Raw genomic sequence first — 57,671 nt, forward strand, 5'->3', positions numbered from 1 at the left:
TTTCAAACCAGTACTCCCTCTTTTCCGTTGAACGCTCTACTTCTGCTAAACCGCTGGCATTTCTCAAAGCAATTTGTTCGTAAAAGATTTCTAGTGGTTTATCTATTACTGTTAGAGACCTCTCAATTTTTCCGGTCTCTCTTTCTGATTCTTTGTCTAACACATGGATATAATCTTCTTCAACTTGTACAATAGCTTTATGTCTTTCTTTATCAATCGACACTATAAATCCTGTTCCACGAGCGGGAAATTTCGGGTCATCTTTTATCGTTAAGACGACGAAATCTCCTTCTTTCAATGTCCTCTTTTCAGTGTCTTTGAATGAGTATCGATCTAACATAACTAATCGAGAAACTCCCTTATGAGTTACCTGCATATCACTTGTTACAGGATGGACATAAGGAAACTCTTCTATATCTTGATTCAGACGATCGATATCAACATTCGTCATTCGGTTTTCAACTTTTTGCAAACTCTTCACTTCCTTTCACCAAGTTTCTCGACATGCTTTTCATTGGTGTGTTGTTTGTTGTCTATAACATTACCAAATACATTTTTAAAAATCAATAGATTTATACAATATATAGTGCTTGATTTTTAAGACGAATACTATATATAGTTTTAAAGGCATACATCCGATTGTTTGTCAAGATGAAAATAGTGTCGAATTTACTCTAAGAATTGGATGAAAAATCAAATTCCACAAAAAATCCTTTGAAAGTTTGTCTAAAGATTTTTATAATGAAAGGTGGTAGATATAGAAGAGAGGGGATTCGTATGGATATTTTATTCATCGTATTAATAGCTGTTGCAGCTCTTATTTTATTCGGGGCTTTCAGATACGTACGAACGCAACGCTATTTAAAAACACTGACAGAGGATCAATGGATTGAAGGTTATCGCAAAGCACAATTGATAGATGTAAGAGAACCGAATGAATATGAAAGAGGTCATATTCTTGGTGCACGTAATATTCCATTATCACAAATGAAGCAACGTCTAGTAGAAATCAGAAAAGATAAGCCGGTATATTTATATTGTCAAAGTGGTACAAGATCTGTACGGGCTGCAAATATGCTGCGCAAAAAAGGTTACGAGGATCTCAACCATCTTAAAGGTGGGTTCCGTAAGTGGAATGGTAAAATCAAAGTGAAGAAAAAAGGTTATTAAATGAAAAAAGGATGGCGAATTTCTTCGCCATCCTTTTTATTATGATTCGTCTTTCATATATCTTAGAACTGGTTTTCTTGCTGCCTGAGTCTCATCTAAACGACTTAACACTGTAGTATGTGGGGCTTCTTGTACGATCTCAGGATCTTCTTTTGCCTCGTTAGAAATCTGAATCATCGCATCGATAAACTCATCGAGCGTTTCTTTAGATTCTGTTTCAGTTGGTTCAACCATCAAAGCCTCTTCCACATTAAGTGGGAAGTAGATTGTTGGTGGGTGATAGCCAAAGTCTAATAGACGCTTGGCAATATCAAGAGTTCGAACACCTAGTTTCTTTTGGTTTTTCCCTGATAACACAAATTCGTGTTTACAATGCTGTTTGAATGGGAGTTCGTACTCTTCTTCTAAACGACGCATCATATAGTTAGCATTCAACACTGCATTTTCACTAACTTGCTTCAATCCATCAGGACCCATTGAGCGGATATACGTATAAGCTCTTACATTGATTCCGAAGTTACCATAGTAAGGCTTCACGCGACCAATCGAGTCTGGGCGATTGTAATCGAATGTAAATGCATCATCTTTTTTCGTTAAAATAGGTTTTGGTAAGAACTTAGATAATTCTTTCGTCACTCCGACAGGTCCGGAACCAGGTCCGCCACCACCGTGTGGTCCTGTGAATGTTTTATGCAAGTTCAAGTGAACTACATCAAATCCCATGTCTCCTGGGCGAGCATAGCCCATAATAGCGTTCAAGTTAGCGCCATCATAGTATAAACGGCCACCAGCTTCGTGGATAATTTCAGCCATTTCAAGAATATGTTCTTCAAATAGACCTAATGTATTTGGGTTCGTCAGCATTAAAGCTGCAGTATCGTCTCCTACAACACGTTTCAAGTCTTCAAGGTCAACTAAGCCTTGGTCATTCGATTTAACAGTTACTGCCTCGAATCCTGCAACAGTTGCAGAAGCAGGGTTAGTTCCGTGAGCAGAGTCAGGTACGATTACTTTTGTACGGTTATAATCTCCGTTTGATTCGTGGAAAGCTCGGATCATCATCAGTCCAGTCCACTCGCCATGCGCACCAGCAGCGGGTTGTAATGTGACCTCATGCATTCCCGTAATTTCAGAAAGTGACGTCTGGAGATTATACAACATTTCCATTGCACCTTGGACTGTTTTTTCCTCCTGATAAGGATGGATATGACTGAACCCTGGGTAACGAGCCACGTCTTCATTAATTTTTGGATTGTATTTCATCGTACATGAACCGAGAGGATAGAATCCTGAATCCACCCCGTGATTTCTTGTAGATAAAGCAGTGTAATGACGCATAATCTGTAATTCACTTACTTCTGGAAGATCCGGGTTTTCTTGACGGATATAGTCGTTCCCGAATTCCTCATCCAAATCCACATCTGGAACATCTAAATCGGGTAAGCTGTACCCTTTACGGCCTTCCTTGCTTAATTCAAATATGACTGGAAAATCGTTTTGATTAGCCATGGATATCACCCAATTCTTTAACAAATTGATCGATCTCTTCTTTGGTGCGAATCTCAGTAACAGCTACTAACATGTGATTCTCATATGAGCTATCAGCTTTTCCTAGATCGTAACCGCCAATAATTCCTCGCTGTTCTAACTTGTCGTTTACTTCAGTAATAGATTTGTTCAACTTCACAACAAACTCATTGAAAAATGGTCCTTTAAAGCTGATTTCAAAGCCAGCAGCTTCTAATTGTTTCTTAGCATAGCGAGCTTTCTTCATATTCAACACGGCCATTTCCTTTATCCCTTGTTTACCTAGAGCACTCATAGCAACAGAAGATGCTAATGCATTCAATGCTTGGTTGGAACAAATATTAGATGTCGCTTTATCTCTACGGATATGTTGTTCTCGGGCTTGAAGAGTTAACACGAACCCTCTTCTTCCCTCTTCGTCTACTGTTTGTCCTACTAGGCGCCCAGGTACCTTACGCATCAATTTCTTCGTCGTCGCAAAATAACCGCAATGTGGGCCGCCGAATTGTGCAGGGATTCCGAACACTTGATTGTCACCTACCACAATATCTACGTTGAATTCACCTGGAGGTGTCAAATAGCCTAAAGAAAGTGGGTTACTAGAAACTAAGAACATCGTCTTTTTCTGATTTTCTAATAACTGCTCTACCTCTTTCAAAGGTTCAACCTGTCCAAAGAAGTTCGGATATTGAAGAACGACACTAGCTGTATCATCATCCAATTCATTTTCTAATTGTTTCAGGTCAGTCATTCCATCTTCTACATCAATTTCGACTACCTCTAATCCAGGTCCTTTAGCATACGTGTGAATAACAGCTAATGATTCTGGATGGATCGCTTTTGAAACCAGTACTTTTTTCTTGCGAGTTTGACCTGCACTTAAGTTGACTGCTTCAGCCAAAGCTGTTCCACCGTCATACATGGAAGAATTGGCAACTTCCATACCCGTCAATTCACAAATCATTGTTTGGAATTCGAAAATAGCTTGTAATTCCCCTTGGGAGATCTCTGGTTGATACGGAGTATAAGCTGTATAAAATTCTGATCTTGAGATTACATGATCAACGATTGATGGTGCATAATGATCGTAAACACCAGCACCCAAGAATGAAGTATGTGATTGAAAATGAGCATTTTTGTTTGCTAAGCCACTCAATTCTTGTTTTAGTGCATACTCATCTTTCGCGGGAGCAATGTTGATTTCATCTCTGAAACGTACTTTTTCAGGTATATCCTTGAATAATTCTTCCGTAGAATCTACTCCAACAGTTTTTAGCATAGATTCCTTATCTTCTTTAGTCATAGGAATATAACGATGTTGCATGCTTCTCACCCCTTACTTTCTTTTATAAAATGGAGTCGGAACAACTTTCGCATCCAACGTCCGTTTTCTTACTTGGATTTCTAATTCTTCCCCTTCGCTCGTCAAATCAGAGCGAACTAATGCAAGACCGACATTTTTTCCGAGTGTCGGAGATTGTGTACCAGAAGTAACAAATCCAACAACTTCGCCATCTTTCAATACGTCATAACCATGGCGTGGAATTCCTTTATCGATCATTTCGATGCCGACTAGCTTTCTAGTAGGTCCATCCTCTTTTTGTTGTTTAAGTACTTCTTTACCGTTAAAATCAGCCTCTTTCTTAACTTTGACAGCAAAGTTAAGACCCGCTTCGACAGGAGTTATATCTTTTGATAACTCTTGGCCATATAAAGCTAAATTAGCTTCAAATCTTAAAGTATCACGGGCTCCGAGTCCGATCGGCTCTATGCCTTCTTCTTTTCCAGCTTCCAGGATCTCTTCCCATAAAGCTGCTCCTTCAGAGGCATCTATATAAATCTCAAAGCCATCTTCACCTGTATACCCGGTTCTAGAAACAATTGCTCCGTGTTGGTGATTATGGAACTTCACTTCATCTTTAAAACGGAAAAATTTGATTTCCGACAAGTCATCTTTAGTTAACTTTTGTAAAATAGACTCTGCTTTGGGACCTTGGATAGCTAATTGTACATAACGATCAGAGACATTCTCCACGGATACATCATTGCCAGCATATGACTTTAGCCACTCAAAGTCTTTTTCTGTATTTGCAGCATTAACTACTAATAAAAAAGTTTCCTCTTCTAACTTATAAACTAGTAAATCATCCACAGTACCGCCATCTTCATAACACATGATCGTATACTGGGCTTGGCCTACCTTCACTTTAGATAGATCATTGGTAAGCATTTTCTGTAAAAAATCTTCACTGCCTGAACCTTTGACCAATACTTCGCCCATATGGGATACATCAAAAAGACCAGCACGTTCACGGGTGGCAAAGTGTTCGTTTTTTATACCAGAAAACTGTACAGGCATTTCCCAGCCACCAAAATCAACCGTTTTTGCCCCGCTTTTTTCGTAAACTGGGTACAATGGTGTTCGTTTCAATTCACTCATTCTCATCCCTCCAATTTATTTACTGCATAAAAAAAGAGAATACCAATTTCATTGGAATTCTCTGTCCTGTCACCTGAAAGTTTCGCAATCATTGATTGCTTGCATCGTTGGTGGTTCATGCATGATGAACACTCTCCAGAGCTGCGTCATACAAAGGTCTTTTTGCCTGAGAGATTCATACTTAAGTACTTGCTCCGTCGGCGCTGTGATCACCACAGTCTCTCCCCTTGTAGTCATTCGCTTATGATATTCATTTTTATGTACATACTAATACTATATGTTAAATCACATTATAGCATATGTTCATTTGATGTGTAAGCGTCATCATACTGTTATTTTATAAGGGGCTAAACGAATGAAAACGCTGATTATCAAAAATGAAATCGAGCAGTTCTCACAACAACATAATACTTATCAAACATGTGAATGGAAATTATTCCAGCAGGCTTACCAAATAGCTCAGCTAAAATCGAGTAGAAAGAATCAATTAATAAGTCTCAACTTCTTACCTGATTTGAATTTAATGAGCCACCAGTTGGAAGCTGTAAATAAGGTTATCTTCGAGATGCATGGTCGAGCGATTCTTGCTGATGAAGTAGGTCTTGGTAAGACTGTAGAAGCAGGGGTAATCACTAAAGAGTTGATGATTAAAGGACTGGTTAAAAAAGTCCTTATTCTTGTACCATCCTCTCTTATTAATCAATGGGTTGAAGAGTTGAACCGAATGTTTTTTATTCCAGCCGCTTCTAAACATCGCTCTTATAATTGGGCTGACTATGACGTAGTTGTGTCTTCCATTGATTTAGCTAAAAAAGAACCTCACTCTAAAGATATTTTAGAGCAACAATATGACTTATTGATTGTAGATGAAGCTCACAGATTAAAGAATCCGAAAACCAAAAATTATCAGTTTGTAAAATCGATTCAATCAACCTATTGTCTATTGCTTACGGCTACTCCGATTCAGAATAAGATCGAAGAAGTTTATTATTTGATGTCCATCGTTCGCCCAGGATTATTAGGAAACAAAACTCGGTTCAAGGAACTAGTTAGAAAAAGTAATAAAGAAGACAGAAATCAATCGATACAAACACTGATACAACAGTCGATGATTCGCAACCGAAGAGAAGAAACAGAGCATCCTTGGACGGATCGTCATGTACAAACAATCTCAATAGACTTTACTCCTGAGGAAATATCATTCTATGAAAGGTTGACTTCATTCTCTCAAGAACATGCCCTCACCAACCTGACTTTGCAAAGAGAGTTTTGTTCTAGTAGAGAAGCCTGTTTCCAATCGATCAGGAAGCAACCTTTGACAAAAGAAACAATTCTACAATGGGTAGAACTTTTAGAACAACTACCGCATCACAGCAAGGCACTCAGAACCATTCAACTCATCAAAGAAATCGGAGAAAAGTGTATTATTTTCACAGAGTATAAGTCGACACAAATATATTTGCAATGGTTATTCAAACAATATGATATAGCTGCTGTTACTTATAACGGAGATTTTAAGAAGAGTAAAAAACAGTGGATGTTGAGATTATTTGAAAATCAAGCGGATGTATTGATTGCAACAGATGCAGGCGCAGAAGGATTGAACCTACAATTTTGTAACCATATGATTCATTATGATTTGCCATGGAATCCTATGAAGTTAGAACAAAGAATAGGCAGAATCCACAGGTATGGTCAACAAAATGATGTTCATATCTATTACATTGTTCTGAATCAAACAACCGATCAAAGGATCATGAATTTACTATATAAGAAACTTGATGTCTTTCGAGATGTTATCGGTGAAATAGACCAGATATTGACGGAGTTGAATATAGAAAGTTTAGAAAAAGAATTAGGAGAAATTATAAGTGAAGCTAGTTCCGAAAAGGAAAGTGAAATAAAGATTGATAACATGATCGAAGTGATCACAAGTAACGCGGATAAAAGGAGTAATTATCATGAATCAAGCTGAAATTCATCCCTTTCTGCTCGATTTCTTTAGAGAGCGTGGCGGGAAGATTGTTCACGAAGAAAACGGTTTGTTTAAAGTACAATTGACCGAAGCCTTGGATGAAGAGCTAATGAATCGGCCATTTTACTGGCAATACATTAAGAAATTAGGCTTCAAAGGTGAACCAATGAGTGTTACATTCATCACTGATGACACTAAAAGAAACCAGACTGGGGAGTGGGTACATTTCGGCTCACGACGACTTGAACAATTCTTCCAGATCATTCAACGGGATGGGATGTATACAGAGCTATACGAACAACACACTCCTGGCCAACAACAATCAGCAATGTACCCCTGGTTTGTATGCAATGTCAACGTCCATTTCAACGGTTACTATACAAGTGATGAAATCGTTAGCGTCGGAGTTTTACTGACTAATGGTACGATGAGATTCGGCATGATGGAAGAATTAGAATCCTTATCATTGAGTTCACAAATTCCTGATTACTGCTACAAGATACCAAGCATTATCCCACCTAAAAAAGCTGCTGAACACTTGATGAACGAACTCGAATCGAGGGTGATTGAAAAATCGAAGTCCTTTGCTGAACAATCCTCTCATTTATATGAGAGTGAATTAGATTTGATCCGTGATCTAGGCCAAGATTTGAAAGATGAAGAAATCAAAAGTATGAAACAACAAATTTTCGATCGCCTATACCCTAAAGTGAATTTCAAGGTCATCAACGGAGGTTTATTTTATTTGACAGCCGCTACTTGTTCGCGCCTTACTTCCTATTAATCAAAAATATTTTGAGAGCCATATCCCTTTATTAATAGTCGTTTTTTTGCAAGGAATCCATTTTGGGTTCCTTTATTTTTATTTCAGGCTGAATTGACCTTTGCTAGTGGAGTTGACACCTTTTAAGCAACATTATATAACTATAAATACAGCTTACTAATTTCTTCAACCAATTCATTGACCTCCAAATGATCAACCGAAATCCGATGGTCTGCAACAGCTTCATAAAGTTTGCGTCGTTTGTTGAATAATTCGATTCTAGCTTCTCTTTTCACTTTCCACAACGGCCGTTCTTCATCATCACTAATTCTCTTCTCTACAACTTCAAGAGATGCATCAAGCCAAAAATTATGAAAAAAATTCTTTAAATACTCCCTTGACCTCTCATTCGTCACTATTCCTCCACCAGTCGAAATAATCAAATCCTTATCCATTTGATCCTCAAGTATAGAAGACTCTACTTTTCTGAAATAAGCTTCGCCTGAGTCAGCAAAGATTTCAGGAATGCTTCTTCCTTCATACTTTACGATCTCTTGATCTGTATCAATTAGTGGTTTTCCAAGTTTTTGAGACAATGCTTTTCCTACAGTCGTCTTCCCAACTCCCATAAAACCAATAAGTGTAAGTGGCTTCAAAAATATCCCCCCATATACTTCAAATCACAAGGAGTGATTCGATGTGAACAAACCAGATTCATTATCTGAAAAAATTATGAATGATGCATTGTCAGAAGGGGCAAGCGATATCCACTTCTCCCCTGGAGAAAAAACAGTGACCATTTATTTCCGTATCAACGGTTACCGATGGTATTATGACAAAATATTGATTCAAGCATATCAATTACTTCTGAGCTATTACAAATTTTCCACTGGCATGGATATCGCGGAGAAGCGTATTCCTCAAAATGGGACTTTGCTATTCAATCATTCAAAAGGTATGTATGATTTACGTTTATCTACACTACCACTAAAGGAAAATGAAAGCCTTGCCATTCGAATTCTATCAAAACAAGATTTCCCAGATCTAGATGAGTTATTCGTCTTCCCAAAACAAGCAAAAGAATTAATCACCTGGATGGAAAATAAAGCAGGAATTATATTACTGACCGGACCGACTGGTAGTGGTAAATCCACCACAATGTATACCTTATTACGAGCATCCACTCAGAAACATGGGTACCAAGCGATTACTTTAGAGGACCCAGTGGAACAAACAATCGATAATCTATTACAAGTACAGGTGAACGAAAAAGCAGGATTCAACTATGATATCGGTTTGAAAGCAGCTTTAAGACACGACCCAGATATTATCATGGTTGGAGAAATCAGAGATCAATCAACGGCCAAATTTGCTTTTAGAGCCGCTTTAACAGGACATTTGGTCATCAGTACAATTCATGCAAAAAACGCCGTCGGAACAATAGCACGATTAACAGAAATGGGCTTAAGTAAAATAGACCTTCAACAATCAATCATAGGGATTGCCTCACAGGAATTGATAGAATGTGAAAGGTTTTCTAATGGGAAGTCAATCATGAAAAGAGCTGCAATAGCTGAGATGCTCCATGAGCATCAATTAGAAGCTGCTATTGGCGGCACACCATCACATAACATACCTGGTTTTGAATCATTTTCAGATTTAAGGAGAAAAGCTTATGCGCTCGGTTATTCTACTCCTTAGAGAAAAACGCCCACTAAAACTTCAACTGCAAGTCCAATTTCTGGATCGCTTAAGTAAATTATTAATTAAGAATTACTCTATTAAACATGCTTTAGAATTCATGGTTTACGACCCGCAACTTGGTCGGATTGCTGAACAATTCATTGTTCGTTTAAGGTCAGGCGAATCATTGGATTCCTGCTTCAAAGAATCGAAATTTCAACCAAGTGTCGTCACCTTTTTGTACTTCTCAAAAGAATCAGGAAAACTCCCAGATCATATCACCAATTGTACTCGAATTCTGAATATGAGAATGCACTTTCAGAAAAAATTAAAAGAAATTCTCACGTATCCCTTATTTCTATTGGGGATGAGCTTAATAATTTTCTTCGCCATAAGCACAAACTTACTTCCCCTCTATTCAAGTGCCTTCAATAGCTTTAATGACAAAAATTCCTTCTCTTTTTTTCAGCAACTAGTCCAAACCGTAAATTTCATATTGGTGTATGGAACTATATTGAGCTTATTAATTATTAGTATAGCAATCATCATCTTTTATAAATCTCACTTAGAAAGAAAGATGATCATCCTTAACCAAATTCCGATAGCTAGAAAATTCGCAAGCTTATTTTTCAGTTCTCAATTGGCTTATCATCTATCAAGTCTTTTGCAGAGCGGATTGACGATAAAGGAAAGTCTTCAGATTATGTCTAACCAAAATGAGAGCTCTTTGATGAGGTTATATGCAAATGAAGCATGGGATCATCTTTCGCAAGGAACAAGTCTCTACCATTCGTTTAAGGATTTGTTGTTAATAGAACCTGATATGAAACATCTGATCCTCCGGAGTGAGGCTCAAGGGACTCTTAACGAAGATCTGAATACTTATTCTGTCCTAATTCTTGATGCAATTGAAGACCGAATCAGGCGTTTAATCGTCATGGTTCAACCTATACTGTATTCCGTTTTAGGAATTTTCATCATCTTTATCTATGTACTTACGCTTTATCCAATGTTTCAAATGATGAATAAACTATAATTTCGAGGTGATTACATGAATAACGAAAAAGGATTTACTTTAATTGAAATGCTGATCGTGCTCTTTATTATCTCTGTACTTCTTCTGCTAACTATACCGAATGTCGTAAAGCATAATACTTTTGTTGATGATAAGGGGTGTGAAGCTTATATTGATCTAGTTCAATCTCAAGTTCAGATGTATAAATTAGAAACCAATGCTTATCCTATTGACCTCGCCACACTAGAAACGGAAGGTTATATTCAATCAACCGCATGCCCTGATAGTCGTGAACTTACTATCGATGGAGAAGGGATCGTAGATGTATCCCCTTAACAAAAATAGAGGTTTCACTTTGATCGAAACGTTGATCGTATTAAGTATCCTTTTTCTAATCTCATCACTCATTTATTTCCCTTATCAGCTAAACCAAAAAGATAAAACAATCGAGTCTTTCCTCAATCAATTTGAAAAAGATATTTATATGATGCAACAATTCTCGACCTTGCACCAAAAGCGATTGTTACTCTATATAGAACCCTCGAACTCCCGTTATTTCATTGTAGATAATCCTTTATCCCAACCAGTTGTCGATCGATCCTATGATTCTGCTATAACAATAGAATTAAATCGATTCAGCAACCCTTTTCGGTTCAGTGTGAATGGTTCGCCAATGGGCCCAGGTACTTTCAACATTCATCACCAAAGTTCCAGTTACAAAATAACATTTCCTTTTGGGAGAGGTAGATATTATGTTTCCGAAATCTGAGGGTGGTTTCATATTAATGGATATCCTCTTAACTATTTCAGTAATGATTTTGATGACTGTAATCATTTTTCCGAGCATGAAATATATTATGAACTACTCCAATGACTTATCTCTATACAGAGAAGCAAAAACAATCCTAGATATTGAACTAACTCAATATGCAAGTAAACCAATACTTGAAGATGAAGAGTATTCAATTGATGGAATTTCAACCACATTTACTTTCAATATATTGTTGGAGAATAATAAACACCTCGCCTGTATTGAATGGTATGAACATAATATTAAGAAAGAAAGATGGTGCAAGTATGCGCCGAATAATTGATAGTGAATCAGGAATTACACTAATCTCGCTTTTGCTTGCACTATCTGTATTAATCATGATCTTTCCCCTCTTAAATCAGATGTTATCATCCATTGAAAAACTGAATACTTCTGCATCGATTGATACATTAGCAATTGAACAGTTTTATTATTTTCTCGAGAACGAATTGAATCATTCCGAAAAAATCACGTTAGCAACTGAGAAGATTACATTTCATCGGAAAGATGGGAGTATCGTTACTTATTCTAAATACGAAGACAAGTTAAGGCGTCAATCCAATGATCTAGGTCATGAACTTCTAATCTTTAATGTTCTATCAATGAAGACTTTTCAGTTAAATGATCATGCCTTTCAATTGACCCTTCAATTTAGGGACGGAGAATTTCATGAAAAATACCTACTTTTCCCCTATCTTATCGAGAGTCTCTAGCGAAAAAGGTCTGATTTTTCCTTATGTACTCATTATATTATTATTTATAAGTACAATTCTTCTATCAGTGGTACAGCACCAAGTATATGAAGAAGAAAGGTTTTTGGATATTAATGCACAAGATTCCATTCAGAATTTAATTCAGATCAGTTTATATGAATTTGAACTTGAACTAAACACAATGAATTTGAATTACGAAAAACAATTTAAATCTTATGAATATGCTAATGGAAATGTCACTATTGGGTTCTATCTTTTGGATGATGAGTTGTTGAAATTAGAATTGAATGTAGAGACACTGGATGAAATTATTTATCGTTTTTCTACTGAAATGATTGTATAAAAGCAGAGTGGTTGTCTATAATAAATAAAGTAACTTGGGCCATAGCCAAGCGGTAAGGCAACGGTTTTTGGTACCGTCATGCGTTGGTTCGAATCCAGCTGGCCCAGTTTTCATTGCGGTTCATAAAATGTTCATTTACAAGACCGACTACATCGTATATAATTATCTCTGACAAGTTCCTGTGTGAAGGAGGAAATGATATGGCTCGTATGTTTCGTGTAATGTCCTTTTGGACAGCAATTTTCACAGCTATGTTTTATGCTGGCGGAATGATGCCCATGGCTATGTTATTCTTAGCTCAAACGGTTTTCTTCTTGGGAATTGGATACTTGAACCTATCTGAACGTCTTTATATGTATGTATTTGGTGCTTATTTAACCTTATTCATGATTGGGTTTACGTATTATACAACATTCCTATTAGAACCATCATTTGCCCATTAAAGAGTAATAAAGAGGACTCAACATTCGTTGAGTCCTCTTTTATTTCTTTTATAGCTATAACCTACAAAAAAGGATTGTTGCTTCTTTCTTTTTCAACTGTCGTTGAAGGTCCATGACCAGGATAGATTAGTGTTTCTGAAGGCAGGATCATAATCTTTTCGGTGATGCTTTCGATTAACTGATCATGGTTTCCGAATGGTAGGTCGGTGCGTCCAATTCCCATTTGGAATACAGTATCACCAGCTATCAGCACCCCTTCATCTTCAAACCAGAACGAAATACTTCCTGGCGAATGACCAGGTGTTAATAGAACCTTGAACTTAAACTGATCTAATTCAGTTACTCCTTCCGTTAAGAATTCGTCAGCTTGTTCCTCGGCAGAAATTCGTCCAATTTGAAACAATTCCGAGCCATTCAAAGCTGGGTCAGTCAGCCAATCCTTTTCATTTTCATGCATATATACCGGGATTTTAAAATGGTTTCTTAAAGGCTCGACTGCTCCTATATGATCGAAGTGCGCATGAGTTAGCAAAATCGCGTCTGGTTCTAACTTTTTCTCTTCCAAATAAGTAATTAGTTGATCTTCATCCCCACCTGGATCAATTATTAACACTTTTTCGTGTTGTTCCACGAGGTAGCAATTTGTTCCTAACAATCCTAAAGATAATGAATGTATTTTCATGACTATCTCCTTTTACTTTTTGTATTTTTTATGAAATCCCTCGACATTACACACTTTTTTTTATAAAATAAGAAGGAATCAGATTTCGGAATAATATTAGTCTTTTATGGCGACCGTAACAAATGATTACGTTGTTATTCAAGAGGAGGTACGTGAACCGTGGTATTAGGGATTATATTATTATTTGTCGCAATTCTAAGTGTGTTCGCTGTGTTTAGAGAAATGAAACATCGAAATATTTTCGCTATCCTTTTCAGCGGTGCTTCAGCACTCGTTTTCGGTTGGTTCTCTGTGATGACGATATTGAATGCACTATTCCCAGACACATTCTAATAGTGATGAAAAAGTTTTAAAAAGGCTAACTTGTTAAGTTAGCCTTTTTTATTTAGTTCATCGAGGTCAACCAATTGCATCTGATCATTATAAAAGAATCGGTACATAATAAGTGATACGATAATTGCACTGACTGAAACAGAAGAAAAAATGCTTATGGAAATGACTAACTGATATTTTATTGCCACAATTGGCTCGATTCCACCCAGAATCAATCCAGTCATCATACCTGGTAACTGTACAAGACCAATCGTTTTCAGTTGATCAATATTCGGGATAAGAGCTGCATTCAAAGTCTTCTTGACGGTTAGATGAGAAGCCTGTCTTGGAGTTGCCCCAAGCGACAACGCGGCTAACAATTGTCCACGATTTGTTTCAAATTCAGACTTCATACGCTCCAGTGATAGACCCATCGCTACCATACTATTCCCTATTACCATCCCGCTCATAGGAATTACTTCTTCAGGAACGAACGACACCATGTCAAAGACTAGCCACAGAGAAAGAACTGCCAACTCAATGACAATCAGACCAACCAAGATGGTAGGAAAAACATAAGGAAGTGCTTTTCCTTTTTTCCTTGCGTGAAAGGTGGCAACTGTGATCATTACAGTCAACATGATCGGGATACCGATATGAGGTGGTAAATTGAATAGGTATGTTAATAGTAAACCAATTAAAAAGAGCTGCACTGTCCCTCTTATTGATGACCATAAAATATCCTTCTTCAATCCAAGTTGATAGAAATAAGCGATACTAAATGGAATCATGACGAATACTATTAAGACTAGTAGTGAAAAATTAGATACATCTCGTTCCATTGTGACCTCCTATTTATTCATGATTAAGAAAACGTATAAGTTCCTTCGATTGTGGCTGTTCAATCATGTCAGGCAGGTGACCATACTCCTTGATTTCACCACCCTCAAGAAAGATCCCTTTGTTTCCTAAACGTTTCGCTTGATTAAGGTTGTGTGTAACCATCACCATCGTTAAGTCTTGAGTCTTTAATAAATTCATTAAGTCCTCTTCAATCATCTCTATGTTTTTATCATCTAGTGCGCTGGTAGGCTCGTCCAAAAGCAAAACTTCAGGTTGATTGGCTAAAGTTCTTGCCAACGATACTCTTTGTTGTTGGCCACCTGAAAGTTCATCGACAGGCCTTTCTAAAAACTCTCCTGATAAGTTCACATGCTTTAGTACTTCAATTGCTTTGTCTTCATTCCATTCTTCAAATAAAGAAGGTCCGAACTTTAAATTATCTTTCACCGTTTCAGGAAATAAATGTGGCTGTTGCATGACAAGACCGATAATCTTTCTTAGTTCAGGAATAGGAAAGCTTTGTATCGCTTTTCCATTATATAATATCTCCCCATCTTCCGGATCTTCTAATCGATTAAACAGGTGTAATAGAGTAGATTTTCCAGAACCTGAAGGCCCGAATATTATGAGTCGATCACCTTTTTCAATGCTCAGATCAATAAAATTCAATACCCTTTTCTGTACACTTTTTAGTTGGAAAATCGTTCCCATGGAATCAACCTCTATATCTTTTATTGTGGTAATATTGTTCCTTCTATTATAGTTTACTGAAAATCAAAAGCCCACTCATTAACTCCAGAGTGGACTTTCCATGTAAAACAAGATGAAGCAAATTTCAAACTCTAAATTTTAAGGCGTTTATTCTTCGTTGTTGTTTTCTTGTTCATCGTTATTTTCTTCTGTGCTTACCTCTTCTTGACCTTCAGAACTATCTTCAATTTGCTCTTCTTCAGTATCTACTGAATTCCCGTCTTCTTCAGAGCCATCTTCGGTATCTTCTGAACTCCCGTCCTCTTCAGAGACATCTTCATTCTGTCCTTCTTCAGATTGTTCTGAGCTTTCGTCTTCTTCTTTGTCAGCATCTTCTTCTGTAACTTCTTCCTCATCCTGCTCTTCTTCCTCAACATCTTCCTCTTCATCTACGAGAATTTCTCCTTTTTCAAAATCATAAAACCTGAATAGATCTCCATAGATGATTTCATCTGAGTAATTCAATTCTTGCGCGGCCTGTTCTTTCATTTCAGTACAAGCCCCTTCTTCAGCTTCCTCACCGGTTTCGGCATCGTAACAAATATTACCTGCATAGATATATTCTTCTCCCACTACTCTACCATCTCGGAATGCAATGAAGCCTTTTCGTTCTTCGGAGAACATATCGTTTCCAAAAATAATATCCTTTTCATTTTCTATACCGAGCATATTCAATAAAGTTGGCTTATAGTCCACTTGACCCGTAACAGTAGATATAGTTCTTGACTCATCATGTCCGGGAATATGAATAATGAATGGAACCTGCTGCAATTTAGCCTCATCATATGGCGTGATTTCTTTTCCTAGAAACTCACCCATCGACTCGTTATGATACGAACTGATACCGTAGTGATCTCCAGAAATGATGAAAATTGTGTCTTCGTATAACCCTTCTTGCTTCATTTTCTCAAAAAATCGCTCAATCGCCTCATCCGTATAACGTACAGTTTGGAAATATTGGTTCAACGTCACAGACCTAGAATCGAATTGATCGATTGTTGCTTCTTCTTGTGGCATTTCAAATGGGAAATGATTAGTTAGGGTAATTAATTTTGCATAATGTGGTTCATCAATTTCTTTCATCATGTCTACCGTTTGATCAAAGAACATCTTATCATTCAATCCCCAACCAATTTCATCTTCTTTTGAAAACTCGTATGATTCAACGTCATACCAGTCTTCGTAACCTAAAGTCTCGTACATCACGTTTCTGTTCCAGAAGCTGATATTATTTGCGTGAAAAGCATATGATTTATACCCTTTTTTCTCACTCATGATCTCAGGTAAAGCATGATATTCATTCTGAGCATGAGTAAAAAACACAGCACTATTTGGTAAAGGATAAAGACTGTTATCCAATAAGAATTCGTGGTCAGATGTTTTTCCTAAAGCTGTTTGATGATAGTAATTATCAAAGTAATAACTTTCTTCAATCAAACTATTTAAAAACGGCGTAATTTCTTCACCATTCAAATCCTCATTTATGACAAAGTCCTGCATTGATTCTGCTGCAATATAAACAATATTTTTCCCTTCGGCTACACCACTTAAGTCAATTGGAGGTTTCTCTTCTTCTCTCACGTTCTCTTCCACATATTCATCGATCTCATTCATTTCAGAACCATCCGCAAACAGACGCTTAGTCTGAGTGGAAGCAGTCAAAACTATATCGTAACCATGGAATGTAAATAAACCAACGTTCTTAACCAGGTATTCTCTGTCAAACCCTCTTTTGAACAACATTGGGCGCTCTATTTCTGAAAGCGTAAGATTCAAAACGATTGCTGCAAGAGATACCGTGATAGCTCTTCTTTTAAATTGTTTTGAAAAGGTCTTCACAACAAAAGTGTCTCTTTTAGCGAATATGAAAATAGCTACGACATCTAATAAAAGTAAGACATCTTCAATATGCATTAATGAGAAAAAGCTTGAGCCAAGATCTCCGGCATTATTCACTTGAAAAAGTGTAGGAATTGTTATAAAGTCCGTAAAGTTTCGATAATAAAATAAGTTGAATAAAATAATTAATGTAATTACAACTGAGGCATATTTAATGTATTTTTTCTGTCGCTTAGGTGCCATCCAAACCGCAAGGAAAAACACCAATAAGCTAAATGCGATTGGGTTAACGAATAATATTATTTCTTGAAAAAGCGATTCCATTGAAAGGCTAAAATAGAATCTGTAGAGAATATATATTTTCAAGCCTACTAATATACCCGCCACGATAAATAATGGGGTGTTTTTAATACGATTCATTTTTCTTTCCTCCGTATAGTTATGTTCTCTTATTAGACGAACAAACATAAAAAAAGTTTCATACAAATCACTATTATATTCAATTCCCGTTTAAAAGGTTCTCAAACCTTGATTTGAGGACCTTTAACCCATGTCTTTTCTCTCTTTTTTTAAAACTAATAAAACTTGTGTATATTCTTCCGATGATATCAACCCATTTTTATATAAATCTTTTATTTCTTCTTCCATCATTTCAATGTCTGCATTTCTATCGCCTAAATAAATGAACGTACCAAATCGTTTTAACAGTTGTTGAACATCAAATAACGTACGCATTAACTCACCCACTCGTAGATTTTTGAGATAATTCCTTTTCGTACTGTTTAAATTGCTCGTTGGCAGGTTGTAGTTCAATTGCCTTTCTCACATGCTCTAATGCCATTCCAATTTCATTCTCCCTTTCAGAAATGACGCTTAAATTATAATGTGCCTCAGCAAAATCTTCATTAATTTCTATTGAACGAAATAAATCATCCTCAGCTGCATCAAGTCGATCGGTTTCCAGATAAGCAACTGCACGATAAAAATATACAAATTCATGTTCTATTCCTTGATCTATTCGATCTGTACTCCAATCTATTAATTCTGCATACCTTTCACTCTCAACGTACTCTTGAGCGATAGCTGCCATAGTTTGTGGATTTTCAGAGGCTGATGTTTGTTGTGATCCATATAAGAACATCGCACTCATCAGGGTGATTAGCCCTATTATCGCTACTACCTGCTTCGTTCCTTCTGTTTTCTTAGGTAAATGAATTATTTGAGAAGCAATAAAACCACCGATCAATCCACCAATATGGGCACCATTGTCGATCTGAGGAACGGCAAGCCCGAACACAATATTTATTCCAATTATTATTAAAAGGCTTCTTCCCATTGTTTGAAAAAACAGTTCTTTATAATGTAAGCCGAAGAAAAGGAGTGCACCAAACAGCCCAAATATAGCACCGGATGCTCCTGCAGCTACAGCATCATTGGTTGCATAACTAGCTATTCCTCCTGTAAAGCCAGCTAAAAAATAAATGAATAAAAACCTTTTTGATCCATAAATCTTCTCAGTTATTTCACCGAGAAAATACAATGCAATCATGTTCATCATTAAATGGAAAATACCAATGTGTAAAAACATTGATGTAAGGAAGCGCCAAATCTCCCCTTCGGATATTGCATAGTTATATTTTGCGCCCCAGTCAATTAAATGCAGACTATTAGTCGAACTTCCTTGTGTCTCCATAAGAAAAAACACAATTAAGTTAATGATAATTAAAACAAACGTCCACTTTGTTTTACCAAACTGGAATATCTCCTCAAATTTTCTCTGATTGTGTTGGTGGATGGCTACTATCTTCTGTTCTAGATAAACCATCTGACGTTCTTGCTCAGAAATAGGAGGTAAAGCTTCCATTTTCCAATTATCATTTTTATCAATCGTGTTAGTCAGTTTTCCTAACTCTTCTAATCCTTCATATTCATCCACAAAGTAAGTGGTGACTGTGGCATTTTTACGACCCTTAAGGCGCATAGTTTTACTCAAGTGTTCCCACGAATCAACTGGTTTCAAATTAGAAACATAAACAATGCTGAATCGTGTTTCTTTTCCTCGGAACAGTTGAGGTTGCTGATAAAATTTTCTCAAGTATGAATCTATATCTTGCTTAAGTTGATTAGACCAGTCAAATGTTTTTCTTCTTATACATATGACATGATTAATACGGCGATCATATTTTTCTAATAAAAATTCATCGCGTGCATCTGATATGAATAAAGTTCTGAATCCATATTTTTGCTGTAGAGTGTCTACAGTTTTAAGCAACAAGTATTGTTCTGTTACATACAAATTAACAGCTCCCATTCTCCGAGAGGTACCTTGTAATTAGTTACCTGTGATCCTTTGGGCGATTTCGCTGTATTCCAAGTTTGAAGCAACTTCATAAGTTCCTAATTGAATGATGCGACTATAATCATTGCTTTCTAAAAACTTACTGAATTCATCACCGTCTTGGATGATATCTTGTTGTTCCAACTCTCTTGCGATATCATTTGGAGTCATACCACTGGAAATCGTCAAAGTATATTGTGTCACTGATGAATCAGTGTTCGTATTTGATGAACCTCCCGCAGAACTTTCCTCTTCTTCGTTTGATTCCTGCATCGATTCCATAGTTTCTTTTAATTGAGTGATTTTTTTATGTAATTGTTCGTTCTTTTCTTTTAAAGTACTCACTTCATCCGGATCAATAACTTCATAATCTCTCTCTTCCAGATAGCTTTGTGCTGATTCTCCATCTAGTTTGTTTTTTTGTTCCCCTTCACTACTATTCTCTTGGTCTTCTAACATAAAAACGCCGCCCATAATTAACGCCGCTGTCATCAACCCGATGGAAAATGAGGCTACCATTATACGCATTATTATCTTCACACCTTTTATTTAAACCAATGAATGGCTATCTTTTTCCTTTTGAACTATGGTTTGGATATCTTCTTTACTTAATCCAGTCTTATCTGCTATTTGATTTATTTCATATCCTTGTAAATACATTCTTTGAACGTTATTTACTAATTCATTTGAATTGTTTCCTTTATTAGAGGCCAAAGATTCTAAATCCATTGTGTCAGTCAACAATTCCTCTTCTAATACTTTGATTTTGTTTTTAATGATGTATCGATCTTGCAATGTGGAAATAGATAATTGTTCCACTTGATCTTCAAGGTCATGTAAACGACTATTCATAAAAAACGAAGCTATGAACAAAATAAGGCCAATTACTAATATCGTTATGATCGCATAAATCAATATAATCTCTCCAATTCCTGTATTTCAAATAATCAAGCTAGCTTATAATCATGTTAATTACTGCCCATATGAAATAATATCATGTTATTCGCGAACTTGGAATAGATTCCATCTTGAATATTTCAAATACAAATGGTATGATGATTAAGTCGAAAATTGAAGAGATAGAAGAAATGGAGGGATTTTCATGCGTGTACAAATCACTTTAGCTTGTACAGAAACTGGCGATCGTAACTATATCACGTCAAAAAATAAACGTACAAACCCTGATCGTTTAGAATTGAAAAAATATAGCCCGAGACTACAAAAACATACGTTACATCGCGAAACGAAGTAAAACAGTGGGGATGCAATTCCTACTGTTTTTTTCTATATAATGGGAGTGATTTTATGTACAAGTCCTCATTTAGAGCAGTCGGAAAAAGATTACTTAAACATATATCTAAAGAAACAAAAACGGAAAAGATGGATGCTATTACAGATGCAGTCATGAACACTTCCATCTGGCAAAACGCAAATACCATTGCTTGTACTATACCTAGATCTATAGAACTTGATACACATAAACTGATTGAACAAGCTTGGATGCAACAAAAACAAGTAGTTATTCCAAAATGTTATCCTGAAAATGATAATCAAATGACCTTTTATCAATACACTAGCCGTGAAGAACTCGAAAATGTATATCTTGATTTGTATGAACCCCTAGCAGATGAGAAAAAGCTGACGAATAAACGGGACATTGATCTGATTATCGTTCCAGGCTTACTATTCGATAAGGAAGGTTTCAGAATCGGTTATGGTGGCGGGTATTACGATCGCTATTTAGAAGATTACAATGGACAAACTATTTCTATCGCCATGGACGAGCAAATAGTGCCCCATCTCCCCTACGATTCTTTCGACCAACCAGTTCAAACAATAATCACAGACAAAAAAATCATCACACCATTATAAAAAGACAGGAGTTCCTAAGGAATCCTGTCTTTTCTCATTTTTATTCTGTTGTATCAGTTTCTGTCTCTTCTTCTTCCTGCTCTTCTTCAGCTTCCTCAATTGCTCCAGTTTGACGTTTCTCTTTGAGATCAAAATAAGCATCGAGAATTCTGCGACCGATATTTTTGTTGATCTGGTATTCAGAATCGGTTCCTGTATATGGAACTAGAACTGAAAAAGCAACTTCTGGCTCGTCATGAGGTGCATACCCTACCAGTGACAAGTTATATACCATGATACGTTGGTTATCCCCCGGATAGACATATTCCTGCGCGGTACCTGTTTTACCAGCTGGCTCATATTCAGCATCATTAAAGTGCCTATATGCAGTTCCTCCAGATTCCTGCATTACTTGACGGAAGCCTTCTTGAACACGTTCGATCAATCGATCTTCCATATCGATTCGGTTCAATACAGTTGGTTCATTCTTCTCGTATATAGGTCCTAAAGAATCTTCCTTAGTCGGTTGATGGATTTGACTCACTAAGTGAGGTTGCATTCGATAACCTCCGTTAGCAATGGTGGATACATATTGAGCCATTTGAAGAGCTGTATATGCCTCGTTCTGGCCAATAGCTAAGTCCATCAAATCACCTGGTCGAGCACCATTACCTTCTACACCATCTTCTTCAAATGGGAAGTCCACTCTAGTTTCAACACCTAAACCAAACTGAGCAAAATAACTTTGTAATTCGTAAAAACCTTCACGGTTATAAGTTACCGTATCAAAATTATATTTTTCCCTGAATTCTCCACCTAGTCTTAGCCCTACAAAAAACATATAAACGTTTGATGACTGTTTGATTGCCCCTAAGTCATTGATTGTCCCAATCGGTCTATAAGAACCTTTAGTGTCAGTAGAAATGGTGATAGGTCGGTCTCGCATAGTTTCACCCACACTCAAAACGCCAGATTCATAACCTGCAAGCACTGTTGCACCTTTGACTGTCGAACCTGGCAAATGCGAGTCATAAAAAGCTCGGAAAGATTCATCTCTATAAACGTCCTCCCCATCTTCTTCGCTGCGACTCTGACCGGAAACTGCGAGAAGCTCACCAGTATTCGGGTCCATCATGACTACCATAGCATCTTTCAAATAGCGATTCTCGTATGGATGCTGATTAATGGCGTTTTGTAATTCATCCCGTACAATTTCGTCCACTTGTTCCTGCAATTCAATATCCACAGACAATCGTAAGTCTTTGCCTCTTTCACCCTCACGAATAAGATTTGAATTAATAACCTGACCATTAGCGTTAGTGATATGTTCGCGGATTTCTTTTTTACCGCTTAATAATAATTCATATTGTTCTTCTAGACCACTTCTGCCGACACGATCATTACGACTGTAATTCCTAGACATATAGTAATCCAATTCCGTCCTAGGCAAGCCTTGCTTTGCTGTAGTAAGACTCCCGATATAGTTTCTGAAGGTCCCATCATACAAGTACTCTCGTTCCCAATCAGTCGTTACGTTTATCCCTGGAAGCTTACCTAAATTTTCCGCAATAACAGCATACTCTTCTTTAGAGATATTATCTTTTTTGATAATTCTAGGTGTTAATTCATAAGCTTGATCCAGCTCATGTTTGATAGCGATGATTTCCATTTCTTTTTCTGAGATTCCTTCTAGATCCTCTTCTTCAATTTTATCTAACATAGAATAGTATTGATCCCTATCACTTTGTTCTTTCTCTTCGTCAGATAACCTTGAATAAGCTTCCTCTCGATTCAGTAATATCCAATAATCTTCAATGCTCCGCTGATTCACTGAACTTGTATCCATCTCTATATAAGGTTCTAATTTCCTTGCAACTTCTAAATTGTCCTCTGGCTGCACATTCCTTTGTGGTGTGTATGTAATAGCAAACTTAGCTTCATTATCAACTAATAAATTTCCATTTCGATCATACAATTTACCTCTAGGTACAGGGGTTTCACTTACGACCCGTTCCGTACGATCCAATTCCTCTTGTGCGTCTTGTCCATATAGTATCTGCACAACTCCCAATTGAAGAATCAACATGGAGAATAGCAAAAATATAGCAAAAAACAATATATTTAACCGAAGAGGTAGATGTGATTTACTTTTCTTTCTTGTCATGAGAAAACCCTCTCCCTTTTTAAAGATCTTCTCAATTATAGCATCTATTTTCCATTAAGATAAGCGTCAAATTCCTTCTTTTTTCTTTTTCGATATAAAGGAAATCATGCCTCCAGCTATCGCATAACCGAGCCCAAAAATGATCACAGCGAATATCATAAACTGTTCAGTGCCGAATATAAGTAATCCTGACACGAACAGAAGAAGTGAGACCACTCTACCCAAATTCAGAAAGACATCGCGCATGATAATATATTCTATTCGGTATTCTTTTGCCAAGTGTGCTTGACCGATTATATCGTAAGAGACTGACATCAATGGAGCATAAAACAGTGGGAAGGTTACTCCCAAAACAATTGCAAAAATAAAAAATTCAATAGACGTTGAACTGTTGATGAACCAGAATAGAGAGAAGAATAAAATTAATGAACTAATTAGTATCATGGTTGGACGATGGGAAGAACGAAACCTTTTGTAAATCCACTGATATACCACAAAAGATGCTGCTGCATAAAGCATATTGTATATTCCCAAAGTCATTTCACTTTGTGTTACCAAGAAGACAATCAACCCGATGAGGAAAAGAAAAATACCTTCCCTAAGACCTTGAAAAAAATGGGCACTGATTAACAATAGCCACTGCTTGTTCCTTTTTGTCTCATAAATGACATGACTGAAACTTATTCTTCCATCTACATTTCTCCTTGTCATGAACATGCTACAAACAACTGCGCACGAAAACAATAAGAAAGAAATGAAGAAAATTGTTAAATATCCTTGATACCCTTCTAAGACAGTTATCAACCAACCAGCAGTTATGGGACCAATCATGCCACTGAGTGACTGAAGAGCTCCAAAGGATCCGTTAAAGAAATCTCTAGTGTATGGCTCTGTCACTTCAAATGTCAGTACATTAAAAGATAGCCAAAACAGACCGTATCCACACCCTAAAACAATTCCCAAAAGAATATAATAAGAGGAAGCAGCTGTTCCAAATGAAAGCACAAGCATAAAAAATACAGCAATCATCAGAATGCCATACCTTAATATTAATACCCGATCAATACGTTTCACCCAATTTCCCGATAAAACAAATGTAGCTACTTGTGTAGCATAGATCGTCAGGTTATATAAGCTGACCAGTAATAAACTTTCTGTTTGCTTCCATAGGAACACATTTACAAATATATTCGACAAATAAATACCTAAAGTGTATAACCATCCGATTGCTAACAATAACAATAAATTTTTCTTTTCGTAAGCACTCACATCATTAAGGCGACTCAGAAACATCTAACTCCCTCATTTCCTCATCGCTAGTTTTCTCAATTAATGAATGCTTATTCGCTCTTACGAAATATAAAAAGAGTAGATAGCGCAATGCTACCTACTCTCAGTATTGATCTAATATTTATTTTGCATCTTCATAACGCTTGCTTACTTCATCCCAGTTCACAACGTTCCAGAATGCATTGATATAGTCTGGACGACGGTTTTGATATTTAAGGTAATAAGCATGTTCCCAAACGTCAAGACCAAGGATTGGTGTTACACCCTCCATAACTGGAGTGTCTTGGTTTGGAGTAGAAGTGATTTCAAGATTACCATTCTTCACTACTAACCAAGCCCAACCTGAACCGAAACGGCCAGCACCAGCAGCAGCGAACTTCTCTTTGAATTCATCAAAGCTACCGAAGGTCTGATTAATCTTTTCAGCTAATTCTCCAGTAGGTTCTCCACCACCGTTCGGTGATAAAATTGTCCAGAAGAATTTGTGGTTCGCGTGGCCACCACCGTTATTTCTTACAGGTGTTTGAATATCACTAGGTAGTGAATCCAAGTTCTGTAATAATTCTTCTAATGATTTGTCTTGTAAATCTGAGTGCCCTTCTAATGCGGCATTCAGCTTAGTCACATACGTATTATGGTGCTTCGTGTGGTGAATGTTCATCGTTTCTTTATCGATGTGTGGTTCTAGTGCGTCATAAGCGTAAGGTAATTCTGGTAGTTCAAATTTAGACATAATGAAATTCCTCCTTCAACATAATACGGTGGTCAAATCAAAAAGACACCAATCTTCAGAATTGCCACTCAATAAAAAGGTTACCAATCCATTGATAACCTTGCAAGGCATTTGCATGAAAATATCATTTAAACCTACATAATTACATTTACCAAGTGATTTATTTTTTAAACATGTCAATGAAGTCTGAATAACAAAAAAACAAGCTCAAGAGCTTGTTGGCAATTAAAAATATGGAGGAGGAAGAGGGATTCGAACCCCCGCGGGCTTTGACACCCCTGTCGGTTTTCAAGACCGATCCCTTCAGCCAGACTTGGGTATTCCTCCGTGTGTTAGTGGTGGACCCTGCAGGACTCGAACCTGCGACCGATCGGTTATGAGCCGATAGCTCTAACCAGCTGAGCTAAGGGTCCACTAATTTAATATTTTTTATAAATGGGGCGATCGGTGGGAATCGAACCCACGAGTGCCGGAGCCACAATCCGGTGCGTTAACCACTTCGCCACGACCGCCATGTTGTTGAAGTGGCTGATACATTTTCAAAAAATGAGTAGCGGCGGAGGGGATCGAACCCCCGACCTCACGGGTATGAACCGTACGCTCTCGCCAGCTGAGCTACACCGCCATTTGGCTCCAGCGGCAGGATTCGAACCTGCGACCGATCGGTTAACAGCCGATTGCTCTACCACTGAGCTACGCTGGAATCTTAATAAAGTTAAAAATACTTACCTTGCATTTTCACCTTGTCTTGCCCACTGTGTTCGTCGCGTTGAAAGATCATTCGGTGATGTCAGCGCTCCTCACAAACCTACTCTGTTGTTTTTTCGGGAAGTTTACGGTTCGCTACGCTAGAATCTTAAAAAAGTTAAAAATGTTTATCTTTCGTTTTCACCATGTCTTGTCCACTGTGTTCGTTCAGTTGATATTCCGCGTCACTTCTCTACATGATTAACAGCGACGAGATTTAATTTATCATGATAGATAAAAGATGTCAACATTATTCAAATTGTTTTTAATAAAAAATAGAGAGCTGATATTCCATCAGCCCTCTACTCTATCATTATTCAGGCTTTCCAGTTACTTCTTGCGCGATATTTAATGCGTGGTCACCGATACGCTCAAGGTTACTGATGATATCTACAAATACGATTCCGGCTGTGCCTGAGCATAATCCTTCATTTAAACGCATAATGTGTTTCTTTCTGTATACGCGTTCCATTTTATCGATTTCATCCTCTTTCTTCATAACTGATTTAGCTAATTCCTCATCCATCTGTTCGAATGAATTTAGAGCTTCTTGAACAGTTAAGAGTGTGAGGTTGAACATTTCATTTAAATCTTCAATTGCTTGGTCTGTCAAATGAACTTTATTTGTGATTTTGTAATCATTCAACTCTACAATGTTTTCAAAGTGGTCACCGATTCTCTCTATATCACGGACAACATCAACAACAGCTGAATGTGTGTTACTATCCGCTTCAGTGATTGACTCACTTGAAATTTGGGTTAAATAATTGGTTATTTTTTTATCTAAGTTATTCAACGCATCTTCTAATTGATAGGCAACTTCAGCATGTTTCGGCTGGTTACTGTTTAGATAATTTTTTGTCTCTTCTAAACCGTGAACTGCGATTTCACCCATGTGAATCGATTCAGCTTTAGCTTGTGTCACAGCAACCGATGGCGATTGCTCAATGAAGATGGGGTCAAGGTTCCTTGGTTTATAATCAATGACGCTATCTTTACCAGGAATAATTTTAGTCACAAGAACTGCGAACGCTGCAATGAATGGGAATTGTAAAATTGTGTTTGAAACATTGAAAATCCCGTGAGCGAAAGCAATTGTCATTTTAGGTTCTAGTGCCAGTATATCTCTTAAATACTCCACCAAAGAAGTGAACGGAACTAAGAGAATAAGAAAAATAGTAGCACCAATTAAATTAAATAACACATGGACAGCTGCAGCTCTTTTCGCAGCTATACTCGCACCAATTGCAGCTAAAGCTGCAGTAACAGTAGTACCAATATTATCACCAAATAATACAGGTAGAGCAGCATCTAAGGATTCAATTGCTCCTTCAGAAAATAACTGCTGCAAAATCCCAATTGTCGCAGAAGAACTTTGGACAATTACTGTGAAGACTGTACCGATTACAACACCTAAGATCGGTGTTTCACTCATAGTTACAGTTAAATCTTGGAATGATTGTACCGAGCGTAACGGACTCATTCCTTCACCCATCAGTTCTAAACCGTAGAATAGGGCTCCGAACCCGAATACAGTTTGTCCCAAGTATGTGATTCTTTTATTTTTAAAGAAGAATAACATCAACATACCTACAAAGATAATAGGTAACGCATAAGCTGAGATATCAAATCCAATAATAAACGCTGTTGCTGTGGTACCAATGTTGGCACCCATGATAACACCAATAGCTTGTCTAAGTGTCATAAAACCTGCGTTTACAAGACCAATTGTTAAAACTGTTGTCCCAGAACTTGATTGAATTAAGATCGTTACTATTATACCTGCTAATATCCCTAACAATGGATTACTAGTAAAACGATCAAGAATATCTCGAAGTTTATCCCCTGCAGTTTTTTGTAAACCTTCACTCATAAATTTGATACCGAACAAGAATATCCCCAGTCCACCAAGGAATAAGAATATCATTTCTTGAACACTAGCATCGATCATAAAAATTACCCCCATCAATTACAATAGTTTTTTTACATAAAGTTTTGCGCGACAAGTACATTATGATGAACTTTAGACCAATTCGTAAAGACTTCTACACCATTCTTTACAAAAACTTAACAATCGACAAATTAGGTATTTATAGCTGTCAATTTTTATTGTGCATGAATCGATCATCATTTATGATATAAAGAGTTAGAGAGGTGGCATTATTGAAAAAGATAAATATGTTTAAAAGATTTTATTGGAGTCTACTCCAGTTCAAGAAAGTTTCTGCTTTAAGAATAGAAAAAGTCGGGAAGTCAATCGGATTTGTGTTCTTCTTGATGATGCTCTTGACATTTCCCTATGCAATCAACCTTACTTTGGATGCAACTCAGGCGTTAAGTTCTATCGAAAAAGCTTCTGAGACAGAAGACTCAACCTTTACATATAATGAGGAAGAACAATCAGCTGATGAAGAGATTATATTTGAAAATGATTCATTGATTATTACTACTGTAGAAGATGATTTCACTTCCAAGAAAAATATTTTATTCCTTAATCATAACCAAGGCATGTTAAAAACACCTTCGAATTCATATTCATTTATGTATAGCAGTATGTTTTCGGAAGGTGAAACTTTTACTTTGGATGATCTTCATTCAGAATTAGCAAACTTCATTTATGTACTATTGATCTTATCAGTCGTCACATTTTATTTATTATCAACTACGGTGAAGTTCGTGGAAGTAAGCTTGTTATCACTAGGTGGACTCATGGGTAACAAATCTATGAAACGCAATTTGAATTATGCTCAAATTTGGAAACTGTCAGCATACGCAGTAACTGTTCCTAGTATTGTTGTTTTCATATATGATCGATTTGCTTCTCAACAAATGATATCTGGCTTTCTATTTTGGATAGGGAGTTTTGTGATTTTATACTTCATTTCTTCGTTCGTGCCAAAGAAAGCCAAATAAAAAAATATCCCAAAACCGTTTCTAACATTTAGTTTCACTTAATTAACTAAACATAAACACGGTTTTGGGATTTTTTATATTTCTTCCACTAAAATTTTCGTACCATCCACATTGGTCACTTGAACTTTTTTCCCTTTCTCTATCCATTTCCCTTTAGAAACTGCACTATATTCTTGATCGTTCACTCGAATGGATCCTGTAGGTCTCAAGTCAGTTGAAGTTATTCCTTCTTGGTTGAGTAGTTCTTTATAAGAATCATTCATGGAATTATACCCTTTGTCACTGGTCATCTGGTCAAACAAAGCAATTTTCGTCCACATGCCCCTTTTCGGAAGCACTTTCATTAAAAATAAACTCCCAAATGCACCTATAATAACCCCTGTTATACTATATACAGCTAATAACCAATTTGGAGCTGCAAAACCGACAGAAAAAATGAGAATGATAAACCCAAGTACTCCAATTGTTCCATCATTTATAAATTTTCCATCTAGAATTACCATTAACAGACCTACTGCAAAAGTAACCATGATCCAAATCAGGTCGAATGATGAAAGATGACCCGAAAAATAAAATGTAATCGCACCTAAACCAAGAATTGCGCCAAGTCCTTTTAGCTTCACAATCAACTCGCCAAATAGGAAAAACATAGCAACTGCAGTTATTAAAAAAGCACCTAAAGCTGTTTCGATAAACATAATATCCCCCATTCAAATAATAAAATATAGTAATCTTTCTTTATTATAACAATTACTTAAGATGGCATGTTGAGTCTTTTTTTGTTATTATCATAAATGGATTGGTTTAGTTTTATTTTACACCATTAAAGGGGAGTTGTAGCATGTCTACGATTACACATCGAAAAGATACCAGACCCGTGCGTGTCGGCAATGTCGTCATCGGCGGTAAGGATGAAGTAATTATACAATCAATGACTACCACTAAAACACATGATGTTGAAGCAACAGTCAAAGAAATTCACCGTTTAGAAGAAGCTGGTTGTCAGGTCGTCCGAGTGGCTTGCCCAGATGACCGAGCTGCTGAAGCTATTCCAGAAATCAAGAAGCAAATCAATATACCACTAGTAGTCGATATACACTTCGACTATCGTTTAGCTTTAAAAGCAATCGAAGGTGGGGCAGATAAAATCCGTATCAACCCTGGTAACATTGGTAAACGCGAACGTGTTGAAGCTGTCGTGAACGCTGCCAAAGCTAAGGGGATTCCTATTCGTATCGGGGTCAACGCTGGATCGCTTGAAAGACATCTGATTGAAAAATACGGTTACCCTACACCTGAAGCAATGGTTGAAAGTGCTTTAGAGCATATTAAAATTTTGGAAGACCTAGACTTTCATGACATCGTTGTTTCCTTAAAAGCATCTGACGTTCATTTAGCGATTAAAGCATACGAAATGGCTGCTAAAGAAATTCAATATCCGATTCATTTGGGTATCACAGAATCAGGTACACTTTTTGCAGGAACAGTCAAAAGTGCTGCTGGTTTAGGTGCAATTTTAAGTAAAGGGATTGGAAGTACACTTCGCATATCTTTAAGTGCCGACCCTGTGGAGGAAGTAAAAGTAGCAAGGGAGTTACTGAAATCCTTTGGTTTAGCTGCAAACGCAGCAACACTTATTTCATGCCCTACTTGTGGAAGAATCGAAATCGACTTGATATCGATCGCAAACGATGTGGAAGAATATATTCAGAAAATCAAGGCTCCTATCAAAGTGGCCGTCCTTGGCTGCGCAGTGAATGGACCAGGTGAAGCGCGTGAAGCTGATATAGGTATCGCTGGTGCCCGTGGAGAAGGTTTACTCTTCAGACACGGAGAGATCATCAGAAAGGTTCCTGAGGAGATAATGGTCGATGAACTGAAGAAAGAAGTCGATAAGTTAGCCGAAGAACATTATAAAAAGCAAAAAGAAGAAGAAGAGGCACAAAACGCATAAGTTCAAAAGTAAACCCACAGACAAATGTCTGTGGGTGTTTTTATTTTGATGATTTTTTGTAGATAATAAGCAAATTCTATATTATAGCGACTTTGTATTTTATATAAGTGGATAAACGAACAATCTTACTGCAATTGCAACTAATGCAAAACCAATAGCTAAATTACCAAGTGTATTAGCTCCACGACGTTTAGCATACACACCTATAATAGCTCCTACCACACCGAATAAAAATGTCCATACGAAGAATGCTAATAAAGACATGACCAGTGCAATCCAACCCCAACCTGCATCAACATGCTGTTCCATTCTTGTTTCTTTTTCTTCTTTTCGTAATTTGTCACTATCTAATTCATTTGGGTTGAATGCAGCGGACTCACTTGCGAACTCAACATCTTCTCCCCTATCTCTTGCAGCATATTCATTCGGAGTAACTTGAGCAAGAGGTTTTTCAGCATCTAATGGATCAAGAACATGTTGTTGGTCTATTTGATTTGCTTCTTTGACTGTTTCCTTATTATATTGTTCTTCATTATATTGATCATCTTTTGATGTCATTTTCATACCCTCACTTTCTTTTCATATTGTTATGTTGTGAAGGTATGACAAATTTCATACATAAAAAACCGAACCCTCAATTTAAGAGTTCGGATTATAAGTTAATTCGCAAATGCAACTTGTCTGCGTTTTTCTGCTTCTTCCTGTATTTCTACTGCATACCAGCTTGCTGCATGCCCTTTGTTCGCTTTATATTTTTCTAATCCACCCATACCTCTGTGATAAGCAGTCAGCGCTTCATCCCAGTTATCGTATTTATGATGGAGAAAATCTAAATAAACTATAGATAGCTCAATTGAATATTCTGGATCGAAAAGCAATTCTTTTTCATATGGTAAACCAGCCATTTCTGCAATCCACGGAGCTGTGTTTTCCATGAATTGAGACATGCCGTAAGCGTGTCCATATTTAGTTTCAGGACCGGTAAGTTCTGGATCAAATGTATTACCGGTTTCTACTCTTAACAATTCATATACGATGAATGGATCAACTTCGTATTCTTTTGCTTTCTTATTTAAAAACAAGGCCCATGATTTTTTGAAATTCCCATCGCTGTTCGTGACCATTTGATCTGCATTACGTTCAAGCTCCTGCCACTCTTCCATCGTTAATCCTTCTTGAGTTACAGTCTCTTTAGACCGTAAATATTCATTCTGATCCACTAGTGAATCGTTAGTTTTATTAATCTGTTCCTTTTCATCTTCAAGCTGAGTCAATTGCTCTTCATAATAGGAATTATTTAAAATAACTCCACCAGATATCAACAAGAGCGATAGAAAAATAAAGGAAATAACCTTATAATTCATCCTATCATCCTTTCGTTTACTGCATAACTTTTTACAATTTTTGTTAACGTGCTTTTGCGACAATTACTAATGTTAAATGACATTAAGCCATACTTCAATAAATAGGGCTTAAAGAGCACAAATGTTGACAGATCAAATAATCATGATGCAGAAACCAGTCCAATTTTTATGTAGGAGACGGTCCGCACAAAATTAAATGTACCCCATATACATATAATCGAAACATTTTTGTCGAAAGGACCTAAAAATTATGATTAAACAAATGATCATTACCCGCCTATATCAAAGTACACCTCAAGAAATTGTGGAGCATGGTAGGAACTATGGTATATCGGTCACAGATCAAGAAGCAGATAAAATCCTTACATTCATTCGGACACAAAAAATCGATCCTTTTTCTGAAAAGGATCGACAGCGTACATTTCAATATATTTCTTCAAGTATTGATGAGAATGTTGCAAGAAAAGCGGAACAATTGCTATATTCATTAGCAAAACAATTCGGTATGGAGCACTTGCTCTAATCTTGGTTCAAGATTTTTTCTTTCAATGATTCGTCGAATGAATCACCTTTAAGCATTTCTATTTCAAATTGATAAGGCGGTTTCTTATTTTTCTTATCTTCACCAACGTATGGTGTCTCTAAGATTTTAGGTAAATGCATGAGCTGGGGGTGGTGCACCACATAGCGCAATGCATCATAACCGATATGACCAAAACCAATATTTTCGTGGCGATCTTTCGCTGCTCCTCGCTCATTTTTACTGTCATTAATGTGAAGAACCTTCATTCGATCAAGTCCGATCGTTTGATCGAATTGATTAATAACTCCATCAAAATCGTTAACGATATCATAACCTGCATCATGTGTATGACAAGTATCAAAACATACGGATAGTCGTTCATTATGGGTTACTCCATCAATAATTTTAGCTATTTCATCAAAGCTACGTCCGCATTCAGAGCCTTTGCCGGCCATCGTTTCAAGTGCAATCTGGACATCTTTCTTCTCGGTCAGCACTTCATTTAATCCTTCGATGATTTTCGCTATGCCTTCATCAGCACCGGCTCCCACATGAGCCCCTGGGTGAAGCACAATTTGCTTAGCCCCGATTGCTTCTGTTCGTTCGATTTCAGACCGAAGGAAATTAACTCCGAGTTCAAATGTTTCTGGTTTTTGAGTATTACCGATATTAATGATGTATGGTGCATGCACGACAATATCATCGATACCGTGCTCAGCCATGTGTTTTCTTCCCTCTTCAATATTAAGGTCTTCGATTGCTTTTCTTCTCGTGTTTTGAGGTGCACCAGTGTAGATCATAAACGTATTTGCGCCGTATGATGTAGCCTCTTCACTAGATTTCAATAGCATTTTCTTCCCACTCATCGATACATGTGATCCTAATCTCATGTTTATTCCCCTCTCTTTTTACCCTTTCTGAATTGTTCGCGTTTCAACTGCTTCTTCACTTTATCCTTTTCATACTTCATTTTCTTTTTATAACCAGGTTTGACTTTTTTACGTTTCTTAACCTTTTTCCAAGCTTCTTTTTCTAAATTATTATCTTTTTGTTGTCTCTTTTTACGTTGGTTCCATTCTTGTACTTCTACCCATTCACCTTTTTTAATATCATAATTCAAGAATGATAGGCCTTTCTCTTCGAGTTTCTCAATTAACGGCAAATCGTATTCAGTATAGAAACTCACTGCTGTACCCTCTAAACCAGCCCGGGCTGTTCTTCCCACCCGGTGAATATAAGTATCCATATCTTTTGGTAACTCGGCATTGAATACGTGACTGATCCCTGGTATATCGATACCTCTTGCTGCTAGGTCGGTTGCAACGATATACTGGAATCTCAAAGTTTTCACTTCTTGAAGCATTCTCTTTCGTTCTCGTTGTTGTAAACCCCCGTGTATGACCCCTACTTCAAGACCTTTACTTAATAATTGATCAGCCAACTCATCTGCTCGTTCTTTTTTGTTTACAAAAACAAGAGCGATATAAGGGTTGATCAACTTCGAGGTTTCAACAATAAGATCAGCAGGATTTCGATGTCTTAGAGGCACCAAACGATGTTCAAGCTGCTCAGGACTCAACACATCTTCTTCTATTTGTATATATTGGGAATTAACCATATATTTTTTCAATAGAGGTTCTAGTTTCTTGGGTATGGTCGCTGAGAATACAAGTGTTTGTACATCTTCTTTCATACGGTAAAGTGTCTTATCTACTTCTTCCATCAGCCCTAGATCAATCAATAAATCCGCTTCATCAATAACGACACTTTCTACACTACTAGCGTCGATTGCGCCTTCCTCGATGAAGTCTAAGATTCTTCCTGGTGTACCAACCACGATATGTGGTTGCTGTTTAAATTGCTGCATCAACCGCTTCTTATCCGTCCCACCTATGACTAGCTTCGCTTTCCAAGGGTTTGGATCTTCATCGAATTGAATCATATTTTTGACTTGTTCATAAATTTGCATAGCAAGTTCACGAGTTGGTGCAATGATCAGCTTTTGGACGGATTGCTCTTCACGTCTAATCTGATCCATTAAAGGAATCAAATAGGAATGGGTTTTACCAGTTCCTGTTTGAGATTGTCCAATGATATTTTGCTTTTTAAGTGTTTTTGGAATCACTTGATGTTGAATTTCTGTCGGGTGTTCGAATTTCAATTCACTAATGATATCCAACATATTGTTGCTCAAATTAAATGACTGGAAATAACGTTTCATACTTATCTTCTCCTTTTAATAACACCTTCCATTATAAATGAGACATACCTGAAATGCTACTTGATTAAACATTTTGTCTTTAAGAGCTATAACCTTTATAATGACATATAGAGATAATTACGAATTTGGGGAGGCCATGTATTCATGGATGTTATTAAAATCGCACCACGCGGATATTGTTATGGTGTCGTCGATGCAATGGTCATTGCGAGTAATGCAGCGAAGGATCCGAACTTACCTAGACCGATATATATTTTAGGTATGATCGTTCATAATAGTCATGTAACCAAAGCTTTCGAAGATGAAGGTATATATACTTTAGATGGTAAAGATAAAACAAGAGTTGAACTTTTAGAAGAAGTTAATGAAGGTACCGTTATTTTTACTGCACATGGGGTTTCACCAGAACTTCAACAACTTGCTGAAGATAAAGGACTGACTGTTCTTGATGCAACTTGTCCTGACGTTACACGAACACATGATTTAATTCGTGAAAAAGTTGGAGAAGGATATGAAGTCGTTTATATTGGTAAAAAAGGGCATCCCGAGCCTGAAGGGGCAGTAGGTGTTGCACCTGATCATGTGCATTTGATTCAAACGGAAGAAGAAGTTCAGGACTTGAATTTACCTAAGGATGCTAAAATCATCGTAACGAACCAAACAACAATGAGTCAGTGGGATGTTTACGATGTGATGCTTGAGGTACAAAATCGATATCCACAGACGGATATGATCCAAGAAATTTGTATGGCGACTCAAGTTAGACAAGAAGCTGTAGCTGAGCAGGCTAAAGATGCTCAATTAACCCTTGTCGTTGGAGATCCTAAAAGTAATAACTCCAATCGTTTGGCTCAAGTTTCTAGAGAAAAAGCTGGTACAGAAGCATATCGTATAGCTAATATATCTGAAATCAAATTAGAATGGTTGCAAGGTGTTGATACTGTGGCAGTTACAGCTGGAGCGTCAACTCCTACACCAATCACGAAAGAAGTTATCAAGTTTATCGAGCAATACGATCCAGAAGATGAATCTACTTGGAACCGTGAAAGTCTTGTAACGAACAAGAAAATTTTGCCTAAAGTAAAACCTAAGAAAAAAGCACAATAGATGTATTAAACCCGCCTGTGCGTAGACAAGGCGGGCTTTTTGTTTCATCATTTATCAGTTATTCAGTTGTATCTATTTTTGATTATACTTCATTCATCTATTCCCACTCGATTGTTGCTGGTGGCTTACTTGTAACATCGTACACTACTCTGTTAATGCTTGGAACTTCATTAACTATTCGAGTTGAGATTTTCCCAAGAACATCCCACGGAATCCTTGCCCAATCTGAAGTCATTCCATCAATAGATGTAACTGCACGTATTCCAATGGTGTGATCGTAAGTTCGTTGATCTCCCATTACCCCTACACTTTGAATATCAGGAAGGACGGTGAAATATTGCCATATATCGCGATCTAGACCAGCTTCTTTGATCTCATCTCTAAGGATAGCATCAGAGTCCCTTACGATCTCTAACTTTTCCTTAGTTACCTCTCCTAATACACGAATTCCTAATCCAGGGCCAGGGAATGGTTGTCTCCATACAATATGCTCTGGAATACCCAATTCCTCTCCTAAGGCTCTAACCTCATCTTTAAACAAAGTATTCAATGGTTCGATCAATTTGAATTGCATATCTTCTGGTAGACCACCGACATTATGGTGAGATTTAATCGTTTGAGCAGTTTCCGTTCCGCTTTCAATAATATCTGTATACAAAGTCCCTTGAGCTAAGTAATCAATTTCTTTTAATTTTGAAGCTTCATCATCGAAAACGTAGATGAACTCATTTCCAATAATTTTTCTTTTTTGTTCGGGATCACTTATCCCACTTAATTTATTCAGAAACCTGTCCTGAGCTTCTACTTTAATGACGTTTATATTGAACCCATCTCGGAACATCTTCATTACTTCATCTGCTTCATTTTTTCTTAACAATCCATGGTCTACGAATATGCAAGTCAACTGGTCACCAATAGCTTCATGTAATAATACAGCTACCACTGATGAATCGACCCCTCCACTCAATGCACAGAGAACTTTACGATCCTTTACTTCTTCACGGATTTTATTGATTTCGAGCTCGATAAAGTTTTCCATCGTCCAAGTATCATTACAGTGGCAGATATCAAACACGAAGTTTTTCAAAATATCATTACCATGTATCGTGTGACGGACTTCTGGGTGAAATTGTACACCGTAAAAATGTTTCTCAGGGTGACTGATCGCTGCGATCGGACAGCTCGGGTTAACTGCATCTACTTGGAAACCTTCTGGAGTCTCAACCACTTGATCTCCATGACTCATCCATACATCCTGTTCATCTGGTAACTTATTGAAAAGTATAGAATCTCCATTAATTTTAATCGGAGCTTTCCCGTATTCACGAGCAGTTGCCGCCCCCACTTTTCCCCCAAAATGATGGGTGATCAGTTGCATTCCATAACATATACCTAACACTGGTATATTCATCTCCAGGATTTCAGGATCAATCGTAAAGCCATTGTTATCATTCACACTATTTGGCCCACCTGATAAAATAATCCCATTTGGCTTCAGTTCCTTTAATTCTTCTGCAGTTGTTTTATGAGAGAGTAATTCACTATATACTCCAAACTCACGGATTCTTCTCGTAATCAATTGGTTGTACTGACTTCCGTAGTCTAACACAATGATTTTTTCTTGGATTTCTTCCAAATCTATTCACCTCTTATTCAAACTTACCAATAAAAAAACTAGAACTCCACCTATAAAGGCAGAGTTCTAGTGTTATTCACCAGCTCTTGCCTTCATAGTCAGGTCATTTACGGTAACCCGGTAGAGACTCTTGCGCCATATTCGCAAGGATATACGAAGTCGTTCGTTTATTTTAATGGGGTTTGGTATTAATGTGATGTACTAAGAATAATTAGGTGCTTCTTTAGTAACTTGAACATCGTGCGGATGACTTTCTTTCAGTCCGGCACCTGTTATTTTAATCATTTGTGATTTTTCTCTTAAATCCAGAAGATTTGCAGCTCCACAGTATCCCATACCAGAGCGAAGGCCACCAACCATTTGATATAGTGTTTCAGCTACTGGTCCTTTGTATGGAACTCTTCCTTCAATCCCCTCAGGGACGAATTTTTTATTATCTTCCTGAAAATAACGGTCCTTACTCCCTTTTTCCATAGAAGCAACTGATCCCATGCCGCGGTAAACTTTGAATTGTCGTCCTTGGAAGATTTCTTTCTCTCCGGGACTTTCACTTGTACCAGCCAACATACTGCCTAACATAACAGCATGTCCACCAGAAGCTAGTGCTTTAACAATATCGCCGGAATATTTGATACCACCATCTGCGATGATAGCTACGCCATGTTTTCTAGCTTCCGTTGCGCAATCATATACTGCAGTGATCTGAGGTACTCCTACTCCAGCAACGACTCTGGTTGTACAAATAGACCCTGGACCTATCCCTACTTTAATAACATCTGCACCTGCATCGATTAATGCTTTAGTCGCCTCAGCTGTACCTACATTCCCTGCAATCAAATTAACATCAGGATAATTGTTTCGGATTTTTTTAATAGTATCAAGAACACCTTGGGAATGTCCGTGGGCAGTGTCAATTACAAGAGCATCAACACCTGCAGCTACGAGTTTTTCAGCGCGCAGATCCGTATCTCCACTAACTCCAATGGCTGCAGCTACTAATAATCGTCCGTGTTCATCCACAGCAGAATTTGGGAACTCAATCACTTTCTCTATGTCTTTTATAGTAATAAGACCTTTCAAAATACCATTATCATCTACAAGCGGAAGCTTTTCGATTTTGTACTTTTGCAAGATTTCTTCAGCTTGATCCAATGTAGTATGAGTAGGTGCAGTAATTAAGTTCTCTTTAGTCATCACTTCATCGATTGCAATAGAGTAGTCTTCAATAAAACGTAAATCTCGATTCGTTAAAATACCTACTAGCTTTTGCTCAGATAAGTTATTTACTATCGGCACACCTGAAATACGGTATTTACCCATCAGATGTTCAGCATCAAACACTTGATGTTCAGGTGTTAAAAAGAAAGGATTGGTGATAACTCCTCTTTCAGATCGTTTCACTTTGTCAATTTGGTCTGCTTGTTCTTCAATTGACATATTCTTGTGAATCACGCCTAAGCCACCTTGACGCGCCATAGCTATAGCCATGTCCGCTTCTGTCACCGTATCCATACCCGCACTGATAATCGGCATCTTCAATTTAAGAGTGTCTGTCAAATCCACATGAACGGAAACACTTCTTGGTAGAACGTCCGACTGAGCTGGCATCAATAGAACGTCATCGAAGGTTAAACCTTCCTTCTGAAACTTTTGTTCCCACATATACTCAAACCCCTTTCTATAAATATTATTAAAAGATTATCAACGGCTCGCATAGGTGTCAACCGAGCAATTAAAAATAAAACAATTCAGAATTGAAAATCTTTAATATTTAATTAAAACATCAGCTATTAATTAAATAAAGTGAAATGGTTCAGTAACGATTTCAGAGGCAGTAACTGAAACCTTCATATTTCTCTCCTCAACTTGTTTCTTCAAGTAAGCAGCTAACTCATTCTTCATCACATGTTCTATATGGTGGCCGGGGTCGATCATTGCTAGGTCTATTCCCAGTGCATCATGCGCTGTGTGATAATAAACATCACCCGTTATCAATACATCGACTCCTCTATTTTTGACCTGTTGAATGAACTTATTACCGTCACCACCGATTACCCCAACACTGTGTACAGTCTTCTCAGGGGCACCTACCATTCTTACATTTGGAACATTGAACGCTTTCTTCACATAGTTTGCGAATTCGTCTAAAGGCATAGGCTTGGAAAGTTTACCTTTCCTACCTAATCCACGTTTCTCACCTTCTATTTCTAATTTGAAAAGGTCATATGCCATTTCTTCATAAGGATGTGCCTTTTCAGCCGCGCGGACCACTTTATCAAGTAAATGCTTTGGAACGATTGTCTCCATCCGCTTTTCTTCTACCTTTTCAAGCTTATTAGTCGAGCCAATATGTGGGTCTGTCCCTTCTAGTGGCATGAATGTACCGACGCCTTCTGAGTTGAAAGTGCAATGACTATAATTTCCGATATGCCCAGCACCTGCTTCTGAAATTGCATTTCTGACAAACTCCTCATGAGTAGTCGGAACATAGACTGCAAACTTATAAATTTCTTCTGAATCTGTATAAACCAACGGGTCACTCGTCTCTATGTTCAGCTGCTTCATTAGCATATCGTTGACCCCACCAGATGTTATATCTAAATTAGTGTGAGCAACATAGACAGAAATATTATGGTTAATAAGCTTTTTAATAATACGACCCTTTTCGGTTGATAAATCTATAGATTTCAGTGGTTTAAAAATAAGTGGATGATGAGCGATGATCAGGTCAATATCTTGTTCAATAGCTTCATCTACAACACTTTCCAAGACATCCAATGTTACCATGACTTTATCAACTGGTTCAGATAAACTCCCTACGTGTAATCCTATTTTATCTCCTTCAAATGCATAAGATTTAGGCGCCAATCGATTCAAGATCCCAATTACATCTTGATTTTTCAGATTACTCATTGTGAATTTCCTCCTTGATCCATTCGGTTTGTTTGGAAAAATATGCTACCTTTTCTTCATCGATTTGCTTAGCATTTTTCATTTGTTCAATAATATTGATTTTCTTGTCCAATACTTTCTCCCATTTTTTATAGAATGCTTCATTTTTCTCTCTCATCAATATCGGTCCTAAGTACATTTCTTTCTCCGTCAAATTCTTTTCTAAAGATTCCTGAGGCTCCAGCACGAGGATCTCATAAATATATCCATCATCTTCGAATATTTTTTCATTTACAATTTGCCATTGAAAATTTTTTGCAAACATTCTGATAGAAGAAGCGTCTATATTTGGTTGAAGGACTAAACGATCAACTCCAGAAAGATTTTCGACCTGCTCGGTCAAGATATTAGAAATCAACGTACCACCCATACCCGCAATAGTGACACAATCAACTTCATTAGGACTTATAACTCCAAGTCCATCTCCTAATCGTACTTCGATCCTGTCTTGTAATCCTGCTGACTGCACTTGACGCAAAGCTGCATCATGAGGTCCTTGATTCACTTCCCCTGCTATTGCACGGGTATTTTTATTGTTTTCGCAGATGTAACATGGCAAATAAGCATGATCAGAACCAATATCTGCAAATTTTCTTGTGGTTACTGGAATAAATTCTGCAACGTTCTGTAATCTTTTCGATAATTCAACCATAGTTATCTCCCTATATAAAAGCCCAGAAATGATGAAGTTGTAAGTTACTTACAAACCATCTTTCTGGGCTTTAAATTATTCTTCTGATTCTTCGCCTTCGCCGCCGCTTTCACCTTCAACTAACCATGCAGCTAAAATTTCAGCTTCTTCATTTGTAGCATAGTCTCCAGTCATGATGTTACTTCCTTCAACACCATTTGCGATAATATCTTGAACCTTTTCAAGTGAATAGCGATCGCCTACATCTTGAAGATTTGGTCCTGTTCCACCTTCTAGATTTTCACCATGACACTGCATGCAGTTTGCTTGGTAAATATCTTCAGGCTCCATTGATTCTTCAGTATCTTCGCTTTCATTACCTTCAGCTTGATCCATTTGAGAAAGTCCGACACCAGACATCACTACCATCGCTACAATCCCTAATAAAGCTATTAGTGCAAAAGGTATAACTGCGTTCTTCTTCATCTAAAATTGACCTCCTTGAGTTGCAACATATGTAATTATAATCTCTAAATATAAACTATGTCTATTTTACTTCAAAAATAGAGCATGGGAAAGGGTTAAATTGTGACTATTTATATAACAATCATTCCTATTATCATTAGAGATCCAATGATTCCAGATGCTATCAAATAGTACAACTTTGATATATATCCTACTATTACCCAAATGACACAATGAAATACTATCGTTAAATTCAGCAGCCAACCTTGATCAAATAATTGCTGTACTATTGAAATGTTTGCAATTAGAAAAATTAAAAAAAATAATATAATTGGCAAATGGACATAAACTGTATTATTTTTTCTATAAAAATATAGATGTACAGCAACCAAGAGAAGGGATGCAATAAATATCGATGCTTCAACGATTAAATTGGCTTCCATGGATAAAACAACAAAAAAAGTAATAGGGAGCAAAAGTAGTAATAGGATCATATCTAATATAAATAAGATTCTTCCCCAACGACTTTTGCCGACCTGATTATTATCCTCAGGTTGATCCCCATACGTGTATAATGCAAGTAAGAAATCACAGTATTCTGGAGGTAAGAGTTTCGATTCTTTCCAGTGATTGATTTCTTTGATAATTATTTGGTTTTTTTCATTTTCCATGATAACCCCCTGAAGAAGAAAGGCTAATTACTCAAGAAAATCTTTCAAGCGCTTACTTCTACTAGGATGTCTCAATTTTCTAAGAGCTTTCGCTTCGATTTGTCGAATTCTTTCGCGTGTTACTCCGAACACTTTACCGACTTCTTCTAACGTTCTCGTACGACCATCATCAAGACCGAATCTTAAACGAAGAACATTTTCCTCTCGGTCTGTAAGAGTATCCAACACATCTTCTAACTGCTCTTTAAGCAATTCATAAGCAGCATGATCAGATGGTGAAGTTGCTTCTTGGTCTTCAATGAAATCTCCCAAGTGTGAATCATCTTCTTCACCTATTGGAGTTTCTAACGAAACAGGCTCTTGAGCAATCTTTAAGATCTCACGAACCTTCTCAGGAGTAAGGTCCATTTCCTCACCAATTTCTTCTGGTGTTGGTTCACGGCCTAAGTCCTGAAGAAGTTGTCTTTGGACACGGATAAGTTTGTTAATCGTTTCCACCATATGAACTGGGATACGGATTGTTCTTGCCTGGTCTGCTATAGCACGAGTAATTGCTTGGCGGATCCACCAAGTTGCATAGGTACTGAATTTAAATCCTTTGCGGTAATCAAATTTCTCGACTGCTTTGATAAGACCCATATTACCTTCTTGAATTAAGTCTAAGAACAACATACCGCGACCTACATAACGCTTTGCAATACTAACAACTAAACGCAAGTTAGCTTCAGCTAATCTTCTCTTAGCTTCATCATCACCTTGTTCAATTCGATGAGCTAGATCAATTTCATCATTTGCTGTCAATAAGTCAACACGACCTATCTCCTTCAAATACATGCGAACTGGATCATTGATTTTAACACCCGGTGGTACACTTAAATCATTAAGGTTAAACTCTTCTTCTTTAGCGATTTTTTGCATGCTTGGATCTTCGTCATTTTCTCCGATCACATCTACACTTTGTTCCGCTAAAGCTTCATAAAATTCATCCATCTGATCGGAATCAAGCTCAAAGTGCCCTAATTTATCAGCAATCTCTTCATAAACAAGGACGCCTCTTTTTTTACCTATCTCCATCAACTGTTCTTTCGCTTGTTCAACAGTTAAATCTTGATCTACTTCTTTTGATTCAATCGGCTTATCAGCCATGAAAACCCCTCCTTCCAAACAGCTTACTATTGTTTGGATTGTTTACTTTTTTTCTTTAACTCAATGATCTTCATGCCTATACGTGCTGCAGATTTTGGATCATTTTCTTTTTCAGCTTGTTTGAGCATTTTTTCAAGCTCTCTTACCTCATGATCTATTTCACTTTCGCGAGTGATTGCGAAAAAGTAATCTTCTAATTCGTGATCTGTCAACGCTTCATTTAATGGTAGTAATGCCAACTTGGATACTAAGTTCTGTAAATTTTCATCAGGTAAACGGTCGATGAATTTACTCGTGTCAGCCGCGTTACCTTCCTCATAATATGCATATAAGTAAGTTACTAATACCTGATGCTCTTGAATATTGAATGAAGAACCAAGTCTATCCTGTACTCTTTCTGTTATATAAGGGTCACGTAACATATGAGCAATCAAATAGCGTTCAGCATTTTGATATGCGGATAAAATTTTATGATTTTTGTTCCATTCGTGCTTTGTAGCATTATTATTATTGACAGTCTTATCTTTATCTTTCGTTTGCTCCTTTATTCTTCGTCTTTTTTCGATTTCCTTTTCTAAGGTATCTCGGTATAAATCGAAAGAATCCTCAAGCTCCTTCAAATAGAAATCACGCTCTACTGAATTTTCAACTTGGGCAATGATATCAAGAGCTTTCTCAATATATGTTACCCTCTCATGGTCTAGTGAGAGGTTATACTGCTTCTTAAGGTGATTCAAATAGAAGGAAACAAAACTTTCTGCAGCTTGGATGATTTGTTTCTTGAACTTTTCAGCTCCATACGCATCAATATAATCATCAGGATCCATCTCATTTGGTATATTCGCTATTCGAACCTGTAACCCTGCTTTTTTTAAAATTTTTGCTGTTTTATAGCTAGCATTCTTTCCAGCTTTATCCCCATCAAAACAAATAATCACGTGATCAGCATAGCGATTCAAAATTGCTGCTTGATACTCAGAAAAGCTTGTACCTAATGTTGCCACAGCGTTTTTGACTCCTGCTTGGTAAGCTTTAATCACATCCAGATTACCTTCAAACAAAACGATTTCACGGTTGTTCTTTTGAACGTGCTTACGTGCATCGTGGAAATTGTATAAGATCTGTCCTTTTTGGAAAAGCTGTGATTCAGGACTGTTTAAATATTTTGGTTCCATTTCTGGTTGTGTTGATCTGCCCCCGAAGGCTACAACTTTGCCTTGATGATTTTTTATCGGAAATATAATCCTTCCGATAAATCGATCATGATAGCTATTCCCATCTCTTTTAGTCAATAAACCATATTCAGTCAAGGAATCCAGTTCAAAACCTTTTCCTTTTAAAAAGGATGATAGGAACTGATCTTTTTGAGGTGAATAGCCTAATTGAAAATGTTCGATCGTTTCCAACTCGAAACCACGATTTTTCAAATAATTAAGACCATCCTTGCCGTCAGAAGTATGACGCAGAACATGATGAAACAGTTTAGTGGACCATTCATATGCTTGGATAATATTCTGTTGTTCAGAAGAATAATTGCTTTGAGATTCTTGTTTTTGCCATTCTTCAGGTAAGGCTTCTCCACTTTTATTCGCTAAGTGTTTGATTGCTTCAACGAATGAAAGTGATTCCATCTCCATGACAAATTTGATTACATTTCCACCTTTACCGCAACCAAAACAATGAAAAATTTGTTTATCTGGTGCGACTGAAAAGGATGGTGTGTTTTCACCATGAAATGGGCACAACCCAAAGTAATTTCTTCCTTTTTTTGAAAGCTTGATATGGTCACTAATTACATCGACGATATCGTTATTGGAAATAACTTGATCGATAAATTCTTCTGGAATGTTATAAGCCATTTATATCACCATGTTTAATTGATATTCGATAAATGAATACAAATCCCTTCATTTAACGACAAAAAAATTAAATAAATCGTTATTTCGTCAAAAATCATTCACAAACATGGGGATAGAATACTAAAACAACACATTATTCTTTACCCTTTATTTGAGCTATACAAACTAAGTATGTAACAATTCATTGCAACTGACGCAAGACTCCATTATAAACTAAGAAGTACTGAAATGCGACAATAAATTGCAAAGTTCAAATGTTTGAAAAATTATGAGAAAAACTTGGCTTCTCGCCAAATCCTAATGGAGAAAGCCCTAGTTTTTCACATACTTTAATCCTTTATCAAGTTTAAACATACTTAAGTATAAATAATAAGAGCTACCATTAAATATAATGATAACTCTTTTTTTCTTCTATTTTTTTATCATATGACGGATGACATTCGCGGTTTCTTCAACTGCCTTATTCGAAACATCGATTGTCCTGCAACCTATTTTATCAACAACTCTATTAAAGTAATCGATTTCTTCTTGAATCCGGTCCGCCTTAGCGTAGTTAGCTGAACCATCTAGTCCTAGTGCCTTAAGCCTCTCAGTTCTAATATGAGTCAGTTTATCGGAGTTTATTTTCAACCCGATACATTTTCCAGGATCTACTTGATATAGTTCTTCTGGTGGTTCGACCTCTGGAACGATGGGAACGTTTGCTACCTTTATTCGCTTGTGTGCCAGGAATTGAGATAAAGGAGTTTTTGAGGTTCTAGATACACCGATCAAGACTAAATCAGCTTTTAGAATCCCTTTAGCATCTCTTCCATCATCATATTTGACTGCGAACTCTATAGCTTCAACTCTTTTATAATAATCTTCATCTAATTTGTGTACCAACCCAGGCTCCATTTTAGGCTTTTCTTCTAAATGTCCTTCTAGTTTGTCTAGCAAAGGACCTAAAACATCTACTGTAGGAACATTGAAGCGATCTGATAGTTCAAACATCTTTTGTCTGAATTCAGGTTTGACTAGGGTAAATGCAATCAACCCTTCATTCGCTTCTGCCTGTTCAAATGCTTCAACCATGGTCTGTTCATCATTCACATAAGGTATGCGCTGAATTTTCGAATCATCTATAGTGAACTGACTGATTGCAGCCTTCACGAGTAACTCAGCGGTTTCTCCGACCGAATCGGATATTACATAAAATGTGTTTGGTTTCATCGTTATAACCTCCTCCTAGACTTCTTCACTTTTTACAAGTTCAACAAATGCTTTAGTGACATTCGTTTTAGTCAATCGACCAACGACTTCTAACCCTGATTCTCTTTTAGCAATAACAGGTAAAGCATCTATTTGGTTTTCGATCAATTTTAAGGAAGCATCTATCAACAAGTCATCCTTCTCACAATATTTGATTTTAGGAAGTCTAGTCATAATAATATGTACAGGTATTTCATGTAGCTCTTGTTGACCCATACTTGCTCTTAACAAATCTTTTCTAGAAAGTACACCAATCAACAACGATTGTTTATCGACGACGAAAAGAGTACCCACATCTTCTAAAAACATCGAACAAATTGCATCATAAACAGAAACCTGGTCATTTACAACGACAGGTACAGAATAATACTCACGTACTTTAAGTTTTTTTATTTTATCAGAAACCAGTTCAGTTCCCGTCTTTCCAGTGAAAAAATATCCTACTCTAGGTCTAGCATCAAGGAAACCTGCCATTGTTAAAATCGCTAAATCAGGTCTCAATGTAGCTCTCGTTAAACTCAATCGATCGGCAATATTTTCTCCTGTGATTGGTCCATCCGCTTTTACTATAGAGAGAATTTGCTCTTGTCGAGGGGTTAAATCCATCTATTACACCACCCTTACGCATACTTTCATATATATGAGTTATACTAATTCTTAATTATTATATCTCATTTCACCACCAAAAGTCATTAATGATGAAAAAATAGCGAAACAAGTTGATATGACTTTACTACTCATCACTATTTGAATCAAATAAATGGATTTGTTTCAAAAATTTCTTTGACTTTAATGGTAAGCCTCCGAAATTGTCATAGTAGTCATCAAGAATCTGTCTTAAAAAAACCAGGTTTTCTTGATTGATTGAAATGTTCCTGACTCTTTTTATACTTGTTTCATTCATAAGTCTTAACAGATTGTATTGCTGCGGGGTAAGATTAGTCGAGTCTAAAGCTCTATGTTTACATTGCTCGCAAATGACTCCACCTTCACTCACGGAAAATGCAACTATGGGAATATCTTCATGCCCATTTACACATTTACTCGTAATTGGTGCGAAACCTCCGACGTGATACATCTTCAATTCGAACATCATAGCGATTGCACTTGGAGATTCTCCACCAACCATTCTTTCTAAGCTTAAATAAAGTTCATTGAATAGAGCTAAATTCGGCTCTTTTTCTTCCATTATCTTAGTCACTAGTTCACACATGAATGATGCGTAGGCAGTCTGAATAATATCCTCCCTTACGCCTCTCATACTTTCTAAAACTTCACCTTGTTGAATGGTTCCTAAGCCTTTACCAAGATACACCAAAAAAAGGCCATAGATAAATGGCTGCGAAACGGCAGCCATTCGACTTTTAGCCTTCTTTGCACCTTTTGCTACAGCGCTTATTAAGCCGTATTCTTTTGTGAAAAGAGTCACTATTTTATTTGACTCTCCATAATCACGAGTTCTGATCACTATACCATGTACTTTTTCCATACTGGCATTCCCCGACTTTCTTTTCAAAAACCATTACTTGACTTGACCAGTCAAGTCACTTTGCATTTGTGTCTCACTAGACGATGGTGCATCATCTTGAGCGAACAATTCTTCATCAACACTCTCTTCCATTTGCTTCAGCAATAAATAAGTTTCGATGTTACCTGTTTTCACAAAAACTTTCCAAGGTAAATCTGTCATAAAAAGTTCCACCTTTCAGTTTTGATTAAATGAAAACAACTGCTTATCTATAGTTTCACCTGAACAAACATATCTCATGTGTATAAATAATTACCAACTCAGTAATTAATACTCATCATCTCGGTATCCGTATTCTCTTAACTGATGCATGTGGTTACGCCAATCCTTCTGCACTTTTACCCACAGTTCTAGGTACACTTTTGAACCAAGCATTCTCTCAATTTCTTGTCTCGCTTCGGTTCCTAGTTGCTTAAGCATCTTACCTTGCTTACCAATGATGATCCCTTTTTGAGATTTCCTTTCAACTATTATTGTTGCCTGTACATCAATAATCTCAGAATCATCTCTACCTTTTATTGAATCAATCACGACAGCAATCGAGTGGGGTATTTCTTCACGTGTGTGATGTAAAACCCTCTCTCTGATAAATTCACTTATTATAAACCTTTCCGGATGGTCTGTGATCTGATCTTCTGGATAAAATTGCGGTCCCTCGGGTAAATATCCTCTCATCACATCTACAAGGCGATCAACATTGTTTCCATTCAATGCGGATATAGGTACAATTTCTTCAAAATCGATTTGTTCTTTATAAAATTCAATCATAGGTAGCAATTGATCCGGATGTACCTCATCAATTTTGTTTATGACGAGTATGACTGGATTCGAAACACTTTTTAAGCGTTCTATGATAAATTCATCACCTTTTCCATACCCTTCTTGAGCATTGATCATGAATAAGATCAAGTCAACTTCATTAAGTGTATTCATTGAGGACTTGACCATAAAGTCGCCTAATTTGTGTTTGGGTTTATGGATACCTGGTGTATCAATAAAGATCATTTGCGATTGTTCCTCGGTCAATACACCTTGAATTTTATTTCTCGTAGTCTGAGGTTTATCACTCATTATAGCTATCTTTTGTCCAATCACTCGATTCATGAATGTAGACTTACCTACATTCGGTCGACCGATGATGGAAATGAATCCTGAACGGTAAGACTCTGTCATATGTTTAACTCCTTCAAGCGTAATGTTTTTGTTAATTAGAAAGTCAAATTAAGATATTAAATTGATTACTTTAGGTGCGAATATTATTGTTCCTACGATCGCTGCAAAAACGGCTGCGATCAATACAGATGCTGCACTAATATCTTTTATTCTTTTGGCATCTTCATGCTGGCCAGGAAACAATTGATTTGTTACTAACTCAATAGCTGTGTTCATTAGTTCAAACGCCAGCACAAAGCCGATCGCGATCAAAACAAAGAGCCACTCAAATACAGACAGTTGAAAGTATAAACCTGCAAAAAGAGTAACGAACATAACAACAAAATGAATTTTCATATTATATTCTGTCTGTAATGCAGTGAAAATACCTCTTATTGCATAGTTAAAACCGACACGGTTACGTTTCATCGCGTTTCAACCCATATTCACTCAATACTTCTTCTTGTCGACTGAACATCTTTTGTTCATCACTATCTGACATATGATCGTACCCAAGTAAATGTAAAAGTCCATGAACAGCTAAAAAGCCTAACTCTCGTTCAAAAGAATGATTATATTCCTCTGACTGAGCCACGCAACGATCTAGTGATACAATAATATCCCCTAAATGGACAGGTAGATCCTCACCTGTTATTTCAAGTTCTTCTTCTCCAATCTCTTGCATCGCAAAAGATATAACATCTGTAGGTTTATCTTTGTCTCGATATTTTTTGTTGATTTCTTGAATCTCTTCATCCGTCACAAATGTTACAGATAGCTCAGCTTCTTCTGAAACATTTTCCTTTTTTCCAGCAAACTGAAGTAATTCAAGTAGTTTATCTAATTGCTCGCTCGTTAGACGTTCAGTTTCATCGTTAAAATCAATGATCAATTAATGCGCCTCCTTCACTTTTTCTCTTGTAGCTTCCTCTGGATATTCAATTCGTGCGTGAAAGATTCCCTTCAACATGTCACATATATCTATTTCAATTTCCCTCAAATCCTTTAATGTTAAACTGCTCTCGTCCAATTGCCCATCAGTAAGTCGGTCATGAATGATGGAGCGTACAATCTTCTGTATTTCTTCATTTGTAGGGTTCTCTTTGGAACGAACGGCCGCCTCTACCGAATCACAAATATTTATAATAGCAGCTTCCCTTGATTGAGGAACGGGACCGGTATATCGAAATGAACTTTCTATTACAGAAGGGTCCGTCTCCTTCGCTTTATAATAGAAAAACTTCAGAAGCGTTGTTCCGTGATGTTGTTCTGCTATATCAATGATTTCTTTAGGTATATCATAATTTCTCAAAATTTTGGCTCCATCGCTTGGATGGGATAATATAATTTCTGCACTGTCCTCGGGACTCATATCATCATGGGGATTTTTCATGTTGTGTTGGTTTTCAATGAAATATTTCGGCCGAAATGATTTACCTACATCATGGTAATAAGAAGCTACTCGCGCAAGCAGTCCGTTAGCACCGATTGCCATACTCGCAGATTCACTCAGGTTTGCCACCATCACACTGTGGTGATAAGTGCCCGGAGCTTCCACAAGTATTTTGCGTAATAATGGATGATTGGGGTTCGACAAGTTGAGTAATTTAGTTTCAGTTAATGTATTAAAACTTGCTTCTATAATAGGTATTACTCCAAAAATCAAAATCGCTGAGATGAAAATGGATGATATTGAAAGCAGAGCTGCAACCACCCAGTTCATTGACCATAAATCGTTAATAGCATTTACCTGTTGTAAAATTACAAATCCTAAATGTACTGTAATTAATACAGCTGATGTCTTTATTAAAGAGGCGCGATCTTTGATTGATTGGTATAAATATACCGCCGTCCATTGAGATATTAAAAAGAATATAAATGCTGAAAACATTAAAAAGTCACTTGTAGCTCCATTCATGTAAATTGCACCGAAAAGAGCCATAAAAACAGACGCAACCAAAGCATACCTTTCATTTACGAGTTCTTTCATCAAAACTGCATAAGCAGCAACAGGTATGAGATAAAACAGGCTATTGACAGATGGCCCGAAAACATTAATCAGAACCATAAATATCAATAAACTTGTCCCAACCAAAGCACTTGAAAACGCCATTTGTTTTGTCCAGCCTGACATATGATCATGTTCTAACCGTAAGACCAAAATCCCAACTACTGCCAAAAAAGAACCCAGAAACAACACATGTAACGGAATGGTGACTCTAAAATATTCAACAATTAACGCCAATAAAAAAATAAGGGGTACAACAACAGCTGACAGAAGTACCCCATAACTTTTTATTCCTTTGCTATAATCTTTAGCTTCAGATGAAGTTATATTCTTTTCCACCTCATACATTGAAAGCACCAACTTTTTTAATAACTATTTTTCATAGGCATCAATGATTTTCTGAACCAATGGGTGTCGAACAACATCTGTACCTGTTAAATAGTTGAAAGAGATTCCTTTGACACCTTTCAGTCTATCCTCAACTGCTTTCAGCCCTGATGTCATACCTTTTGGAAGGTCAATTTGAGTAATATCTCCAGTAATGGTCATTTTAGAACCAAAACCTAAACGAGTTAAAAACATTTTCATTTGCTCGGGGGTAGTATTTTGTGCTTCGTCCAATATGACAAAAGCATCGTCAAGTGTACGGCCTCGCATATAGGCTAAAGGAGCAATTTCGATTGTACCCCGTTCCATCAACCTTGCAGTATGTTCAGTACCTATAACATCATGGAGAGCATCATATAATGGACGTAAGTATGGATCCACTTTCTCTTTCAAGTCTCCAGGTAAGAAGCCTAGGCTCTCTCCTGCTTCTACCGCAGGACGCGTTAGGACAAGTCGTTTGACATCTCCGTTACGTAACGCCTTTGCTGCCATAACAACCGCAAGGTAAGTTTTTCCTGTACCAGCTGGACCGATACCGAATACTAGATCATTTGCCTTCATGGCAGCTACGTATTCTCTTTGACCTAAAGTTTTTACACGAATAGGTTTACCTAGCTGATTTTTTGTAATTTCGTCTTCAAAAAGAGTTTCAAACTGTTCGAGTTTATCTAATCGAGCTAATTCCAAACCATATATGATATCTCGTTCAGTTACAGTAATCCCCTTTTTAATGATTTTCAACACTTGTTGGATAAGGGCCTCGACAGTTTCAACGTCTTTTTGTTCACCTTCTATTTTTAATTGTCCACCACGCGTTATGATTTTAACAGGTAGAAATTCTTCAATTTGTTTAATATTACGATCATTTGTTCCAAATAAATTCAATGTATCTTCATGATCTTCTAAGTGTAGATCGATGATTTGTTTTCCCTCTTGCATACATCAGTCTCCTTGGTTTATGATTTGAGCCTCTGAAATATCTTCAATCACTTTTACAAATAGTTCTAGTTCAACTTTATCACTGTGCCTTTGCTCGTGCAAAACTTTTAGATAAATCAATTCAACAGATTGACCGAGCTTTCTTTTCAACTGAGCTTCTACATAATTGGTATAGTCTTCAGTTTCAATAGTTTGCTCTAAACTTTGTTCTTGCAGAAATAACGTTTTGTTAATCGATAAAGGAAGTTCCCAATTCAGAAAAAATAGTGGCTGGCTTCTTTTGTGAACCTCGACCAAGTCTTCTTTATTGGTTGCAAAAAATTCACGGTTACCTATATTCAAAGAATAGCGTTGTGTTGCTTCATCTTCCAGTGAATATAGCAAAGCTTTATTTTCAATTGTAACATCTATATTATACCAAACTTCCGCTAGTATATCGCCTTCTGAATACGTAAAGTCTTCCCCCTCTTCAGATAGTTCACCCGTTACTAATATGTCACCTTTCTTTACAGTGTCATTGACTTTAGCCAAAGGACGGCCATTGGTTATAAACATGGAGTGGATCGTCCCTGATTTACTGGCAATAAGATTACTTGGATGCTCGTCGGGATCAGGTTCGTTGATTGATTGCTCTTTTATCTTAATTAAGAAGGTTGTCCCTGTACGGTTAATCCCTATATAAGATATTTTCTCAATTTGATTCATAACTTCACGTTCGACTGTGCTGATATCTTCTGATGCTTGGACCCAATTACCTTGCTTCAAGCCCAACTGATCAATCAACTGAGAAACTTCGAACCTAGACTCAGGTGATCCTCCAACTATTTCGACTTTCCAAATAACATTCGAAAGGGCGAATAATAAAAACAATGCAAAAAATGTTCCTAAGACATAGGAAGCCATTCTACCCCTCATTTTATAAGCGCGTTTTATACTATTTTTTCTCTCAAAATAGACCTTGCATTGAAACCTCTTCCTGATTGATTTTATCTCTTTTACAGAATCAAGACTTGTACAGAATTTGATTTCTGTTTCGTTTTCTCGTTTGATATCATGCATCGGTATAGATAAGCGATGCAGCTCTAAAAACAATTGTGATGCCTGTCCACCTTTTACATGGACCTTCACATACTCATTCCAATGAAAACCATTCAACTTAACCGACCCCCTTCGCCTTCAAGTAATAATTGAACGTTTGTAATTTCACCTTCAACGACCATCTCAGATGGTAATAAATTTTTTATTACTAAGTTTTTTCCTTGAATTTGAATGGTTCCGATATGTTGCTTAACTCTAATTTCATATGATTCAAAAAGAGATAATCCTTGATGGTTCTCTATATATAAGTGAATATGTCCGATCATCGTTAACCTCGGGTAATCGTAAATAATATCTTTCGGCATATTCAACCGATCAGTCAAAAGACGCTGAACTCCTTTTCTCAAGCGCTTCATTTATACGCCCCCTATCAACATAATCTTATGATTTGAAAGGGGAAACTAGCACAAAAAAAAGCAAGGCGTGATATTCACACCTTGCTCATTTCTTTATATATTTTTTCTTCTTTTAGCTTTTGGTTCAGCTAAAACTTCGCTCATTATAAAGCCTTCAATGATTCTTTTCTTGTTTAAATTCTTTTTAATCGACACGTTGGGACCATAAGTCCGATCTTTGTCAACTAGCGAATTCCTTTTGATCGTGTTTTGAATACCATCATATTTCCCGATGGCTTCACCCATATCGGATAAGCTTTCTTCTCTTTCAGCTTTGGAATCCTCCATAGCTTCATACCATTTGTTCGAAGCCTCTGTAGAAAAACGCTCACTAGATGAGACCTTTTCTTGAAGAGTTTCTCTTGCTTCGGTTACTTGCTCACGGCTTGGCCTCTGTTCACGATTGGGTCTAGGAGTTGGTCTATTAGGACGTCGCTGTTCACTTTCGTCTTCACGCTTTTCCTTTTGAAAAAAACCAACCAAACCAGCCACGAGTGCAAGAAGAACAAATATATTCCCTGCTATGGCTTCTATGAACTCACCCATTTGTCAACACCTCTCTTTCTAATTTAGAGAAGGTTACTTATTATCATCGTAATCGTCATTCTCTTTCTTGCTAAGTTTACCAATCATATCTCTCATGTCAGTGTCTGCTAATACGTTCTTGTAGTTGACGTAATCCATGACACCCATATTACCATTGCGAAGTGCTTCAGCAAGTGCTTGAGGTACAAGTGCTTCTGCTTCAACAACTTTAGCTTGCATTTCTTGTACTTTTGCAACGTTTTCTTGCTCTTGTGCTACTGCCATTGCACGACGCTCTTCAGCTTTCGCTTGAGCGATATTCTTATCTGCTTCTGCTTGGTCAGTCTGTAAAATTGCGCCGATGTTTTTACCGATATCAATATCAGCAATATCGATAGACAAGATTTCAAATGCTGTACCTGAATCCAAGCCTTTAGAAAGAACATTCTTAGATATAAGGTCAGGATTCTCTAATACTTTGCTGTGACTTTCAGATGAACCAATCGTACTTACGATTCCTTCACCAACACGAGCAATAACCGTATCCTCACCAGCACCACCAACAAGACGATCGATATTCGCGCGCACAGTGATTCTAGCTTTCGCTTTAACTTCGATACCATCCATTGCAACACCAGCGATGAATGGAGTTTCGATAACTTTAGGGTTAACACTCATTTGAACGGCTTCTAATACGTCACGTCCAGCTAAATCAATAGCTGCAGCACGCTCGAAGCTCAATTCAATATTGGCACGTTGAGCAGCAATCAAAGCATTTACAACTCGGTCAACGTTACCGCCTGCTAAGTAGTGACTCTCCAATTGATTGGTATTTACATCTACACCCGCTTTATGTGCCTTGATCAAAGGGTTGATCACCATTTTTGGTACAACCCGACGTAAACGCATTCCAATCAGAGTGAAGATACTGATTTTAACACCTGCAGCAAGGGCGCTTATCCAGAGCATTACTGGAACAAACGTGAATAAAATTGCAATAGCAATAATCAGTACTGCAACTAGCAATAATGGAAATAAATCCGCATAGTTCATTTACATATTCCTCCTAATATCTTTTTTATTTATCGTGAACTTCTCGAACCACAATCCGAGAACCTTCCACTTTTACAACCTTGATCTTTGTACCGGCGGCGATAAAGCCACCTTCAGACACGACATCCAACCTCTCATCATCAATGACAGCTGTTCCGGCTGGTCTTAAATAAGTCAGTGCCTCTCCTTCTTTACCAATAAGTTCCATCCGATTAGAGTTTGAAACATAACCTAAATCAGTCGTGGTTTGATCAGTTAATACAATCTTACCAAAAATTCCTTTATTAAAGTCCAATTTTCTAAATAAAATAAATATTCCTACCAACGCAATCAATAATGCAATTCCTATACTAAATGCCATATAGCCTAAATCAGCTCCAGCTACAAGCATTGCTCCCAATATGGCTCCTCCTCCAATGACTCCTAGAATGCCACTTGGGACAAATATCTCTAGAACAATTAACACGATTCCTAAGATGAATAATATGATGCTTTCATATCCAGCAAATCCTGCAATTAAATGTCCATAAAAGAACAACAACAATGCAGATAGGCCCATTATCCCTGGTATTCCGAATCCAGGAGAATATAATTCTACAATCAACCCCAAGCTCGCTACAGAAAGTAAAATAGGAATTACAACCGGACTAGTTACAAAACGTGCGATGTGCTCAGAAAATGTCAGTTCTGTTTCTACGACCTGTGGATTCTTAATATCAAGCATTTCGAAGAGTTCTGCACGATTTTCGGCTGTACCTTCAGAATAACCTACTTCCAAAGCCTCATCAGCACGCAAGGTCAGATAATCCCCTTCCCCTGCACGATATTCTGATAAATCAAGGTCTGGATTTGCCATCGCCTCTGCGTATAATGGGTCACGGTCATTTTGCTCAGCAGCTGCAGTCATCGCTGCTATCCAAGCAGACTGTGCTTTTTCATCTGCAGCAGTTCCGTCCCCTACAATGACTCCCGAAGCTCCCATTGTCGCACCCGGCCTGAAGTAAATTTCCTGTGCATTCAATGCTATGTATGAGCCAGCAGAAAGCGCTTGATTGATGATATAAGCAGCATTCGGGATTTCCACGCTGGAAATTAAAGTAGCAATCTCTTCAGCAGAATCCACTCTACCCCCAGGAGAGTTTATTTCAAAAACAATGTAATCGGCATAAGCTTCCTCAGCTTCCTGAATACTTCGTTCTAAGAAAGCGACCAGGCCTCTTTCAACCTCGTTTTCGATCGGTATCACATAAACATCTGTTGAAGACTCGTGGTTATCAGCTGTAACACCCGCCTGATTAATCCATATAAATGATAATGCAAAGATTAAGAAAATATATAATTTCTTTTTCACAAGACCCCCCCCATTTCTAGATATTACTTCTACTACGATTAATATGATTAAAAAGTTTCATTTCTATTAGTATTTACACTTGTTAATAAAAATAAATACCTGACAGACCG

The 57,671-nt window shown here is 37.2% G+C and carries 62 protein-coding genes, 6 tRNA genes and 2 riboswitches (1 of these 70 cut by a window edge); of the genes, 19 read left to right on the plus strand and 49 right to left on the minus strand.

Annotation, left to right across the window (positions count from 1 at the left end; all coding sequences use genetic code 11):
- Window positions 1–451, minus strand: the 5' portion of a protein-coding gene (locus CEY16_RS04255) for a vitamin B12-dependent ribonucleotide reductase (protein ID WP_101331138.1). It extends 2,087 nt beyond the left edge of the window; the window shows 451 of its 2,538 coding nt (coding positions 1–451); the start codon lies at window positions 449–451; the stop codon falls past the left edge of the window.
- Between the two features lie 326 nt (window positions 452–777).
- On the opposite strand from CEY16_RS04255, the gene CEY16_RS04260 reads away from it, so the two are divergent.
- Window positions 778–1,170: a rhodanese-like domain-containing protein gene (locus CEY16_RS04260; protein ID WP_101330718.1), complete on the plus strand. Its 393-nt coding sequence runs from the start codon at window positions 778–780 to the stop codon at window positions 1,168–1,170.
- Window positions 1,171–1,209: 39 nt separating this feature from the next.
- On the opposite strand, the gene gcvPB is transcribed toward CEY16_RS04260, so the two are convergent.
- Genes gcvPB through gcvT form a run of 3 tightly spaced genes read right to left on the minus strand, consistent with a single transcriptional unit; the run spans window position 1,210 to window position 5,137 of the window.
- Entirely contained in the window at window positions 1,210–2,679 is a 1,470-nt protein-coding gene (gene gcvPB / locus CEY16_RS04265; protein WP_101330719.1) for an aminomethyl-transferring glycine dehydrogenase subunit GcvPB, read from the minus strand.
- Complete coding sequence (gene gcvPA / locus CEY16_RS04270) at window positions 2,672–4,021, minus strand: aminomethyl-transferring glycine dehydrogenase subunit GcvPA (RefSeq protein ID WP_101330720.1); 1,350 nt, start codon at window positions 4,019–4,021, stop codon at window positions 2,672–2,674. The genes gcvPB and gcvPA overlap by 8 nt, the downstream gene beginning before the upstream one ends.
- A gap of 12 nt (window positions 4,022–4,033) precedes the next feature.
- Window positions 4,034–5,137 (minus strand): glycine cleavage system aminomethyltransferase GcvT, encoded by a 1,104-nt coding sequence (gcvT, locus tag CEY16_RS04275; RefSeq protein WP_101330721.1) that lies wholly within the window; start codon window positions 5,135–5,137, stop codon window positions 4,034–4,036.
- Window positions 5,138–5,281: 144 nt separating this feature from the next.
- Window positions 5,282–5,374: riboswitch (glycine riboswitch) on the minus strand.
- Between the two features lie 118 nt (window positions 5,375–5,492).
- Between gcvT and CEY16_RS04280 the strand changes: the two genes are divergently transcribed.
- Both CEY16_RS04280 and CEY16_RS04285 read left to right on the plus strand, forming a co-directional pair.
- Entirely contained in the window at window positions 5,493–7,112 is a 1,620-nt protein-coding gene (locus CEY16_RS04280; RefSeq protein WP_101330722.1) for a DEAD/DEAH box helicase, read from the plus strand.
- Window positions 7,099–7,896, plus strand: coding sequence for a YqhG family protein (locus CEY16_RS04285; RefSeq protein ID WP_101330723.1), 798 nt, complete (start codon window positions 7,099–7,101; stop codon window positions 7,894–7,896). The genes CEY16_RS04280 and CEY16_RS04285 overlap by 14 nt, the downstream gene beginning before the upstream one ends.
- A 140-nt stretch (window positions 7,897–8,036) precedes the next feature.
- On the opposite strand, the gene CEY16_RS04290 is transcribed toward CEY16_RS04285, so the two are convergent.
- Entirely contained in the window at window positions 8,037–8,531 is a 495-nt protein-coding gene (locus CEY16_RS04290) for a shikimate kinase (RefSeq protein ID WP_101330724.1), read from the minus strand.
- Window positions 8,532–8,574: 43 nt separating this feature from the next.
- On the opposite strand from CEY16_RS04290, the gene comGA reads away from it, so the two are divergent.
- From comGA to CEY16_RS04330, 9 genes are all read left to right on the plus strand, one after another.
- On the plus strand, window positions 8,575–9,576 hold the full coding sequence (gene comGA / locus CEY16_RS04295; protein ID WP_202908596.1) for a competence type IV pilus ATPase ComGA: 1,002 nt from the start codon (window positions 8,575–8,577) through the stop codon (window positions 9,574–9,576).
- Window positions 9,551–10,594 carry a type II secretion system F family protein gene (locus tag CEY16_RS04300; RefSeq protein WP_101330725.1) on the plus strand — a complete coding sequence of 348 codons (1,044 nt, stop codon included), beginning with the start codon at window positions 9,551–9,553 and terminating at the stop codon, window positions 10,592–10,594. Before comGA ends, CEY16_RS04300 begins: the two co-directional genes overlap by 26 nt.
- 15 nt (window positions 10,595–10,609) lie before the next feature.
- Complete coding sequence (gene comGC / locus CEY16_RS04305) at window positions 10,610–10,909, plus strand: competence type IV pilus major pilin ComGC (RefSeq protein WP_101330726.1); 300 nt, start codon at window positions 10,610–10,612, stop codon at window positions 10,907–10,909.
- Window positions 10,896–11,342, plus strand: coding sequence for a competence type IV pilus minor pilin ComGD (gene comGD / locus CEY16_RS04310; protein WP_101330727.1), 447 nt, complete (start codon window positions 10,896–10,898; stop codon window positions 11,340–11,342). The genes comGC and comGD overlap by 14 nt, the downstream gene beginning before the upstream one ends.
- On the plus strand, window positions 11,326–11,667 hold the full coding sequence (locus CEY16_RS15140) for a hypothetical protein (protein WP_162297846.1): 342 nt from the start codon (window positions 11,326–11,328) through the stop codon (window positions 11,665–11,667). The genes comGD and CEY16_RS15140 overlap by 17 nt, the downstream gene beginning before the upstream one ends.
- Window positions 11,651–12,097, plus strand: a complete 447-nt coding sequence (locus CEY16_RS04315) for a ComGF family competence protein (protein WP_162297847.1) — start codon at window positions 11,651–11,653, stop codon at window positions 12,095–12,097. Before CEY16_RS15140 ends, CEY16_RS04315 begins: the two co-directional genes overlap by 17 nt.
- Before the next feature lie 103 nt (window positions 12,098–12,200).
- On the plus strand, window positions 12,201–12,440 hold the full coding sequence (locus CEY16_RS15020) for a hypothetical protein (protein ID WP_143484587.1): 240 nt from the start codon (window positions 12,201–12,203) through the stop codon (window positions 12,438–12,440).
- A gap of 35 nt (window positions 12,441–12,475) precedes the next feature.
- Window positions 12,476–12,547: transfer RNA gene (locus CEY16_RS04325), tRNA-Gln, on the plus strand.
- A gap of 93 nt (window positions 12,548–12,640) precedes the next feature.
- Window positions 12,641–12,883, plus strand: coding sequence for a DUF2626 domain-containing protein (locus tag CEY16_RS04330; RefSeq protein ID WP_101330730.1), 243 nt, complete (start codon window positions 12,641–12,643; stop codon window positions 12,881–12,883).
- Window positions 12,884–12,944: 61 nt separating this feature from the next.
- Here CEY16_RS04330 and CEY16_RS04335 read toward each other — a convergent pair whose 3' ends face one another.
- Window positions 12,945–13,565 carry an MBL fold metallo-hydrolase gene (locus CEY16_RS04335; protein WP_101330731.1) on the minus strand — a complete coding sequence of 207 codons (621 nt, stop codon included), beginning with the start codon at window positions 13,563–13,565 and terminating at the stop codon, window positions 12,945–12,947.
- A gap of 159 nt (window positions 13,566–13,724) precedes the next feature.
- Between CEY16_RS04335 and CEY16_RS04340 the strand changes: the two genes are divergently transcribed.
- Window positions 13,725–13,898, plus strand: a complete 174-nt coding sequence (locus tag CEY16_RS04340) for a DUF2759 domain-containing protein (RefSeq protein WP_101330732.1) — start codon at window positions 13,725–13,727, stop codon at window positions 13,896–13,898.
- A gap of 38 nt (window positions 13,899–13,936) precedes the next feature.
- Here the strand turns inward: CEY16_RS04340 and CEY16_RS04345 are convergent, their stop codons facing one another.
- The 7 genes from CEY16_RS04345 to CEY16_RS04375 all read right to left on the minus strand — a co-directional run bounded on the left by CEY16_RS04345 (window position 13,937) and on the right by CEY16_RS04375 (window position 20,562).
- Window positions 13,937–14,719, minus strand: a complete 783-nt coding sequence (locus CEY16_RS04345) for an ABC transporter permease (RefSeq protein ID WP_101330733.1) — start codon at window positions 14,717–14,719, stop codon at window positions 13,937–13,939.
- 13 nt (window positions 14,720–14,732) lie between these two features.
- Window positions 14,733–15,431 (minus strand): ABC transporter ATP-binding protein, encoded by a 699-nt coding sequence (locus CEY16_RS04350; RefSeq protein ID WP_101330734.1) that lies wholly within the window; start codon window positions 15,429–15,431, stop codon window positions 14,733–14,735.
- Between the two features lie 147 nt (window positions 15,432–15,578).
- Window positions 15,579–17,729 (minus strand): LTA synthase family protein, encoded by a 2,151-nt coding sequence (locus tag CEY16_RS04355; RefSeq protein WP_101330735.1) that lies wholly within the window; start codon window positions 17,727–17,729, stop codon window positions 15,579–15,581.
- A 123-nt stretch (window positions 17,730–17,852) separates the two neighbouring features.
- A complete protein-coding gene (locus tag CEY16_RS04360) occupies window positions 17,853–18,044 on the minus strand; it encodes a YqgQ family protein (protein WP_101330736.1) in 192 nt (63 codons plus the stop codon).
- Between the two features lie 4 nt (window positions 18,045–18,048).
- Entirely contained in the window at window positions 18,049–19,605 is a 1,557-nt protein-coding gene (locus tag CEY16_RS04365; RefSeq protein ID WP_162297848.1) for a rhomboid family protein, read from the minus strand.
- A 36-nt stretch (window positions 19,606–19,641) separates the two neighbouring features.
- Window positions 19,642–20,175: a hypothetical protein gene (locus CEY16_RS04370; protein ID WP_101330738.1), complete on the minus strand. Its 534-nt coding sequence runs from the start codon at window positions 20,173–20,175 to the stop codon at window positions 19,642–19,644.
- A gap of 21 nt (window positions 20,176–20,196) precedes the next feature.
- On the minus strand, window positions 20,197–20,562 hold the full coding sequence (locus tag CEY16_RS04375) for a hypothetical protein (protein WP_101330739.1): 366 nt from the start codon (window positions 20,560–20,562) through the stop codon (window positions 20,197–20,199).
- Window positions 20,563–20,749: 187 nt separating this feature from the next.
- On the opposite strand from CEY16_RS04375, the gene rpmG reads away from it, so the two are divergent.
- Together rpmG and CEY16_RS04385 are read left to right on the plus strand one after the other, a co-directional pair.
- Window positions 20,750–20,899, plus strand: a complete 150-nt coding sequence (gene rpmG / locus CEY16_RS04380) for a 50S ribosomal protein L33 (protein WP_101330740.1) — start codon at window positions 20,750–20,752, stop codon at window positions 20,897–20,899.
- 53 nt (window positions 20,900–20,952) lie between these two features.
- Window positions 20,953–21,519, plus strand: coding sequence for a 5-formyltetrahydrofolate cyclo-ligase (locus tag CEY16_RS04385; RefSeq protein WP_101330741.1), 567 nt, complete (start codon window positions 20,953–20,955; stop codon window positions 21,517–21,519).
- Between the two features lie 40 nt (window positions 21,520–21,559).
- Here CEY16_RS04385 and CEY16_RS04390 read toward each other — a convergent pair whose 3' ends face one another.
- The 9 genes from CEY16_RS04390 to CEY16_RS04430 all read right to left on the minus strand — a co-directional run bounded on the left by CEY16_RS04390 (window position 21,560) and on the right by CEY16_RS04430 (window position 28,383).
- Entirely contained in the window at window positions 21,560–23,662 is a 2,103-nt protein-coding gene (locus CEY16_RS04390) for a peptidoglycan D,D-transpeptidase FtsI family protein (RefSeq protein ID WP_101330742.1), read from the minus strand.
- 66 nt (window positions 23,663–23,728) lie between these two features.
- A complete protein-coding gene (locus CEY16_RS04395; RefSeq protein ID WP_101330743.1) occupies window positions 23,729–24,955 on the minus strand; it encodes an MFS transporter in 1,227 nt (408 codons plus the stop codon).
- Between the two features lie 118 nt (window positions 24,956–25,073).
- Window positions 25,074–25,685 (minus strand): superoxide dismutase, encoded by a 612-nt coding sequence (locus CEY16_RS04400; protein ID WP_101330744.1) that lies wholly within the window; start codon window positions 25,683–25,685, stop codon window positions 25,074–25,076.
- 234 nt (window positions 25,686–25,919) lie between these two features.
- A tRNA-Ser gene (locus CEY16_RS04405) sits at window positions 25,920–26,012 on the minus strand.
- A 9-nt stretch (window positions 26,013–26,021) separates the two neighbouring features.
- Window positions 26,022–26,098, minus strand: a tRNA-Ile gene (locus CEY16_RS04410).
- A 23-nt stretch (window positions 26,099–26,121) separates the two neighbouring features.
- A tRNA-His gene (locus tag CEY16_RS04415) sits at window positions 26,122–26,197 on the minus strand.
- A gap of 39 nt (window positions 26,198–26,236) precedes the next feature.
- Window positions 26,237–26,310, minus strand: a tRNA-Met gene (locus CEY16_RS04420).
- Between the two features lie 3 nt (window positions 26,311–26,313).
- Window positions 26,314–26,388, minus strand: a tRNA-Asn gene (locus tag CEY16_RS04425).
- 357 nt (window positions 26,389–26,745) lie between these two features.
- Window positions 26,746–28,383 (minus strand): Na/Pi cotransporter family protein, encoded by a 1,638-nt coding sequence (locus tag CEY16_RS04430; RefSeq protein ID WP_101330745.1) that lies wholly within the window; start codon window positions 28,381–28,383, stop codon window positions 26,746–26,748.
- A gap of 212 nt (window positions 28,384–28,595) precedes the next feature.
- Here CEY16_RS04430 and CEY16_RS04435 point away from each other — a divergent pair, with 212 nt between their 5' ends.
- Window positions 28,596–29,345 (plus strand): DUF1189 family protein, encoded by a 750-nt coding sequence (locus tag CEY16_RS04435; protein WP_101330746.1) that lies wholly within the window; start codon window positions 28,596–28,598, stop codon window positions 29,343–29,345.
- A 74-nt stretch (window positions 29,346–29,419) separates the two neighbouring features.
- On the opposite strand, the gene CEY16_RS04440 is transcribed toward CEY16_RS04435, so the two are convergent.
- Complete coding sequence (locus CEY16_RS04440) at window positions 29,420–30,043, minus strand: NfeD family protein (protein WP_101330747.1); 624 nt, start codon at window positions 30,041–30,043, stop codon at window positions 29,420–29,422.
- Window positions 30,044–30,186: 143 nt separating this feature from the next.
- Between CEY16_RS04440 and ispG the strand changes: the two genes are divergently transcribed.
- Window positions 30,187–31,299, plus strand: coding sequence for a flavodoxin-dependent (E)-4-hydroxy-3-methylbut-2-enyl-diphosphate synthase (gene ispG / locus CEY16_RS04445; RefSeq protein WP_101330748.1), 1,113 nt, complete (start codon window positions 30,187–30,189; stop codon window positions 31,297–31,299).
- Window positions 31,300–31,398: 99 nt separating this feature from the next.
- Here the strand turns inward: ispG and CEY16_RS04450 are convergent, their stop codons facing one another.
- Both CEY16_RS04450 and CEY16_RS04455 read right to left on the minus strand, forming a co-directional pair.
- Window positions 31,399–31,857, minus strand: coding sequence for a hypothetical protein (locus CEY16_RS04450; RefSeq protein ID WP_101330749.1), 459 nt, complete (start codon window positions 31,855–31,857; stop codon window positions 31,399–31,401).
- A gap of 101 nt (window positions 31,858–31,958) precedes the next feature.
- Window positions 31,959–32,663, minus strand: coding sequence for a lytic transglycosylase domain-containing protein (locus CEY16_RS04455; RefSeq protein WP_101330750.1), 705 nt, complete (start codon window positions 32,661–32,663; stop codon window positions 31,959–31,961).
- Window positions 32,664–32,913: 250 nt separating this feature from the next.
- Here CEY16_RS04455 and CEY16_RS04460 point away from each other — a divergent pair, with 250 nt between their 5' ends.
- The gene (locus CEY16_RS04460) at window positions 32,914–33,186 is read left to right on the plus strand and encodes a DUF2624 family protein (protein ID WP_101330751.1); all 273 of its coding nucleotides are present in this window, start codon (window positions 32,914–32,916) and stop codon (window positions 33,184–33,186) included.
- On the opposite strand, the gene CEY16_RS04465 is transcribed toward CEY16_RS04460, so the two are convergent.
- Together CEY16_RS04465 and CEY16_RS04470 are read right to left on the minus strand one after the other, a co-directional pair.
- On the minus strand, window positions 33,183–34,076 hold the full coding sequence (locus CEY16_RS04465; RefSeq protein ID WP_101330752.1) for a deoxyribonuclease IV: 894 nt from the start codon (window positions 34,074–34,076) through the stop codon (window positions 33,183–33,185). The genes CEY16_RS04460 and CEY16_RS04465 overlap by 4 nt on opposite strands.
- 2 nt (window positions 34,077–34,078) lie before the next feature.
- A complete protein-coding gene (locus CEY16_RS04470; protein ID WP_101330753.1) occupies window positions 34,079–35,407 on the minus strand; it encodes a DEAD/DEAH box helicase in 1,329 nt (442 codons plus the stop codon).
- A gap of 144 nt (window positions 35,408–35,551) precedes the next feature.
- On the opposite strand from CEY16_RS04470, the gene CEY16_RS04475 reads away from it, so the two are divergent.
- Window positions 35,552–36,514: a 4-hydroxy-3-methylbut-2-enyl diphosphate reductase gene (locus tag CEY16_RS04475; RefSeq protein WP_101330754.1), complete on the plus strand. Its 963-nt coding sequence runs from the start codon at window positions 35,552–35,554 to the stop codon at window positions 36,512–36,514.
- Between the two features lie 97 nt (window positions 36,515–36,611).
- Here the strand turns inward: CEY16_RS04475 and guaA are convergent, their stop codons facing one another.
- The 22 genes from guaA to CEY16_RS04585 form a co-directional block, all read right to left on the minus strand.
- Window positions 36,612–38,150, minus strand: a complete 1,539-nt coding sequence (gene guaA / locus CEY16_RS04480; protein ID WP_101330755.1) for a glutamine-hydrolyzing GMP synthase — start codon at window positions 38,148–38,150, stop codon at window positions 36,612–36,614.
- Between the two features lie 75 nt (window positions 38,151–38,225).
- Window positions 38,226–38,327, minus strand: a riboswitch (purine riboswitch).
- Window positions 38,328–38,351: 24 nt separating this feature from the next.
- A complete protein-coding gene (guaB, locus tag CEY16_RS04485; RefSeq protein ID WP_101330756.1) occupies window positions 38,352–39,812 on the minus strand; it encodes an IMP dehydrogenase in 1,461 nt (486 codons plus the stop codon).
- A 132-nt stretch (window positions 39,813–39,944) separates the two neighbouring features.
- Entirely contained in the window at window positions 39,945–41,063 is a 1,119-nt protein-coding gene (locus CEY16_RS04490) for a Nif3-like dinuclear metal center hexameric protein (protein WP_101330757.1), read from the minus strand.
- Complete coding sequence (locus CEY16_RS04495; RefSeq protein WP_101330758.1) at window positions 41,056–41,754, minus strand: tRNA (adenine(22)-N(1))-methyltransferase; 699 nt, start codon at window positions 41,752–41,754, stop codon at window positions 41,056–41,058. Before CEY16_RS04495 ends, CEY16_RS04490 begins: the two co-directional genes overlap by 8 nt.
- Window positions 41,755–41,829: 75 nt before the next feature.
- Window positions 41,830–42,219: a cytochrome c550 gene (gene cccA, locus CEY16_RS04500; RefSeq protein ID WP_101330759.1), complete on the minus strand. Its 390-nt coding sequence runs from the start codon at window positions 42,217–42,219 to the stop codon at window positions 41,830–41,832.
- A 110-nt stretch (window positions 42,220–42,329) separates the two neighbouring features.
- Complete coding sequence (locus CEY16_RS04505; RefSeq protein WP_101330760.1) at window positions 42,330–42,869, minus strand: hypothetical protein; 540 nt, start codon at window positions 42,867–42,869, stop codon at window positions 42,330–42,332.
- Between the two features lie 27 nt (window positions 42,870–42,896).
- Window positions 42,897–44,015: an RNA polymerase sigma factor RpoD gene (rpoD, locus tag CEY16_RS04510; RefSeq protein ID WP_101330761.1), complete on the minus strand. Its 1,119-nt coding sequence runs from the start codon at window positions 44,013–44,015 to the stop codon at window positions 42,897–42,899.
- 26 nt (window positions 44,016–44,041) lie between these two features.
- Window positions 44,042–45,874, minus strand: a complete 1,833-nt coding sequence (dnaG, locus tag CEY16_RS04515) for a DNA primase (protein WP_101330762.1) — start codon at window positions 45,872–45,874, stop codon at window positions 44,042–44,044.
- A gap of 411 nt (window positions 45,875–46,285) precedes the next feature.
- Window positions 46,286–47,086 carry a pyruvate, water dikinase regulatory protein gene (locus CEY16_RS04520; RefSeq protein ID WP_101330763.1) on the minus strand — a complete coding sequence of 267 codons (801 nt, stop codon included), beginning with the start codon at window positions 47,084–47,086 and terminating at the stop codon, window positions 46,286–46,288.
- A 15-nt stretch (window positions 47,087–47,101) separates the two neighbouring features.
- Window positions 47,102–47,731 carry a transcriptional regulator CcpN gene (gene ccpN / locus CEY16_RS04525; protein WP_101330764.1) on the minus strand — a complete coding sequence of 210 codons (630 nt, stop codon included), beginning with the start codon at window positions 47,729–47,731 and terminating at the stop codon, window positions 47,102–47,104.
- Between the two features lie 127 nt (window positions 47,732–47,858).
- The gene (recO, locus tag CEY16_RS04530) at window positions 47,859–48,614 is read right to left on the minus strand and encodes a DNA repair protein RecO (protein ID WP_101330765.1); all 756 of its coding nucleotides are present in this window, start codon (window positions 48,612–48,614) and stop codon (window positions 47,859–47,861) included.
- A gap of 33 nt (window positions 48,615–48,647) precedes the next feature.
- Window positions 48,648–48,815 (minus strand): YqzL family protein, encoded by a 168-nt coding sequence (locus CEY16_RS04535; RefSeq protein ID WP_101330766.1) that lies wholly within the window; start codon window positions 48,813–48,815, stop codon window positions 48,648–48,650.
- A gap of 105 nt (window positions 48,816–48,920) precedes the next feature.
- Entirely contained in the window at window positions 48,921–49,826 is a 906-nt protein-coding gene (gene era / locus CEY16_RS04540; RefSeq protein WP_101330767.1) for a GTPase Era, read from the minus strand.
- 48 nt (window positions 49,827–49,874) lie between these two features.
- Complete coding sequence (locus tag CEY16_RS04545) at window positions 49,875–50,234, minus strand: diacylglycerol kinase family protein (protein WP_101330768.1); 360 nt, start codon at window positions 50,232–50,234, stop codon at window positions 49,875–49,877.
- Window positions 50,224–50,697 (minus strand): rRNA maturation RNase YbeY, encoded by a 474-nt coding sequence (ybeY, locus tag CEY16_RS04550; protein WP_101330769.1) that lies wholly within the window; start codon window positions 50,695–50,697, stop codon window positions 50,224–50,226. Before ybeY ends, CEY16_RS04545 begins: the two co-directional genes overlap by 11 nt.
- On the minus strand, window positions 50,698–52,161 hold the full coding sequence (locus CEY16_RS04555; RefSeq protein WP_101330770.1) for an HD family phosphohydrolase: 1,464 nt from the start codon (window positions 52,159–52,161) through the stop codon (window positions 50,698–50,700).
- 24 nt (window positions 52,162–52,185) lie between these two features.
- Complete coding sequence (locus CEY16_RS04560; protein ID WP_101330771.1) at window positions 52,186–53,139, minus strand: PhoH family protein; 954 nt, start codon at window positions 53,137–53,139, stop codon at window positions 52,186–52,188.
- Window positions 53,140–53,142: 3 nt separating this feature from the next.
- A complete protein-coding gene (locus tag CEY16_RS04565; RefSeq protein WP_101330772.1) occupies window positions 53,143–54,294 on the minus strand; it encodes a sporulation protein YqfD in 1,152 nt (383 codons plus the stop codon).
- A complete protein-coding gene (yqfC, locus tag CEY16_RS04570) occupies window positions 54,291–54,593 on the minus strand; it encodes a sporulation protein YqfC (RefSeq protein WP_101330773.1) in 303 nt (100 codons plus the stop codon). The genes CEY16_RS04565 and yqfC overlap by 4 nt, the downstream gene beginning before the upstream one ends.
- Before the next feature lie 93 nt (window positions 54,594–54,686).
- Window positions 54,687–55,178, minus strand: a complete 492-nt coding sequence (locus tag CEY16_RS04575) for a hypothetical protein (RefSeq protein ID WP_101330774.1) — start codon at window positions 55,176–55,178, stop codon at window positions 54,687–54,689.
- A 33-nt stretch (window positions 55,179–55,211) separates the two neighbouring features.
- Entirely contained in the window at window positions 55,212–56,210 is a 999-nt protein-coding gene (gene floA / locus CEY16_RS04580; protein WP_101330775.1) for a flotillin-like protein FloA, read from the minus strand.
- Window positions 56,211–56,235: 25 nt separating this feature from the next.
- On the minus strand, window positions 56,236–57,561 hold the full coding sequence (locus CEY16_RS04585) for an NfeD family protein (RefSeq protein ID WP_101330776.1): 1,326 nt from the start codon (window positions 57,559–57,561) through the stop codon (window positions 56,236–56,238).
- Window positions 57,562–57,671: the final 110 nt, after the last annotated feature.

The organism is Halalkalibacillus sediminis (assembly GCF_002844535.1).
GTDB classification, from domain to species: Bacteria; Bacillota; Bacilli; order Bacillales; family Alkalibacillaceae; genus Halalkalibacillus_A; species Halalkalibacillus_A sediminis.

What these genes read in the sequence shown, in the direction of transcription:
- CEY16_RS04520 (WP_101330763.1), bottom strand. Translation starts at nt 47,086, where the DNA reads ATGAAACCAAACACATTTTATGTAATATCCGATTCGGTCGGAGAAACC.
- guaB (WP_101330756.1), bottom strand. Translation starts at nt 39,812, where the DNA reads ATGTGGGAACAAAAGTTTCAGAAGGAAGGTTTAACCTTCGATGACGTT.
- comGD (WP_101330727.1), top strand. Translation starts at nt 10,896, where the DNA reads ATGTATCCCCTTAACAAAAATAGAGGTTTCACTTTGATCGAAACGTTG.
- CEY16_RS04260 (WP_101330718.1), top strand. Translation starts at nt 778, where the DNA reads ATGGATATTTTATTCATCGTATTAATAGCTGTTGCAGCTCTTATTTTA.
- rpmG (WP_101330740.1), top strand. Translation starts at nt 20,750, where the DNA reads ATGCGTGTACAAATCACTTTAGCTTGTACAGAAACTGGCGATCGTAAC.
- CEY16_RS04285 (WP_101330723.1), top strand. Translation starts at nt 7,099, where the DNA reads ATGAATCAAGCTGAAATTCATCCCTTTCTGCTCGATTTCTTTAGAGAG.
- CEY16_RS04395 (WP_101330743.1), bottom strand. Translation starts at nt 24,955, where the DNA reads ATGTTTCTGAGTCGCCTTAATGATGTGAGTGCTTACGAAAAGAAAAAT.
- gcvPA (WP_101330720.1), bottom strand. Translation starts at nt 4,021, where the DNA reads ATGCAACATCGTTATATTCCTATGACTAAAGAAGATAAGGAATCTATG.
- CEY16_RS04280 (WP_101330722.1), top strand. Translation starts at nt 5,493, where the DNA reads ATGAAAACGCTGATTATCAAAAATGAAATCGAGCAGTTCTCACAACAA.
- CEY16_RS04440 (WP_101330747.1), bottom strand. Translation starts at nt 30,043, where the DNA reads ATGTTTATCGAAACAGCTTTAGGTGCTTTTTTAATAACTGCAGTTGCT.
- CEY16_RS04350 (WP_101330734.1), bottom strand. Translation starts at nt 15,431, where the DNA reads ATGGGAACGATTTTCCAACTAAAAAGTGTACAGAAAAGGGTATTGAAT.
- CEY16_RS04460 (WP_101330751.1), top strand. Translation starts at nt 32,914, where the DNA reads ATGATTAAACAAATGATCATTACCCGCCTATATCAAAGTACACCTCAA.
- floA (WP_101330775.1), bottom strand. Translation starts at nt 56,210, where the DNA reads ATGAACTATGCGGATTTATTTCCATTATTGCTAGTTGCAGTACTGATT.
- CEY16_RS04465 (WP_101330752.1), bottom strand. Translation starts at nt 34,076, where the DNA reads ATGAGATTAGGATCACATGTATCGATGAGTGGGAAGAAAATGCTATTG.
- comGC (WP_101330726.1), top strand. Translation starts at nt 10,610, where the DNA reads ATGAATAACGAAAAAGGATTTACTTTAATTGAAATGCTGATCGTGCTC.
- CEY16_RS04575 (WP_101330774.1), bottom strand. Translation starts at nt 55,178, where the DNA reads ATGGGTGAGTTCATAGAAGCCATAGCAGGGAATATATTTGTTCTTCTT.
- ccpN (WP_101330764.1), bottom strand. Translation starts at nt 47,731, where the DNA reads ATGGATTTAACCCCTCGACAAGAGCAAATTCTCTCTATAGTAAAAGCG.
- CEY16_RS04535 (WP_101330766.1), bottom strand. Translation starts at nt 48,815, where the DNA reads ATGACAGATTTACCTTGGAAAGTTTTTGTGAAAACAGGTAACATCGAA.
- CEY16_RS04355 (WP_101330735.1), bottom strand. Translation starts at nt 17,729, where the DNA reads ATGAATCGTATTAAAAACACCCCATTATTTATCGTGGCGGGTATATTA.
- dnaG (WP_101330762.1), bottom strand. Translation starts at nt 45,874, where the DNA reads ATGGCTTATAACATTCCAGAAGAATTTATCGATCAAGTTATTTCCAAT.
- CEY16_RS04495 (WP_101330758.1), bottom strand. Translation starts at nt 41,754, where the DNA reads ATGGTTGAATTATCGAAAAGATTACAGAACGTTGCAGAATTTATTCCA.
- rpoD (WP_101330761.1), bottom strand. Translation starts at nt 44,015, where the DNA reads ATGGCTGATAAGCCGATTGAATCAAAAGAAGTAGATCAAGATTTAACT.
- CEY16_RS04335 (WP_101330731.1), bottom strand. Translation starts at nt 13,565, where the DNA reads ATGAAAATACATTCATTATCTTTAGGATTGTTAGGAACAAATTGCTAC.
- CEY16_RS04385 (WP_101330741.1), top strand. Translation starts at nt 20,953, where the DNA reads ATGTACAAGTCCTCATTTAGAGCAGTCGGAAAAAGATTACTTAAACAT.
- CEY16_RS04490 (WP_101330757.1), bottom strand. Translation starts at nt 41,063, where the DNA reads ATGAGTAATCTGAAAAATCAAGATGTAATTGGGATCTTGAATCGATTG.
- CEY16_RS04300 (WP_101330725.1), top strand. Translation starts at nt 9,551, where the DNA reads ATGCGCTCGGTTATTCTACTCCTTAGAGAAAAACGCCCACTAAAACTT.
- CEY16_RS04545 (WP_101330768.1), bottom strand. Translation starts at nt 50,234, where the DNA reads ATGAAACGTAACCGTGTCGGTTTTAACTATGCAATAAGAGGTATTTTC.
- CEY16_RS04455 (WP_101330750.1), bottom strand. Translation starts at nt 32,663, where the DNA reads ATGAATTATAAGGTTATTTCCTTTATTTTTCTATCGCTCTTGTTGATA.
- era (WP_101330767.1), bottom strand. Translation starts at nt 49,826, where the DNA reads ATGACAGAGTCTTACCGTTCAGGATTCATTTCCATCATCGGTCGACCG.
- CEY16_RS04555 (WP_101330770.1), bottom strand. Translation starts at nt 52,161, where the DNA reads ATGTATGAGGTGGAAAAGAATATAACTTCATCTGAAGCTAAAGATTAT.
- CEY16_RS04450 (WP_101330749.1), bottom strand. Translation starts at nt 31,857, where the DNA reads ATGACATCAAAAGATGATCAATATAATGAAGAACAATATAATAAGGAA.
- ispG (WP_101330748.1), top strand. Translation starts at nt 30,187, where the DNA reads ATGTCTACGATTACACATCGAAAAGATACCAGACCCGTGCGTGTCGGC.
- CEY16_RS04470 (WP_101330753.1), bottom strand. Translation starts at nt 35,407, where the DNA reads ATGAAACGTTATTTCCAGTCATTTAATTTGAGCAACAATATGTTGGAT.
- gcvPB (WP_101330719.1), bottom strand. Translation starts at nt 2,679, where the DNA reads ATGGCTAATCAAAACGATTTTCCAGTCATATTTGAATTAAGCAAGGAA.
- recO (WP_101330765.1), bottom strand. Translation starts at nt 48,614, where the DNA reads ATGGAAAAAGTACATGGTATAGTGATCAGAACTCGTGATTATGGAGAG.
- CEY16_RS04315 (WP_162297847.1), top strand. Translation starts at nt 11,651, where the DNA reads ATGCGCCGAATAATTGATAGTGAATCAGGAATTACACTAATCTCGCTT.
- CEY16_RS15140 (WP_162297846.1), top strand. Translation starts at nt 11,326, where the DNA reads ATGTTTCCGAAATCTGAGGGTGGTTTCATATTAATGGATATCCTCTTA.
- yqfC (WP_101330773.1), bottom strand. Translation starts at nt 54,593, where the DNA reads ATGAAGCGCTTGAGAAAAGGAGTTCAGCGTCTTTTGACTGATCGGTTG.
- CEY16_RS04370 (WP_101330738.1), bottom strand. Translation starts at nt 20,175, where the DNA reads ATGCGTATAATGGTAGCCTCATTTTCCATCGGGTTGATGACAGCGGCG.
- CEY16_RS04475 (WP_101330754.1), top strand. Translation starts at nt 35,552, where the DNA reads ATGGATGTTATTAAAATCGCACCACGCGGATATTGTTATGGTGTCGTC.
- gcvT (WP_101330721.1), bottom strand. Translation starts at nt 5,137, where the DNA reads ATGAGTGAATTGAAACGAACACCATTGTACCCAGTTTACGAAAAAAGC.
- CEY16_RS04430 (WP_101330745.1), bottom strand. Translation starts at nt 28,383, where the DNA reads ATGATCGATGCTAGTGTTCAAGAAATGATATTCTTATTCCTTGGTGGA.
- CEY16_RS04345 (WP_101330733.1), bottom strand. Translation starts at nt 14,719, where the DNA reads ATGGAACGAGATGTATCTAATTTTTCACTACTAGTCTTAATAGTATTC.
- CEY16_RS04360 (WP_101330736.1), bottom strand. Translation starts at nt 18,044, where the DNA reads ATGCGTACGTTATTTGATGTTCAACAACTGTTAAAACGATTTGGTACG.
- CEY16_RS04560 (WP_101330771.1), bottom strand. Translation starts at nt 53,139, where the DNA reads ATGCAAGAGGGAAAACAAATCATCGATCTACACTTAGAAGATCATGAA.
- CEY16_RS04330 (WP_101330730.1), top strand. Translation starts at nt 12,641, where the DNA reads ATGGCTCGTATGTTTCGTGTAATGTCCTTTTGGACAGCAATTTTCACA.
- CEY16_RS04390 (WP_101330742.1), bottom strand. Translation starts at nt 23,662, where the DNA reads ATGACAAGAAAGAAAAGTAAATCACATCTACCTCTTCGGTTAAATATA.
- CEY16_RS04505 (WP_101330760.1), bottom strand. Translation starts at nt 42,869, where the DNA reads ATGGAAAATGAAAAAAACCAAATAATTATCAAAGAAATCAATCACTGG.
- CEY16_RS04400 (WP_101330744.1), bottom strand. Translation starts at nt 25,685, where the DNA reads ATGTCTAAATTTGAACTACCAGAATTACCTTACGCTTATGACGCACTA.
- cccA (WP_101330759.1), bottom strand. Translation starts at nt 42,219, where the DNA reads ATGAAGAAGAACGCAGTTATACCTTTTGCACTAATAGCTTTATTAGGG.